Origin of the sequence: Streptomyces sp. NPDC005863 (assembly GCF_042871345.1) — a bacterium.
GTDB lineage: Bacteria > Actinomycetota > Actinomycetes > Streptomycetales > Streptomycetaceae > Streptomyces.
In genome coordinates this window covers 122,780-180,450 of record NZ_JBIAII010000013.1, presented here as the reverse complement: position 1 = coordinate 180,450, position 57,671 = coordinate 122,780, and the positions used below count along the sequence as shown (strand labels likewise).

44 protein-coding genes and 1 tRNA gene (2 of these 45 running past the window's edge) are annotated in these 57,671 nt (G+C 72.1%); 24 read left to right on the top strand and 21 right to left on the bottom strand.

Annotated features, from left to right (window positions below; genetic code table 11):
• Nucleotides 1-2,105, top strand: partial view of a heavy metal translocating P-type ATPase gene (locus ACFYO9_RS33730; RefSeq protein WP_355819915.1) — the 3' portion only. 181 nt of this gene lie to the left of the window's left edge; the window shows 2,105 of its 2,286 coding nt (coding positions 182-2,286); the start codon falls outside the window, past its left edge; its stop codon occupies nucleotides 2,103-2,105.
• A 423-nt stretch (nucleotides 2,106-2,528) separates the two neighbouring features.
• On the opposite strand, the gene ACFYO9_RS33725 is transcribed toward ACFYO9_RS33730, so the two are convergent.
• The gene (locus ACFYO9_RS33725) at nucleotides 2,529-3,827 is read right to left on the bottom strand and encodes a citrate synthase (protein WP_358778940.1); all 1,299 of its coding nucleotides are present in this window, start codon (nucleotides 3,825-3,827) and stop codon (nucleotides 2,529-2,531) included.
• A 133-nt stretch (nucleotides 3,828-3,960) separates the two neighbouring features.
• Nucleotides 3,961-6,267, bottom strand: a complete 2,307-nt coding sequence (locus ACFYO9_RS33720) for an ATP-dependent RecD-like DNA helicase (RefSeq protein ID WP_355819911.1) — start codon at nucleotides 6,265-6,267, stop codon at nucleotides 3,961-3,963.
• Nucleotides 6,268-6,590: 323 nt separating this feature from the next.
• On the opposite strand from ACFYO9_RS33720, the gene ACFYO9_RS33715 reads away from it, so the two are divergent.
• Entirely contained in the window at nucleotides 6,591-7,133 is a 543-nt protein-coding gene (locus ACFYO9_RS33715; RefSeq protein WP_358778939.1) for a DUF937 domain-containing protein, read from the top strand.
• A 51-nt stretch (nucleotides 7,134-7,184) separates the two neighbouring features.
• On the opposite strand, the gene ACFYO9_RS33710 is transcribed toward ACFYO9_RS33715, so the two are convergent.
• The 3 genes from ACFYO9_RS33710 to ACFYO9_RS33700 are packed head-to-tail and all read right to left on the bottom strand — an operon-like array spanning nucleotide 7,185 to nucleotide 10,404.
• Entirely contained in the window at nucleotides 7,185-8,051 is an 867-nt protein-coding gene (locus tag ACFYO9_RS33710; RefSeq protein WP_358778938.1) for a sugar phosphate isomerase/epimerase family protein, read from the bottom strand.
• Complete coding sequence (locus tag ACFYO9_RS33705; protein WP_358778937.1) at nucleotides 8,048-9,229, bottom strand: dihydrodipicolinate synthase family protein; 1,182 nt, start codon at nucleotides 9,227-9,229, stop codon at nucleotides 8,048-8,050. The genes ACFYO9_RS33710 and ACFYO9_RS33705 overlap by 4 nt, the downstream gene beginning before the upstream one ends.
• Before the next feature lie 14 nt (nucleotides 9,230-9,243).
• The gene (locus ACFYO9_RS33700; protein WP_358778936.1) at nucleotides 9,244-10,404 is read right to left on the bottom strand and encodes a Gfo/Idh/MocA family oxidoreductase; all 1,161 of its coding nucleotides are present in this window, start codon (nucleotides 10,402-10,404) and stop codon (nucleotides 9,244-9,246) included.
• A 175-nt stretch (nucleotides 10,405-10,579) separates the two neighbouring features.
• Here ACFYO9_RS33700 and ACFYO9_RS33695 point away from each other — a divergent pair, with 175 nt between their 5' ends.
• Nucleotides 10,580-11,623, top strand: coding sequence for a LacI family DNA-binding transcriptional regulator (locus ACFYO9_RS33695; protein WP_355819901.1), 1,044 nt, complete (start codon nucleotides 10,580-10,582; stop codon nucleotides 11,621-11,623).
• 478 nt (nucleotides 11,624-12,101) lie between these two features.
• Here the strand turns inward: ACFYO9_RS33695 and ACFYO9_RS33690 are convergent, their stop codons facing one another.
• Nucleotides 12,102-13,676 (bottom strand): PLP-dependent aminotransferase family protein, encoded by a 1,575-nt coding sequence (locus tag ACFYO9_RS33690; protein ID WP_358779340.1) that lies wholly within the window; start codon nucleotides 13,674-13,676, stop codon nucleotides 12,102-12,104.
• Nucleotides 13,677-13,704: 28 nt separating this feature from the next.
• Between ACFYO9_RS33690 and ACFYO9_RS33685 the strand changes: the two genes are divergently transcribed.
• From ACFYO9_RS33685 to ACFYO9_RS33665, 5 genes are all read left to right on the top strand, one after another.
• A complete protein-coding gene (locus ACFYO9_RS33685) occupies nucleotides 13,705-14,304 on the top strand; it encodes a LysE family translocator (RefSeq protein ID WP_358779341.1) in 600 nt (199 codons plus the stop codon).
• 77 nt (nucleotides 14,305-14,381) lie between these two features.
• Complete coding sequence (locus tag ACFYO9_RS33680; protein WP_358779342.1) at nucleotides 14,382-15,173, top strand: sugar phosphate isomerase/epimerase family protein; 792 nt, start codon at nucleotides 14,382-14,384, stop codon at nucleotides 15,171-15,173.
• Nucleotides 15,174-15,344: 171 nt separating this feature from the next.
• Nucleotides 15,345-16,073 (top strand): DUF7019 family protein, encoded by a 729-nt coding sequence (locus tag ACFYO9_RS33675; protein WP_358779343.1) that lies wholly within the window; start codon nucleotides 15,345-15,347, stop codon nucleotides 16,071-16,073.
• Nucleotides 16,074-18,092 (top strand): HEAT repeat domain-containing protein, encoded by a 2,019-nt coding sequence (locus ACFYO9_RS33670; protein WP_358779344.1) that lies wholly within the window; start codon nucleotides 16,074-16,076, stop codon nucleotides 18,090-18,092.
• Nucleotides 18,093-18,450: 358 nt separating this feature from the next.
• Entirely contained in the window at nucleotides 18,451-20,328 is a 1,878-nt protein-coding gene (locus ACFYO9_RS33665) for a glycoside hydrolase family 3 protein (protein ID WP_358779345.1), read from the top strand.
• 37 nt (nucleotides 20,329-20,365) lie between these two features.
• On the opposite strand, the gene ACFYO9_RS33660 is transcribed toward ACFYO9_RS33665, so the two are convergent.
• The 7 genes from ACFYO9_RS33660 to ACFYO9_RS33630 form a co-directional block, all read right to left on the bottom strand.
• Nucleotides 20,366-21,832: an aminopeptidase gene (locus tag ACFYO9_RS33660; RefSeq protein WP_358779346.1), complete on the bottom strand. Its 1,467-nt coding sequence runs from the start codon at nucleotides 21,830-21,832 to the stop codon at nucleotides 20,366-20,368.
• Between the two features lie 110 nt (nucleotides 21,833-21,942).
• Nucleotides 21,943-22,350 carry a hypothetical protein gene (locus ACFYO9_RS33655; protein ID WP_358779347.1) on the bottom strand — a complete coding sequence of 136 codons (408 nt, stop codon included), beginning with the start codon at nucleotides 22,348-22,350 and terminating at the stop codon, nucleotides 21,943-21,945.
• Between the two features lie 186 nt (nucleotides 22,351-22,536).
• Nucleotides 22,537-26,280 carry an ABC transporter ATP-binding protein gene (locus ACFYO9_RS33650; protein WP_355819870.1) on the bottom strand — a complete coding sequence of 1,248 codons (3,744 nt, stop codon included), beginning with the start codon at nucleotides 26,278-26,280 and terminating at the stop codon, nucleotides 22,537-22,539.
• 85 nt (nucleotides 26,281-26,365) lie between these two features.
• Nucleotides 26,366-27,307 (bottom strand): serine hydrolase, encoded by a 942-nt coding sequence (locus ACFYO9_RS33645; protein WP_355819868.1) that lies wholly within the window; start codon nucleotides 27,305-27,307, stop codon nucleotides 26,366-26,368.
• Nucleotides 27,308-27,454: 147 nt separating this feature from the next.
• Nucleotides 27,455-29,143: a thiamine pyrophosphate-binding protein gene (locus ACFYO9_RS33640; RefSeq protein ID WP_355819866.1), complete on the bottom strand. Its 1,689-nt coding sequence runs from the start codon at nucleotides 29,141-29,143 to the stop codon at nucleotides 27,455-27,457.
• On the bottom strand, nucleotides 29,140-30,132 hold the full coding sequence (gene speB / locus ACFYO9_RS33635) for an agmatinase (protein ID WP_355819864.1): 993 nt from the start codon (nucleotides 30,130-30,132) through the stop codon (nucleotides 29,140-29,142). Before speB ends, ACFYO9_RS33640 begins: the two co-directional genes overlap by 4 nt.
• 77 nt (nucleotides 30,133-30,209) lie before the next feature.
• Entirely contained in the window at nucleotides 30,210-31,673 is a 1,464-nt protein-coding gene (locus ACFYO9_RS33630) for a sodium:solute symporter (protein ID WP_355819862.1), read from the bottom strand.
• Between the two features lie 189 nt (nucleotides 31,674-31,862).
• Between ACFYO9_RS33630 and ACFYO9_RS33625 the strand changes: the two genes are divergently transcribed.
• Nucleotides 31,863-33,344: a PucR family transcriptional regulator gene (locus tag ACFYO9_RS33625; protein ID WP_358778280.1), complete on the top strand. Its 1,482-nt coding sequence runs from the start codon at nucleotides 31,863-31,865 to the stop codon at nucleotides 33,342-33,344.
• A 184-nt stretch (nucleotides 33,345-33,528) separates the two neighbouring features.
• Nucleotides 33,529-34,317, top strand: coding sequence for a phosphatase (locus tag ACFYO9_RS33620; protein WP_355819858.1), 789 nt, complete (start codon nucleotides 33,529-33,531; stop codon nucleotides 34,315-34,317).
• Here the strand turns inward: ACFYO9_RS33620 and ACFYO9_RS33615 are convergent.
• The 4 genes from ACFYO9_RS33615 to ACFYO9_RS33600 all read right to left on the bottom strand — a co-directional run bounded on the left by ACFYO9_RS33615 (nucleotide 34,278) and on the right by ACFYO9_RS33600 (nucleotide 38,100).
• Nucleotides 34,278-35,249, bottom strand: a complete 972-nt coding sequence (locus tag ACFYO9_RS33615; protein WP_358778281.1) for a cation diffusion facilitator family transporter — start codon at nucleotides 35,247-35,249, stop codon at nucleotides 34,278-34,280. The two genes, ACFYO9_RS33620 and ACFYO9_RS33615, sit on opposite strands and share 40 nt — an antisense overlap.
• Nucleotides 35,250-35,295: 46 nt before the next feature.
• Nucleotides 35,296-36,204 (bottom strand): acyl-CoA thioesterase II, encoded by a 909-nt coding sequence (locus tag ACFYO9_RS33610; RefSeq protein WP_358778282.1) that lies wholly within the window; start codon nucleotides 36,202-36,204, stop codon nucleotides 35,296-35,298.
• 51 nt (nucleotides 36,205-36,255) lie between these two features.
• Nucleotides 36,256-37,413 (bottom strand): acyl-CoA dehydrogenase family protein, encoded by a 1,158-nt coding sequence (locus tag ACFYO9_RS33605; RefSeq protein ID WP_358778283.1) that lies wholly within the window; start codon nucleotides 37,411-37,413, stop codon nucleotides 36,256-36,258.
• Nucleotides 37,414-37,509: 96 nt separating this feature from the next.
• Nucleotides 37,510-38,100: a TetR/AcrR family transcriptional regulator gene (locus tag ACFYO9_RS33600; protein ID WP_355819851.1), complete on the bottom strand. Its 591-nt coding sequence runs from the start codon at nucleotides 38,098-38,100 to the stop codon at nucleotides 37,510-37,512.
• Between the two features lie 86 nt (nucleotides 38,101-38,186).
• On the opposite strand from ACFYO9_RS33600, the gene ACFYO9_RS33595 reads away from it, so the two are divergent.
• The 7 genes from ACFYO9_RS33595 to ACFYO9_RS33565 all read left to right on the top strand — a co-directional run bounded on the left by ACFYO9_RS33595 (nucleotide 38,187) and on the right by ACFYO9_RS33565 (nucleotide 47,339).
• The gene (locus ACFYO9_RS33595; protein ID WP_358778284.1) at nucleotides 38,187-39,803 is read left to right on the top strand and encodes a carboxyl transferase domain-containing protein; all 1,617 of its coding nucleotides are present in this window, start codon (nucleotides 38,187-38,189) and stop codon (nucleotides 39,801-39,803) included.
• Nucleotides 39,804-39,855: 52 nt separating this feature from the next.
• Nucleotides 39,856-41,793: an acetyl-CoA carboxylase biotin carboxylase subunit gene (locus tag ACFYO9_RS33590; protein ID WP_358778319.1), complete on the top strand. Its 1,938-nt coding sequence runs from the start codon at nucleotides 39,856-39,858 to the stop codon at nucleotides 41,791-41,793.
• Nucleotides 41,790-42,818: a hydroxymethylglutaryl-CoA lyase gene (locus tag ACFYO9_RS33585; protein ID WP_388666815.1), complete on the top strand. Its 1,029-nt coding sequence runs from the start codon at nucleotides 41,790-41,792 to the stop codon at nucleotides 42,816-42,818. The genes ACFYO9_RS33590 and ACFYO9_RS33585 overlap by 4 nt, the downstream gene beginning before the upstream one ends.
• A gap of 7 nt (nucleotides 42,819-42,825) precedes the next feature.
• Entirely contained in the window at nucleotides 42,826-43,980 is a 1,155-nt protein-coding gene (locus ACFYO9_RS33580) for an acyl-CoA dehydrogenase family protein (RefSeq protein ID WP_358778285.1), read from the top strand.
• Nucleotides 43,981-44,141: 161 nt separating this feature from the next.
• On the top strand, nucleotides 44,142-45,185 hold the full coding sequence (locus ACFYO9_RS33575) for an ABC transporter substrate-binding protein (RefSeq protein ID WP_358778286.1): 1,044 nt from the start codon (nucleotides 44,142-44,144) through the stop codon (nucleotides 45,183-45,185).
• A 143-nt stretch (nucleotides 45,186-45,328) separates the two neighbouring features.
• A complete protein-coding gene (locus ACFYO9_RS33570) occupies nucleotides 45,329-46,759 on the top strand; it encodes an aspartate aminotransferase family protein (RefSeq protein ID WP_358778287.1) in 1,431 nt (476 codons plus the stop codon).
• Nucleotides 46,743-47,339 (top strand): GNAT family N-acetyltransferase, encoded by a 597-nt coding sequence (locus ACFYO9_RS33565; protein WP_355819842.1) that lies wholly within the window; start codon nucleotides 46,743-46,745, stop codon nucleotides 47,337-47,339. The genes ACFYO9_RS33570 and ACFYO9_RS33565 overlap by 17 nt, the downstream gene beginning before the upstream one ends.
• 18 nt (nucleotides 47,340-47,357) lie before the next feature.
• Here the strand turns inward: ACFYO9_RS33565 and ACFYO9_RS33560 are convergent, their stop codons facing one another.
• Nucleotides 47,358-48,971 (bottom strand): beta-N-acetylhexosaminidase, encoded by a 1,614-nt coding sequence (locus ACFYO9_RS33560; RefSeq protein WP_358778288.1) that lies wholly within the window; start codon nucleotides 48,969-48,971, stop codon nucleotides 47,358-47,360.
• A 178-nt stretch (nucleotides 48,972-49,149) separates the two neighbouring features.
• Here ACFYO9_RS33560 and ACFYO9_RS33555 point away from each other — a divergent pair, with 178 nt between their 5' ends.
• The 3 genes from ACFYO9_RS33555 to glmS all read left to right on the top strand — a co-directional run bounded on the left by ACFYO9_RS33555 (nucleotide 49,150) and on the right by glmS (nucleotide 52,262).
• Entirely contained in the window at nucleotides 49,150-50,052 is a 903-nt protein-coding gene (locus tag ACFYO9_RS33555; protein ID WP_358778289.1) for a DUF4429 domain-containing protein, read from the top strand.
• A gap of 124 nt (nucleotides 50,053-50,176) precedes the next feature.
• On the top strand, nucleotides 50,177-50,434 hold the full coding sequence (locus ACFYO9_RS33550; RefSeq protein ID WP_355819837.1) for a hypothetical protein: 258 nt from the start codon (nucleotides 50,177-50,179) through the stop codon (nucleotides 50,432-50,434).
• A 10-nt stretch (nucleotides 50,435-50,444) separates the two neighbouring features.
• Entirely contained in the window at nucleotides 50,445-52,262 is a 1,818-nt protein-coding gene (gene glmS / locus ACFYO9_RS33545) for a glutamine--fructose-6-phosphate transaminase (isomerizing) (RefSeq protein WP_355819835.1), read from the top strand.
• 210 nt (nucleotides 52,263-52,472) lie between these two features.
• On the opposite strand, the gene ACFYO9_RS33540 is transcribed toward glmS, so the two are convergent.
• Nucleotides 52,473-52,997 (bottom strand): universal stress protein, encoded by a 525-nt coding sequence (locus ACFYO9_RS33540; RefSeq protein ID WP_355819833.1) that lies wholly within the window; start codon nucleotides 52,995-52,997, stop codon nucleotides 52,473-52,475.
• Nucleotides 52,998-53,600: 603 nt separating this feature from the next.
• Between ACFYO9_RS33540 and ACFYO9_RS33535 the strand changes: the two genes are divergently transcribed.
• The 4 genes from ACFYO9_RS33535 (at nucleotide 53,601) to ACFYO9_RS33520 (ending at nucleotide 56,295) form a co-directional block, all read left to right on the top strand.
• Entirely contained in the window at nucleotides 53,601-53,873 is a 273-nt protein-coding gene (locus ACFYO9_RS33535) for a hypothetical protein (RefSeq protein WP_355819894.1), read from the top strand.
• Nucleotides 53,874-54,270: 397 nt separating this feature from the next.
• Entirely contained in the window at nucleotides 54,271-55,500 is a 1,230-nt protein-coding gene (locus ACFYO9_RS33530) for a helix-turn-helix domain-containing protein (protein ID WP_355819831.1), read from the top strand.
• Between the two features lie 10 nt (nucleotides 55,501-55,510).
• Nucleotides 55,511-56,113, top strand: a complete 603-nt coding sequence (gene orn, locus ACFYO9_RS33525; RefSeq protein WP_358778290.1) for an oligoribonuclease — start codon at nucleotides 55,511-55,513, stop codon at nucleotides 56,111-56,113.
• Between the two features lie 109 nt (nucleotides 56,114-56,222).
• Nucleotides 56,223-56,295 (top strand) — tRNA-His (locus ACFYO9_RS33520).
• Nucleotides 56,296-56,396: 101 nt separating this feature from the next.
• On the opposite strand, the gene ACFYO9_RS33515 is transcribed toward ACFYO9_RS33520, so the two are convergent.
• The gene (locus ACFYO9_RS33515) at nucleotides 56,397-57,248 is read right to left on the bottom strand and encodes a helix-turn-helix transcriptional regulator (RefSeq protein WP_358778291.1); all 852 of its coding nucleotides are present in this window, start codon (nucleotides 57,246-57,248) and stop codon (nucleotides 56,397-56,399) included.
• 13 nt (nucleotides 57,249-57,261) lie between these two features.
• On the bottom strand, nucleotides 57,262-57,671 hold the 3' portion of the coding sequence (locus ACFYO9_RS33510; protein ID WP_358778292.1) for a DUF6879 family protein. It continues 340 nt past the right edge of the window; only the last 410 of its 750 coding nucleotides appear in the window; the start codon falls outside the window, past its right edge; the stop codon is at nucleotides 57,262-57,264.

Below are 57,671 nucleotides of genomic sequence, written 5' to 3'. Positions count from 1 at the left end.
TCGAGGTCGGCCGGCTCATCGCCCTGGTCGAGAAGCTGGGCTACACGGCACAGGAGATCGTGCCGCCCCCGCCGGAGCCCGCGGACGCCGCACCGGCGGCCGCGACCACCGCCGACATCGCCGAACCCGACGTGCTGCGGCAGCGCCTGACCGTCTCCGCGCTGCTCGCCCTGCCCGTCGTGCTGCTCGCGATGGTCCCCGCCCTGCAGTTCGACTACTGGCAGTGGCTCTCGCTGACGCTCGCCTCGCCCGTCGTCGTCTGGGGCGGACTCCCCTTCCACCGGGCGGCGTTCACCAATCTGCGGCACGCGGCCGCGACCATGGACACCCTCGTCTCCGTCGGCACGCTCGCCGCCTTCGGCTGGTCCCTGTGGGCGCTGTTCCTCGGCGACGCCGGCATGCCGGGCATGCGGCACGGCTTCGACCTCACGGCGGGACCCGGCGAGGGCGCCTCCACCATCTACCTCGAAGTCGCCGCGGGCGTCGTCACGTTCATCCTGCTCGGCCGCTGGCTGGAGGCCCACTCCAAGCGGAAGGCCGGGTCGGCGCTGCGCGCCCTGCTGGAGCTGGGCGCCAAGGACGTGGCGGTGCTGCGGGACGGCGCCGAGGAGCGGGTGCCGGTCGGGCGCCTCGCCGTCGGGGACCTCTTCGTCGTACGGCCCGGCGAGACCGTCGCCACCGACGGCACCGTCGTCGAGGGCGCGTCCGCCGTGGACGCCTCGATGCTGACCGGCGAGTCCGTACCGGTCGACGTCGGCGAGGGCACCGCCGTGACGGGCGGCACCGTGAACGTCGCCGGGCGGCTCGTGGTCCGGGCGACGCGCGTCGGCTCGGACACCTCGCTGGCCCGGATGGCCCGCCTTGTGGAGGACGCGCAGACCGGCAAGGCCCAGGTGCAGCGGCTCGCCGACCGGATCGCCGGCGTCTTCGTGCCGGTGGTGCTGCTCATCGCGATCGGCACACTCGGCGGCTGGCTCGGCGCCACCGGCGACGCCACCGCAGCGTTCACCGCGGCCGTCGCCGTCCTGATCATCGCCTGCCCCTGCGCGCTCGGCCTCGCGACGCCGACGGCCCTGATGGTCGGCACCGGCCGCGGCGCCCAGCTCGGCATCCTCATCAAGGGCCCGGAGGTCCTGGAGTCCACCCGCCGCGTCGACACGATCGTCCTGGACAAGACGGGCACCGTGACGACGGGGCGCATGGAGCTGACGGACGTGCACGCCGTCGAGGGCACCGACGAGGAGCTGCTGCTGCGGCTCGCGGGCGGCCTGGAGCACGCCTCCGAGCACCCCGTGGCCCGGGCCGTCGCGGCGGGCGCCGCGGACCGTCTAGGGGTCGCGGTGGGCGAGCTGGGGACGCCGCAGGGGTTCGAGAACGTCGCCGGGTCCGGGGTGCGCGGCACGGTGGAGGGGCACGCGGTCATCGCGGGCCGCGAGCGGCTCCTCGCGGAGGCGGGCGTGAGCGGCCTGGAGGCCGTCACCGAGCTGCGGGACGCGGCACAGGCCGCGGGCCGCACCGCCGTCCTGGTCGCCTGGGACGGCGCCGCACGCGGCGTCCTGGGGGTCGCGGACGCCCTGAAGGAGACAAGCCCCGAAGCGGTACGGGAACTGCGCGCGCTCGGTCTGACGCCGGTGCTGCTCACCGGCGACAACCGCGCCGTCGCCGCGACGGTCGCCGAGGCCGTGGGCATCGCGCCGGACGCCGTGTTCGCGGAGGTCCTGCCCGAGGAGAAGGTCGACGTCGTACGGCGGTTGCAGGGCGAGGGCAAGGTCGTGGCGATGGTCGGGGACGGCGTGAACGACGCCGCCGCGCTCGCCACCGCCGACCTCGGCCTGGCGATGGGCACCGGCACGGACGCGGCGATCGAGGCGAGCGACCTGACACTGGTGCGCGGGGACTTGCGGGTCGCGGCCGACGCCATCAGGCTCTCCCGGAAGACCCTCGCCACCATCAAGGGCAACCTCTTCTGGGCCTTCGGCTACAACGTCGCCGCGCTGCCGCTCGCCGCGGCCGGTCTGCTGAACCCGATGATCGCGGGCGCCGCGATGGCGTTCTCCTCGGTCTTCGTGGTGACCAACAGCCTCCGCCTGAGGGCGTTTACATAACCCCTTCACAGGGCCGTTTCAGCATCCTCACCCTGGTCACAGAATCCCCATACGGGGGCTCTTGCGCCTGTTTGCGACATATGCAAGAGACGCAGATCACAGTGATTGGCACGTAACCATTGAGGCGGGTCGCGAGTCTAATGGGGCGATGCAGGAAGATGTCTTGGGGGACGTCTTCCGACATCGAGGGACATCTTGGGGGATGTTCCTTGGAAATTGCGTTGCCGGGGCACGTGCACCGGGGAGCTTTGAGCGGCCCTCCCGTACGTACGCGTCCCGGCAGACCGCAGGGCATCCACAGACGCCCGGCCGGATCCCGTGGGGGGAATCCGCACCGGGAAAAAGGGAAGCGCCCCGACCGTCGACCCGTGGGGGGATCGGCGGCGGGGCGCTTTCCGCTTTGTGCGCGGGAGCCCGGGAGGGTCAGCGGCCCTCGACCGGGACGAAGTCCCGGAGAACCTCGCCCGTGTAGATCTGGCGCGGGCGGCCGATGCGCGAACCCGGCTCCTTGATCATCTCGTGCCACTGGGCGATCCAGCCGGGCAGCCGGCCGAGCGCGAAGAGCACGGTGAACATCTCGGTGGGGAAGCCCATGGCCCGGTAGATGAGACCGGTGTAGAAGTCCACGTTGGGGTAGAGCTTGCGCTCGACGAAGTAGTCGTCGGCCAGCGCGTGCTCCTCCAGCTTCAGCGCGATGTCGAGCAGCTCGTCGGACTTGCCGAGCGCCGAGAGGACGTCGTGCGCCGCCGCCTTGATGATCTTCGCCCGGGGGTCGAAGTTCTTGTAGACGCGGTGCCCGAAGCCCATGAGCTTCACGCCGTCTTCCTTGTTCTTCACCTTGCGGATGAAGGTGTCGACGTCGCCGCCGGAGGCCTGGATGCCTTCCAGCATCTCCAGGACCGACTGGTTGGCGCCGCCGTGCAGCGGGCCCCACAGGGCCGAGATGCCGGCCGAGATCGAGGCGAACATGTTCGCCTGCGAGGAGCCGACCAGACGCACGGTGGAGGTCGAACAGTTCTGCTCGTGGTCCGCGTGCAGGATCAGGAGCTTGTCGAGCGCGGAGACCACGACCGGGTCGAGCTGGTACTCGGCGGCGGGCACCGAGAAGGTCATGCGCAGGAAGTTCTCGACGTAGCCGAGGTCGTTGCGCGGGTAGACGACCGGGTGGCCCTGCGACTTCTTGTACGCGTACGCCGCGATCGTCGGAAGCTTGGCGAGAAGGCGGATCGTCGAGAGGTGACGCTGCTTCTCGTCGAAGGGGTTGTGGCTGTCCTGGTAGAACGTCGACAGCGCGCTGACGACCGACGACAGCATCGCCATCGGGTGGGCGTCCCGCGGGAAGCCGTCGTAGAACCGCTTGACGTCCTCGTGCAGCAGGGTGTGCTGCGTGATCTCGTTCTTGAACGTGGCCAGCTCGTCGACCTTCGGCAGCTCGCCGTTGATCAGGAGGTACGCCACCTCGGTGAAGGTGGAGCGCTCGGCCAGCTGCTCGATCGGGTAGCCGCGGTACCGGAGGATGCCCTCTTCACCGTCGAGATAGGTGATGGCGGATTTATAGGCGGCGGTGTTGCCGTAGCCGCTGTCCAGGGTCACCAGACCGGTCTGGGCGCGGAGCTTCCCGATGTCGAAGCCCTTGTCGCCCACGGTCGACTCGATCACCGGGTAGGTGTACTCGTCGTCGCCGTACCGCAGTACTACACCGTTGTTAGCGTTCTCGCTCACGTCATCCCTCACCGACGTTGTGCCTCTTCTTCGAGGTGCCCTGACTGTCTCTACCATCCCCCATTTGGCCCTGGAGAGTGCACTCGGGGTCGACCATTGGGCCTATTGGCGGCACTCAGTGCCGCCAACCTGCTCATCCTGCCCCCTTCGCCCCGGTTCCGGAAGTGCTGTGTGACGTTTCCGACTCGTTTGATCGATCAAACTTTCCCGGGCCCGCTCCGCGGTGTCCGGAAAGCCGGAAATCCAGGGCCGTACAGCGCCTGCCCGCCGAGACCGTGCGCACCGCCTGACCCAGAGCCTTGCGCGAACCGACCAGAACGACCAGCCTCTTGGCGCGTGTCACCGCCGTATAGAGCAGATTCCGCTGCAGCATCATCCATGCCCCGGTGGTGACCGGAATCACCACGGCGGGATATTCACTGCCCTGGGAGCGGTGGATGGTCACGGCGTAGGCGTGCGCCAGCTCGTCCAGTTCGTCGAAGTCGTAGGGGACTTCCTCGTCCTCGTCGGTGCGCACGGTGAGCCGCTGCTCGTCGGCGTCGAGGGCCGTGACGACGCCCACCGTGCCGTTGAAGACGCCGTTCTGCCCCTTCTCGTAGTTGTTGCGGATCTGGGTGACCTTGTCGCCGACGCGGAACACCCGGCCGCCGAACCGCTTCTCCGGCAGGTCGGGCCGGGCCGGGGTGATGGCCTGCTGGAGGAGGCCGTTGAGGTGGCCCGCGCCGGCCGGGCCGCGGTGCATGGGGGCGAGGACCTGAACGTCACGGCGCGGGTCGAGGCCGAACTTCTGCGGGATGCGGCGCGCGGCCACGTCCACCGTGACGCGTCCCGCGTCCTCGGTCTCGTCCTCGACGAAGAGGAAGAAGTCCTTCATGCCCTGGGTGATGGGCGGGACACCGGAGTTGATGCGGTGGGCGTTGGTGACGACGCCGGACTCCTGGGCCTGCCGGAAGATGCGGGTGAGCCGGACGGCGGGGATCGGGCTTCCGGCGCTGAGCAGATCCCGCAGCACCTCGCCGGCGCCGACGCTGGGCAGCTGGTCCACGTCGCCCACGAAGAGCAGATGGGCGCCGGGCGGCACGGCCTTCACCAGCTTGTTGGCGAGCAGCAGGTCGAGCATCGAGGCCTCGTCGACGACGACCAGGTCGGCGTCGAGCGGCCGCTCCCTGTCGTACGCCGCGTCTCCGCCGGGCCGCAGTTCGAGCAGGCGGTGCACGGTGGAGGCGTCGGCTCCGGTGAGCTCGGCGAGGCGCTTGGCGGCGCGCCCGGTGGGGGCGGCGAGGACGACCTTGGCCTTCTTGGCGCGGGCCAGCTCGACGACGGAGCGGACCGTGAAGGACTTGCCGCAGCCCGGTCCGCCGGTCAGGACGGCGACCTTCTGGGTCAGCGCGAGCCGGACCGCCTCCTCCTGTTCGGGCGCGAGCGCGGCGCCGGTGCGGCCGGAGAGCCAGGTGAGCGCCTTGTCCCAGGCGACGTCCCGGAAGGCGGGCATGCGGTCCTCGTCCGTCCTGAGCAGCCGCGACAGCTGCCCCGCCAGGGACAGTTCGGCGCGGTGGAAGGGGACGAGGTAGACGGCGGTGATGTCGTCGCCGCCGTCCGGGTCGGGGAGCCTCTCGCGGACGACGCCCTCCTCCTCGCCGGCGAGTTCGGCAAGGCAGTCGATGACGAGGCCGGTGTCGACCTGGAGCAGCTTCACCGCGTCGGCGATGAGGCGCTCCTCGGGGAGGTAGCAGTTGCCCTGGTCGGTGGATTGCGAAAGGGCGTACTGCAGACCGGCCTTGACGCGCTCGGGGCTGTCGTGCGGAATGCCGACGGACTGGGCGATGCGGTCGGCGGTGAGGAAGCCGATGCCCCAGACGTCGGCCGCCAGGCGGTACGGCTCGTTCTTCACCACGGAGATCGAGGCGTCGGCGTACTTCTTGTAGATGCGCACGGCGATGGAGGTGGAGACGCCGACGCCCTGGAGGAAGACCATGACCTCCTTGATGGCCTTCTGCTCCTCCCAGGCGGCGGCGATCATCTTGGTCCGCTTGGGGCCGAGTCCGGGCACTTCGACCAGCCGCTTCGGCTCGGTCTCGATGATGTCGAGGGTGTCCACGCCGAAGTGGGTGGTGATCCGGTCGGCCATCACCGGGCCGATGCCCTTGATGAGGCCGGAGCCGAGGTAGCGGCGGATGCCCTGGATGGTGGCGGGCAGCACCGTCGTGTAGTTCTCCACGGTGAACTGCTTGCCGTACTGCGGGTGGGAGCCCCAGCGGCCCTGCATCCGCAGGCTCTCGCCTGCCTGCGCGCCGAGCAGGGCGCCGACCACGGTCAGCAGGTCGCCGCCGCCGCGGCCGGTGTCGACGCGCGCGACGGTGTATCCCGTCTCCTCGTTGGCGTACGTGATGCGCTCGAGGACCCCCTCGAGCACCGCCGTCGCCGCAGCTGGACTCGCCATGATCCGACGCTACCGTCCGGCACCGACAGCGTGGTGAGCCTGTGGAAAACTCCACGCGGTCCGAGATCCCCCGGCCCGAAATCCCCGGCGACAACCTTCGAAGGGGCCCGGTCCTCGGACCGGGCCCCTTCGGGTTCCCCTCCCCTGCCAGAACTCTCGATCCCCCCGGATCCCCCGGATCCCCCCAGATCCTGGTTCCCCCCTCATGGGTTCTGACGCCAAGTACGACACGCGTGGTGCCCGAAGGGTTGCACGGCGTTGCCATGAATTTTTTCGGCGGCTTGGAGATGCTGACAAAGCGGGGCAGACGTAGCGTTTGTCGCATGAGCGATGAACCTCGGTCCTTCGAGCAGGACGTGCTGCACGAGCTCGGCGACGACAAGCTGCAGGAGATCGCCGGTCTGCTCGGAACTGATCAGTCCGGCGCCCAGGACGTCGTGGGCACCACGGTGTCCGCGCTCTCCGGGAATCTGCAGGAGAAGGCGGACACGTCGGACCCCGCGGAGGCGGAGGAGGTGCGCCAGGCCGTCACCGAGGTCGGCGAGGCGCCCCCGCCCGAGGAGGTGCCCCTCCAAGGAGTGGCCGCCTTCGGCGGGTTGGGCGGTCTGGCGGCCGGCGGGATGATGTCCGGCGTCCTCGCGAAGATGAGCAAGCCGGTGGCCAACGCGGTCTCCAAGAAGACCGGCATCCCCGCGCCGACGGTCACCCGCGTCATCGAGATGCTCATCCCCGTCGTCCTCGCGGTGCTCTCCAAGCGCGCCGCGCGCACGAAGGGGCCCGGCGGTGCGGGGACCACGGCGTCCGCGCCCTCCGCGGGAGGCGGCATCGGCGACCTGCTGGGGCAGATCCTGGGCGGCCGCAAGTAGGGATCGGGCGTACGGGCCTGCCGGACCCCTCAGGCGTGCGCACCCGGCCCCTCAGGCGTGCGCCCGGAAGCGTTCCGCCGTCTCCTTGAGCGCCGCGCTCCCCTCGCGCGCCCACAGGGCCTCGTTGAAGATCTCCACCTCGATCCGGCCGCGGTACCCGGCGGCGTCGACCCGGGCACGCCACGCCCTGAAGTCGATGCTGCCGTCGCCCAGTTGCCCCCGCCCGAGCAGGACGCCCGCGGGCAGCGGCGTGATCCAGTCGGCCAGCTGGAAGGCGAGCAGCCGACCGCCCCTGCCCGCCCGCGCGATCTCCTCGGGCGCCCGGTCGTCCCACCAGACGTGGTACGTGTCCACGACCACGCCGACCTGCCGCGCGGGGAAGCGTTCCGCGAGGTCGAGGGCCTGGCCGAGGGTGGAGACCACACAGCGGTCCGCGGCGAACATCGGGTGCAGCGGCTCGATGGCGAGCCGTACGCCCCGCTCCTCGGCGTAGGGACTGAGCACGGCGAGCGCGTCCGCCACGCGCTCGCGCGCGCCCGCCAGGTCCCTGCTGCCGGCCGGCAGGCCACCGGAGACGAGGACCAGGGTGTCGGTGCCGAGGGCGGCCGCCTCGTCGAGCGCCGCGCGGTTGTCGTCGAGGGCACGCGCGCGCGGCGCCCCGTCGGGGTCGGTGAGGAAGCCGCCCCGGCAGAGGCTGGTCACCGTGAGCCCGGCGTCCCGCATCAGCCGGGCGGCGCGCTCCACCCCGTACTCCTGGACCGGTGCGCGCCACAGGCCGACCGCGCCGATGCCCTCCTTGACGCAGCCCTCGGCGAGTTCGGGGAGGGACCACTGTTTGACGGTCTCCTGGTTGATGCTGAGCCGGGACAGCGACAGGGGCGGCTGGGGGCTCGGCGGGGCGCTGGGGGTGACGCTCATTGCGGGACTCCGTGGACGGTCAGCAGGGCTCGCATGCGGGTGGCCGCGAGGGCGGGGTCGGGGAACAGGCCGAGTCCGTCGGCCAGTTCGTAGGCGCGGGCCAGGTGCGGCAGTGTGCGGGCCGACTGCAGGCCGCCGACCATGGTGAAGTGCGTCTGGTGCCCGGCCAGCCAGGCGAGCAGCACGACGCCGGTCTTGTAGTAGCGGGTGGGGGCCGCGAAGAGGTGGCGGGACAGCTCGACGGTGGGGTCGAGGAGGGCGCGGAAGCCCCGGGTGTCCCCGGCGTCCAGGGACCGGACGGCCTCGGCGGCGAGCGGGCCGAGCGGGTCGAAGACGCCGAGCAGGGCGTGGCTGAAGCCGTGGTCGTCCCCGGCGATCAGCTCGGGGTAGTGGAAGTCGTCGCCGGTGTAGCAGCGCACGCCTTCGGGGAGGCGGCGGCGCAGGGCGACCTCGCGGCCTGCGTCCAGGAGCGAGACCTTGATGCCGTCGACCTTGTCCGGGTGGGCGGCGATCACCTGGAGGAAGGTCTCCGTGGCCGCGTCCAGGTCGGACGAGCCCCAGTAGCCCTCCAGGGCGGGGTCGAACATCGGGCCGAGCCAGTGCAGGATCACCGGTTCGCGGGCCTGGCGCAGGAGGTGGCCGTACGTCTCCAGGTAGTCGTCCGGCGACGTCGCGGCGGCGGCCAGCGCCCGTGAGGCCATCAGGATCGCGCGGGCGCCGACCGACTCGACGAGGGCGAGCTGCTCCTCGTACGCGTCGCGGACCTCCGCGAGCCGGGCGGGCGGGGCCAGTTGGTCGGTGCCGACTCCGCAGGCGATCCGGCCGCCGACCGCCTTGGCCTCGGCGGCCGATCGGCGGATCAGCTCGGCGGCGCCCGCCCAGTCGAGGCCCATGCCGCGCTGGGCGGTGTCCATGGCCTCGGCGACGCCCAGGCCGTGCGACCAGAGGTGGCGACGGAAGGCGAGCGTGGCGTCCCAGTCGACGGCGGCGGGGCCGTCCGGGGTGACGTCCGCGCGGGCGTCGGCGACCACGTGGGCGGCGGCGAAGACAGTGCGGGAGGCGAGCGGCGGGCCGCCCGGCGTCGTCCGCAGCGGCTCGCCGCGGGGGGTGTACGCGCGCGTGCCGCCGTCCGCGGCGGGGAGCAGGACGGTGGCCCTCTCAGAACGCGTCGTGCTCACAGGACTCACAGCGCTCACAGGGCGATCTCCGGGACGTCGATGCGGCGGCCCTGCGCGGAGGACTTGAGGCCCAGTTCGGCGAGTTGCACGCCGCGGGCGCCGGCGAGGAGGTCCCAGTGGTAGGGCGCGTCGGCGTACACGTGCTTGAGGAAGAGCTCCCACTGGGCCTTGAAGCCGTTGTCGTACCCCTCGGGGCCCTGGTTGTCGGGGACCTCCTGCCATTGGTCGCGGAAGGACTCGGTGGCGGGCAGGTCGGGGTTCCAGACCGGCTTCGGGGTCGTACCGCGGTGCTGCACGCGGCAGGAGCGCAGGCCCGCGACCGCCGAGCCCTCGACGCCGTCGACCTGGAACTCGACGAGTTCGTCGCGGTGGACGCGGACCGCCCAGGAGGAGTTGATCTGCGCGATCGTGCCGCCGTCGAGTTCGAAGATGCCGTACGCGGCGTCGTCGGCGGTGGCCTCGTAGGGCTTGTCGTGCTCGTCCCAGCGCCGCGGGATGTGGGTGGCGGTGAGCGCCTGGACGCTGCGCACCCGGCCGAACAGCTCGTGCAGGACGTACTCCCAGTGCGGGAACATGTCGACGACGATCCCGCCGCCGTCCTGTGCGCGGTAGTTCCAGGACGGGCGCTGGGCGGGCTGGGTGTCGCCCTCGAAGACCCAGTAGCCGAACTCGCCGCGCACGGAGAGGATCCGGCCGAAGAATCCGCTGTCGATGAGCCGCTTCAGCTTGAGCAGGCCCGGCAGAAAGAGCTTGTCCTGGACGACGCCGTGCTTGACGCCCGCCTCCTCGGCGAGCCGGGCGAGGCCGAGGGCGGCGTCGAGGCCGGTGGCGGTCGGCTTCTCGGTGTAGACGTGCTTGCCCGCGGCGATGGCCCGCTTCAGGGCGTCCTCGCGGGCCGAGGTGACCTGGGCGTCGAAGTAGATGTCGACGGCCGGGTCGGCGAGGACGGTGTCGAGGTCGGTCGAGACGTGCTCCAGGCCGTACCGCGCGGCGAGGGCGCGCAGCGCGGGCTCCCTGCGGCCGACCAGGACGGGCTCGGGCCACAGCACGGTGCCGTCGCCCAGGTCGAGGCCGCCCTGTTCGCGGAGGGCGAGGATCGAGCGGACCAGGTGCTGGCGGTGGCCCATGCGCCCGGTGACGCCGTTCATGGCGATGCGCACCGTCTTGCGTGTCACGAGTGTCCCTCCGTAGGGGCGGGCAAGCGAAGCGCTGCACGTAGCAAGCGCTTTCTATACGGATGCAAGCTAGCCTGCCCGACAAGGTTCGGACAAGGGTCCCGGTCGAGAGCGGTGACCGGGCGCCGACATATGGGTGACCGGGCGGTGCGTCCGGTGACCGGAGGAGTACGAGATGACCGTGACCCTGGCGGATGTGGCGGCCCGAGCGCAGGTCTCCCCCGCCACCGTCTCGCGCGTGCTGAACGGCAACTACCCCGTGGCCGCCGCCACGCGCGAGCGTGTCCTGCGCGCCGTGGACGACCTGGACTACGTCCTGAACGGTCCCGCGAGCTCGCTGGCCGCGGCCACGTCCGACCTGGTCGGCATCCTCGTCAACGACATCGCCGACCCGTTCTTCGGGATCATGGCGGGGGCGGTGCAGTCCGAGATCGGCGGGCCGGGGGGACGGGCCGGCGGGGAGCGGATGGCCGTCGTCTGCAACACGGGCGGCTCCCCGGAGCGCGAACTCACCTACCTCACGCTCCTGCAGCGCCAACGCGCCGCCGCGGTCGTCCTCACCGGAGGCGCCGTCGAGGACCCGGACCACGCGGCCGCCCTCGCCGGCAAGCTGCGGCGCCTCGCGGAGGCGGGCGCCCGGGTGGTGCTCTGCGGCCGGCCGCCCGCGCCGGACACCGAGGCGGTGGCGCTCACCTTCGACAACCGGGGCGGCGGCCAGCAGTTGACGGAACACCTGCTGAGCCTCGGTCACCGGCGGGTCGGCTACATCGCGGGTCCCGAGGAGCGCACGACGACCCGGCACCGTCTGGAGGGCCACCGCGCCGCGCTCGCCGCGCGCGGCATCGCGGACGACCCCGCGCTGACGGTCCACGGCCCCTACGACCGCCGCTCCGGGTACGACGCGACGGCCGAACTCCTGCGCCGCGCGCCCGACCTGACGGCCGTCGTCGCCGCCAACGACACGGTGGCCCTGGGCGCGTGCGCCGCCCTGCGCGACAAGGGCCTGCGCATCCCCGACGACGTGTCGGTGGCGGGCTTCGACGACCTGCCCTTCAGCATCGACGCGGTCCCCGCCCTCACGACGGTCCGCCTCCCCCTCCACGAGGCGGGCGCCCGGGCGGGCCGCATCGCGACGGCCAAGGAGAACCCGCCGCCGGGCGGAGTGGCCACGGTGCACGGGGAGTTGATGGTGCGGGGGTCCACGGCGGGGCCGCGGTAGGAACGCGCCGTCGGGTGGGCGGCCCCTTGGGCGGGGGCGCGGCTCGGGGCGGGCGCCCCGGGGGCGGGTTCGAGTTCGCCCGGCGCGCACAGTGGGCGTGGCCCCGTGGGGCAGACCCTCGGGCCACGCCCTAGGGCCTGTCCGGCGGATCAGGTCGCATCCGGGTGGCTCGCGCGTCTTCGTGCTGGTGAGCGGGGTCTGGCGCGTCGAGATGCAAGGCGGAGGAGGGCGGCAACGCGGAGCGTTGGCAACCGACGACAACGCCGCAGGTCGGCGTGGCAGGCCCCGCGCCCGCGACAAGATCCGCCGGACAGGCCCTAGGTGCGTGCCCCGGGTGGAGCCGAGGTCGACTGGGGACGGTGGTCTCGCGGGGCGTGCGGGGCCCGCGCGTCGGGCACCCGCCCCGCGGTTGCGAGGCCCAGGCCCACGTTCCGGTCCCGCGAGGGTGGGAGCGGTCGCCGGGCGCGCCCCGAGGCCGTCAGCTCCCAAGCCCCCGCCCTCGGCGTCCACCCCGCGCGCGGCCGCCCCCGGCGAGCAGGTCGCCCAGTACCCCCACCCCCTCCGCGATCTCCGCCGTCCCGGACGCCGCGTAACCCAGTACCAGCCCCGGGGCGTGCGGGAGCTGGGTGTGCCAGGACAAGGGGTGGGTCTTGACTCCGTGGTGCAGGGCGGCCGTCGCCAGGGCCGTGTCGCCGCCCTCGTACGCGTACGGGTCCCAGGTGATCGTCAGGTGCAGGCCCGCCGCCGCGCCGTGCACCACCGCCCCGGGCAGCCGCTTCCCGATCGCCTCGATCATCGCGTCCCTGCGCCTGCGGTGATGTCTGCGGACGAGGCGCAGGTGGCGTTCCAGGTCGCCGGAGTCCATGAGGTGGGCGAGGGCGAGTTGGGGCAGGGCCGCGGTGCCGAGGTCGATGAGGCGTTTGGCGTCCACCAGCGCGTCCCGGTACGCCGGGGGCGCCAGCAGCCAGCCCAGGCGCAACGCGGGCGCCAGGAGTTTCGAGACGCTGCCCGCGTAACAGACCTGGTCCGGGAGGAGCGCGCGCAGGGCGGGGACCGCGGGGCGGTCGTAACGGTGTTCGGCGTCGTAGTCGTCCTCGATGACGAGGCCCCCGTCGCGGGCCCACTCCATCAGCTCGCGGCGCCGTTCACCGCCGAGGACGACGCCGGTGGGGAACTGGTGGGCGGGCGTCAGCAGCACGGCCGGCGCCCCGCTCGCCCGCAGGGCGTCCACGCGGATCCCCTGCGCGTCGACCGGGACGGGCGGCGTTTCGAGCGGGCGCAGATGCTGGCGCACGCCGAGTGACCCCGGCTCCTCGACCGCCACCCGCGTGATGCCCTCCGCGCGCAACACGTCGACGAGCAGCCGCAGCGCCTGGGCCGTGCCGTTCACGATCAGCACGTCCTCGGGGTCGCAGCGGACGCCCCGGCTCCGGGAGAGCCAGCGCGCGACGGCGCCGCGCAGGGCCGGCGTGCCGCGCGGATCCCCGTACCCGAAGTCCGCCGGCGTGAGCCCCGCGAGCACGGACCGCTCGGCGCGCAGCCAGGCCGCGCGCGGGAAGGCGGAGAGGTCGGGCAGCCCCGGCGAGAGGTCGATCCGCGCGGGCACGGCCCGAACGGCGTCGAACACGCCGAGGTCTTCGGGCGATGACGTGAAGAGGCCTCGAAGCCCCGAGCTTTCACCATCACCCCTCCCCCGTACGGAAGTTGAGCCGCCCCGAACCCCCCTCGCCGCCGCGGCCCGCGGTACCGCCACCACCACCGTCCCCGCCCGCCCGCGCCCCGCCACGTGTCCGTCCTCGGTGAGGCGGCGGTAGGCCTCGGTGACGACGCCCCGCGAGACGCGGAGGTCACCGGCGAGGGTGCGGGTGGCGGGGAGGCGGCTGCCCGCGGGGAGGCGGCCGTCGGCGATGGCGGCCCTGATCCGCCGGGCCAGCCAGTCGCTGAGCCCGCCGCGCGGGGCGTCCGCGGTGTTGAGCTGCAGCCAGTCGGAGGCGGCGGTGACCGGGGGCGCCGTTATGGACCGGTCGGGAGGAGATCCAATGGACCTGTTCATGGAGCCATTGTGGCGGGAGGGTCGGGGGATGGAATTCTTCCTCACCTCCCTGGTGGTCTGCGTGACGCCCGGCACCGGCGTCCTGTTCACGATCGCGGCCGGCCTCGCGCGCGGCACCCGGGCCGCGATGGTCGCGGCCGTCGGCTGCACCCTGGGCGTCGTCCCGCACATGGTGGCGGCGATCACCGGCCTCGCGGCGCTCCTGAACGCCAGCGCGGTGGCGTTCCAGACGCTCAAGTACCTGGGCGTGGCCTACCTCCTGTACATGGCGTGGAGCACCCTGCGCGACAAGAGCGAGCTCACCGCCGCCCGGGAGAGCGAGCCGCGTTCGGCGGGCCGCACGATCCTGACCGGCGTACTCATCAACATCCTCAACCCGAAGCTGACGCTCTTCTTCCTCGCGTTCCTGCCGCAGTTCGTGCGCACCGACGAGCCGTACGCCTTCCTCCGGATGACGGAGCTCAGCGCGTACTTCATGCTGATCACGTTCGTGGTCTTCGTGGCGTACGGGCGGTTCGCGGCGGCGATGCGCGACCACGTCATCTCGCGGCCCCGGGTGGTCGGTTGGATGCGGCGCACCTTCGCGGTGGCGTTCGCGGCGCTGGGAGCGCGCCTGGCGTTCCTCTGAGACCCGCCCGGCCGGGCACGGCGGTGTTGACCACGTCCGCGTGCCACCTACTGTCGGGTCCATTTACTGTCGGGTCCATGAAATTCGCCTTCTCCACGCTCGGCCTGCCCGGCCTGCCCGTCCCCGACGTACTGGCGCTCGCCACCGCCCACGGCTACCACGGCGTCGAGCTCCGCGCGCACCCCGAGGAGCCGGTGCACCCCGGCCTCGGGCCCGCCGAACGGGCGGACGTGGCCGCCGAGTTCAAGGCGTCCGGCGTCGAGATCCTCGGCGTCGCGGGGTACGCGCGCGTGGCGGCGCCCGGCGACGACGAGCCGGTCCTCGACGAGATCAGCTCCCTCGTCGGCCTCGCCCGCGACCTGGGCGCCCCCTTCGTCCGCGTCTTCCCGGGCGGCGCGGGACAGAGCGCGGCGGAGGCCGACGCGACGGCCGCGCGACGCCTTGGCACCGCCGCCCGGTACGCCGCCGACGCGGGCGTCCGCATCCTCCTGGAGACCCACGACTCGCACCGCACGGGCGCCGACGCGACCCGCGTCCTCGGCACGGTCGGCCACCGCCAGGTCGGCGCGCTGTGGGACGTGATGCACAGCTGGCTCGCCGGCGAACCCGTCGCCGACACGTACGCCGCCCTCTCCCCCTACCTCGGCTACGTCCAGGTCAAGGACATCGCCTCGGCCGACGACACGACCCCGCTGCCGCTCGGCGCCGGGGTCCTGCCGCTCGCGGAGTGCGTGGCGCTGCTCGGCGCGGAGCACCCGGAGGGGTGGCTGTGCTGGGAGTACGAGAAGCGCTGGTACGACGACGCGGCACCGCTGGCCCCGCTGCTCGGCCCCGGCCGAGACCTGCTGTCCCGGCTCGCGGCCCACTAGACGGTGGCGACCCGGGCGAAGGCGATCGCGGCGACGGTCGACGCACTGCGGGAGCGCCGTGGAACGTGGCCGAGTATGGGATGCTTCCGCTCGTAATCCCTCAACACCCCGTGTACCACGCCTGGTTGAACGACTCGTGGGGAGACCGATGAGAGGCGACACCGTGCTTGTGTGGTTCAGGCCGAGCTGCGGCGCCGGTGCGGACGGGGCCTGATCCCGCCGATGCGCTACTACCTCTACGTCTCCACCGCCAAGGTGGACATGCTGTACGGGCAGATCCCGCAGAAGCTCCTGCGGCGGCTCGCCGTGGAGGCCAAGCTCGACCTGAAGGTCGTCAGCCTGGCTCTGCAGGCGCCGCCCTCCGAGACGACCACGTACGACCGGCTCGACCTCGTGGAGGCGTATCTCGACCGGGAACACGACGTCAGTTGGATGACGGAGCCCGCGGCCTGGTTCCGGGGAGAGGCGGCCCTGCGGGTCGCGGGGTACGGCGACCCCGATGGCCCCACGCTGATGACGGGGTACGACGGCGACACGGTCGTCGCCCTCATCGGGTCGGCGGATCACCTGATCGGCCACAAGGCGGCCCCCGAGATGCACCGGGTCGGCTTCTCGGGACTGCCTGCGCTCTTCCGCCTGCTCCAGGACACCCCGCCCGCGTGGGAGGGGCAGTTCGAGGTACGGGCCCGGGGCCGCATGCCGAGCCGGGGAAGCGTCACCGAGAACGTGCTGCGCTGCGCCGATTCGTTGACCGTGCCGCCCATGAACTGCGAGTTCTTGGCACGGCACCTGCTGCGGGACACCGTGACGCGTCCGGACGGGCGGGAGGTGACCGTCATCGTCGGGACTCCGCTGTTCGTCGCGATGTCGGACCAGGTGCCCGAGGGCACGGGGGCCTGAGTGGAGCGGGCCTCCACGATCGCGGAGCTGATGGACCTGCGGATGGCCGGCGACGTGACGGCGCTGTGCGCGGCCACCCGGTCCCAGGACCACCGCGTGGCCGTGTACGCCATAGCGATGCTGGGCAGCGCCACGCCCACACCGGAGGTCACCTCGGCGCTCGACCTCTGCATCCGTCAGGACCGGCCACCGCACGGAGTGCGCTGGAATGCCATCCGCTCGCTGGGGAGGCTGCGCGCACCCCATGCGGTTCCCGTCCTGCTGCGTGTCCTCACCGACCCGGACGACCCTCACGAGCAGTTGGCGAAGCCCGCGGCGAAGGCCCTGGTCGCCATCGGCGGGTCGGACGTGGTGCGTGGGCTCGTCGCGCTGTGCGGGCGGTTGGCGACCAGCCGCGGCCATTGGACCACGCTGGTACTGGACGCGCTGGCCGAACTGCGCGCGGCGCAGGCCGTGCCTCCGCTCCTCGCCGCGCTGTGGGAGTACTTGCCGGACCGCGCGCACCACGTGGTGCGGACGCTCGGGGCGATCGGGGACCCGCGGGCGGCCTCCGCACTCCTGGTGCTGGCGCACTCGTCCGCCTCGCCCACCCACCTGCGCCGTACGGCGCTCACGGCACTGCACGCGCTGCCCGCCGCCGCGTGGCCGCCCCCGCACCCGTGGCCGTCCGCGGAGCAGCTCCTTCACGCGCCACAGCGCGACCCGGACCCCGAGACGGCACGACTCGCCACCGAGCTGCTCGCCAGAACCGAAGAGGGACGGGACCACCTGTGGTCCGTGCTCCGCCCTGCGGTCGAGCCCGCCGACCCCGAACACCCGCCGCACGCCGTGGCCGCGGTCTGCGCCCGCATCGCGGCGGAGCCCGAACTCTTCGCGACAGACGACCGGGACGGACACATCGCCGCGCTCCGCCATCATCTGCGCGCGTCACCGGCGCCACCGGTGCGCCGGGCCGCGGCCGGTGCCCTCGCCGCCTGCGCGGGAACCGAGGCGGCCGGACCGCTCCTCGCGGCACTGGGCGACAGACACATCAGCGACGCGGTCGCGGACCTGATCGCCACGATGCCCGCGCTCCCGCCCGAGACCGTGGGGCTGTTGACGCGACCGGACGGCTCCGCGGTCCAACGCGCCGGCGCCGCACGCGCATTGGGGCTCGCGGAATGCCATGAGGCCGCCCCGGCCCTCCTGTCCGTCCTCGCGCAGGACTCGGCACCGGTCACCGTGTGCGCGGCCGCCGCCGACGCGCTCGGCGCTCTGCGGCACGCGGAGGCCGCCGCAACACTCGCCGCCCTGGCGTCCGACGAAGACACTCCGGGCACCCTGCGCGCTCATGCCGTGCGGGCTCTCGGCGCGATCGGCGCACCGCACACCCTCGCGGTGGTGCTGGCCTGCGCGCGCTCGCCGCACGAGGCGGTGCGGGCGCGGGCGGTGACGGCCCTGGGCGCGTTCCCGGTGACGGAGTCGGCCCACTCGCTCGGCGGGTTCGTCGCTCCCCACGCCGAGCCCTTCCTCGCACGCGCCGCCGTGCGGGCCCTCTCCCGTATCGGCCCCCCGGCACTGCCGACCCTCGTCGCGCTCGCCGACGGCCCCGTCGACGACCTGGGCGACGATCTGGGCGCCCAGCTCGTCGCGGCGCTCGCCGCGCGCCCCGAGGCCGAGGCCACCGCCGCCCTGAGCCGGCTCGCCGCGACACCGCCCCAGCCGCCACGGATCAGGTACGCCGCGCCCCTCGGCGGACCGCCGGCCACCGACCGCCCCGCGCGGGAGGCCGCGGCCCTCGCGCTCGTCGAGCGGGGCACGGCCGAATGCCTCACGCCTCTGGTGGCACTCCTCGCCCCCGACTCCTGGTCCGGCGCGCACGAACCGGCCGTCACCGCCCTCCTGAGGATCGGCACGGCCGAGGCGCACGACCACGTACTGGCGTTCTGCCGCAGGTCGACACACTTCTACCCGTGGCGCGTCCACGCCTTGGACGTCATCGCCGAAGCACGCGGCGTCCGGCTCGGCCCCCAGAAGTGACCACCGTCCCGCACCCGCGTACGAGACGGGAGGGGACGTGGGGGTATGTCCGCACGGAGCACCGAGCACGCTGTAGCAATGTTGTCCGCGAGGCGTGGCGAACAGTGGACGGCGAGTACGGACATACCCCCGCGGCCCCGCACCCACAGACAAACCGAAGGCGCAAACACCAGGCCCCCACGCTCCCGCACCCAAGAACGACCCCAAGGCGCAGACGCCACGCCCCCGCAGCCCGCCGTCACCGGCGCGGCCCCCTCCACCGCCCCGGTGACGGCCCCCGCCCTCCCTTGACCGGCAGAAATCTTCGGGATATCCGTAACTCCTGAAAGTTTCCTCCAGCCCGCAGGAGCCCACCCCGGTGTCCCAGCCACAGCAGCCCGCCCGCCGCGACCACCGCCTCCGAGAACTCCTCCGCACGCTCTCCCTGGAGGACAAGGTCGGCCAGCTCTTCGTCATGCACGTGTACGGCCACACCGCCACCGACCCCGACCAGGCCGACGTGGACACCAACCTCCGCGAACTCGGCGTCCGCGACGCCGCCGAACTCATCGCCCGCTACCGACTCGGCGGCGTCATCTACTTCGGCTGGGCCCACAACACCCGCTCCCCGCACCAGATCGCCACCCTCTCCCACGGCATCCAGCAGGCCGCCGCGGCGCAGAAGCAACTCCCCGTCCTCATCTCCGTCGACCAGGAACACGGCCCCGTAGCCCGCATCGGCGCCCCCGCCACCCTCCTCCCCGGCGCCATGGCCCTCGGCGCGTCCGGCTCGCACGACCACGCCCGCGAGGCCGCCCGCATCGCCGGCACCGAACTCCGCGCCCTCGGCATCCACCAGGACCACGCCCCGGACGCCGACGTCAACGTCGACCCCGCCAACCCCGTCATCGGCATCCGTTCCTTCGGCGCCGACGCCGACACGGTCGCCGGTTTCGTGACCGCCCAGATCGAGGGGTACCACCGGTCCAGCATCGCGACGGCGGCCAAGCACTTTCCCGGCCACGGCGACACCACCGACGACAGCCACACCGAGCTGCCGCACATCCACCACACCCGCGAAGAGTGGGACCGCCACGACGCGCCCCCCTTCCGCGCCGCCATCGCCGCCGGCGTCGACTCCGTCATGACCGCGCACATCGTGGTGCCCGCCCTCGACCCCTCGGGCGACCCCGCGACCCTCTCCCGCCCGATCCTCACCGGCATCCTCCGCGAGGAGCTCGGCTTCGACGGGGTGATCTCCACGGACTCGCTGGCGATGCGCGGCGTCCGTACGAAGTACGGCGACGACCGGGTGGCCGTACTCGCCCTCAAGGCGGGCGTCGACCAGCTCCTCAACCCGCCCCGCCCCGACGTCGCGTGGAACGCGGTCCTCCAGGCGGTCGCGGACGGCGAACTGACCGAGGAGCGCATCGACGAGTCGGTCCTGCGCGTCCTGCGCATGAAGGCGGACGCGGGCCTCCTCGACGCCTACCTGGGCGAAGAGAAGCCGGAAAACCTCGCCCCCGCCACCCCCACCACCCCCGAAGCGATCGACGCCACGGTCGGCAGTCCCGCCCACCTCGTCACCGCCGACGCCATCGCCGACGCCACGACCACCCTGCTGCTCAACAACGGCGGGCTGCTCCCCCTGTCGCCCGGCACGCACCGCGACATCCTGGTGGTCGGAGCCGACCCCCGTTCGCCGTCCGGCACCACGGGCCCGCCGACCACCGTCCTCGCCGGCGCCCTGAACGGCCTCGGGTTCCGGGCCGTGGCGCTGCCCACCGGCACCGCGCCGGACCCCTCGACGATCGAGGAGGCCGTGGCCGCGGCGCGGGAGCGGCACGCCGTCCTGGTGGCCACGTACAACATCACCACCCACACACGTACCGAGGACAACACCCAGGCCGCCAACGCCGATCTGGACGAGCCCGGCGGCAACGCCCGCGCCCACCGGGCCACGGACCCGTCGGGAGACGACGCGGGGCCCGACGGTCAGATCGCCCTCGTGAGCGCCCTCAAGGCCACCGGACTCCCGGTCGTCACCCTCGCGATCCGCAACCCGTACGACGTGGCGCACCTGCCATCCGTCGACGCCGCCCTCGCCTCGTACTGCTGGACGGACGTCGAACTCCGCGCCGCCGCACGGGTGATCGCCGGGAAGACCGCCCCCCAGGGGCGGCTGCCGGTACCCGTGCGGCGGGCGGACGACCCGACGCGGGTGCTGTACCCGATCGGCCACGGCCTGACGTACTGACCGCCGATCCGTACGGCACCCCCACCGGGTCACGGCCTCACGGCCTCAGCGTCGACTCCTTGCGCACGTCCCGCTTGTCGAGCTTCGTGTCGTACGGAGCCAGCGGCTTGCCCGCCTTCGGCGACGACGCCGACGGGGCGACCCCGGCCCACGCCTGGATCCGCTGCGTCGCCTTCGCCTTCTGGTCCGGGACGAGCTGGGCGACGTTCGCGCCGTGGTTGGCGCCGGGCGCGGTGAAGACGTGGCTGTCGTGCTTGGCGCCGCGCGCGGGGCGGAACTGCTCGGCGCCCCACGGGTCGAACTCGCCGTACACGTACATCATCTGGTGCGCGTTGTGCCGCACCCAGCGGTCGACGTCCGGCATCGCCCGCTTGTCGAACTTCATCGGGATGTCGCGCGGCACGAAGTTCCGCGGCGGCTGGTAGCCGTAGCGGCTCAGGTCGCCGAGCCAGGGCTGCTTGATGGTGGGCGCGCCGAGCTGCGTGCCCGCCTGGTAGTAGTACGGCGTGTAGCCCTCAAGTCCCTGGTCGGCGTAGGAGGACCAGCCGCCCACGGCGTCGACGTAGTCGAACAGCGCCTGGTCGGTCACGGTCGCCGGGTCCGGGATCTCACCGCAGGCGGTGGCGGCCGGCTGGTACTGCCAGAAGCCCCACACCAGGTCCATGACGACGGCCTCGTAGGCCTTGTCCAGCGTGCCGACGGTCTTGAAGGTGTAGCCCTCCGCCTCGGCGAGGGCCGCCAGCTTCGCCTTCAGCGGCTCCCTGCGCACCAGCGCCTCGCGCTGCACCGCCTGGATCCTGGCCCGGCACTCCTTGGGGCCGACGCCCGCGAGGAACTTGTCGTACGCCGAGTCCTCCTTGTTGACGACGTCGTTGGGGGCCACGTAGGAGACGATGCCCGCCATGTCGCGCGGGTAGAACCGCTCGTAGTACGTCGCCGTCATGCCGCCCTTGGACGCGCCGGTGGCCAGCCACTTCTTGCCGTAGATCGGCTTGAGCGCCCGGTAGATGCGGTGCTGGTCGCTGGCGGCCTGCCAGATGTCGAGCTTGGTCCAGTCGGCCGGATCGGGCCGCGAGGGCGTGAAGAAGCGGTACTCCATGGAGACCTGGTTGCCGTCGACGATCTGCGTCGGCTCACTGCGGCCGGGGCGCGTGGAGACGCTGTAGCCGCCGGTGGAGAAGACCATCGGGCGGGCGGTGTCCTTGTGCAGGACCGTGAGGCGCTGCTTGAAGGTGCCCTTGGACGGGTGCCGGTGGTCCACCGGCTGGGTGTAGTTGAGGACGAAGAAGCGGTAGCCCGGGTACGGGCTCTCCTCGATCAGGCTCATGCCGGGTATGGCGAGCAGCCTGTCCTTGATGTCGGTGGCGGCCGCGCTCTTGGCGCCCGCCCCTGTGGTCCCGCCCGGTTCCGCGGCGGTGGCCGCCGTCCCGGCCGTCGCTCCGGCCACGCCCACCGCGCCTATCAGCACCACGAGCGACAGCAGCCATCTGAGCGCCTTGCGCATGCACCCTCCCCTGTCGACACAGCAATGCCCCGGAACCTAACGGAGCAACTGAATCCGCACCAGGGGGAGTTGCCGGGCCGCACGGCAGAGGGTGCGGCACAGGTCGGACGTCAGCAGAGAATCCAGCCCGAACTGACCCCGCGCTTGCCGATCTGGCCCTTCACCCACACACAGCGGTGACCGGCGTGCACCGTCACCGGACCCGCGTGGTGGGTGTAACGGCCCTTGTCCCGGTCGGGCCTGCCGCCGCGCGCCTTGACGCTGACGGACATGGTCTTGCGGGCGCCGGTGTGCTTGGCGACGGCCATGGCGCACACGTAACCGCGGCTCTTGAAGACGTCGACGCGGCCGGTGACGAAGGAGAGCGAGCGCACCTTGCGGCCGGCGCAGCCGCCGGTGGCGGCCTCCGCCGACGCGGTGCCGGGGCCCGTGAGGGCGAGCAGGACGGCGGCGGCGAGCACGGCGGTGCCGAGCGCCACCCGCTGCCGTATGCGGCCTTCGCCGCGACCACTGCTCACAGTTGTCCCTCCCACCACGCCTGCATCACCCTTCACGCACGGACGTCCTTACATGGAGAACGTACGGACGCACCGTACTGACACTTCACGTACTGACGTACGGGTGTCCACGTACTGATGTACGGACGCAGGCCGCGGCCCGTGCGGTTGCGGGATCCCCCGCCCTTTTCAGAACCCTCTCGGTCCTCAGGCCGCCTCCACGGACTCCACGGGCTCCCCCACGAACGTCCGCCACAGCCGCGCGTACCGCCCGTCAAGCGCGAGGAGCTCCTCGTGCGTGCCGTCCTCCGCGACCCGGCCGTGGTCCATCACCACGACGCGGTCCGCGCGGGCGGCCGTCGTCAAGCGGTGGGCGACGACCAGCGTGGTGCGGCGGCCCGCGATGCGGTCGGTGGCCTGGTTGACCTGCGCCTCCGTGGCGAGGTCGAGGGCGGCCGTCGCCTCGTCGAGGAGCAGGATGTCGGGGTCGACCAGTTCGGCGCGGGCCAGCGCGATCAGCTGTCGCTGTCCCGCGGAGAGGTTGCGGCCCCGCTCGGTCACCTCGTGGAGGTAGCCGCCGTCCAGGGTGGCGATCATGTCGTGCGCGCCGACCGCGCGGGCGGCGGCCTCCACCTGGGCGTCGGTGGCGTCGGGCCGCCCGTAGGCGATGGCGTCGCGGACCGTGCCCGCGAAGAGGTACGCCTCCTGCGGCACCACGCCGAGGCGGTGGCGGTACGAGGTGAGGTCGAGGGTGCGCAGATCGGCGCCGTCGACGGTCACCCGGCCGCCGGTCGGATCGTAGAACCGGGCGACGAGCTTCACCAGCGTCGACTTGCCCGCGCCGGTCTCACCGACGAAGGCGACGGTCTGGCCCGCGGGTATCCGCAGGCGCACGTCGCTGAGCGCCTCCTCGGGGGCGCCCTCGCCGGTGGCGGCGTAGGCGAAGTCCACGTCCTCGAAGGCGATCTCGCCGCGCAGCGAGAGGACCTCGGCCGGCTCGTCCGCGGCCCGCGTCGACGTCGGCTCCTGGAGCAGCTCCTGGATGCGGCCGAGGGAGACGGTGGCCTGCTGGTAGCCGTCGAAGACCTGGGAGAGCTGCTGGACGGGGGCGAAGAACAGGTCGATGTAGAGGAGGTAGGCGACGAGCGCGCCGGTCGTCAGCGTGCCCGCCTCCGCCCGGCCGGCGCCGACGATCAGCACGGCGACGACGGCGACGGACGACAGGAACTGCACGAACGGGAAGTACACGGAGATCAGCCACTGGCCGCGGATGCGGGCCTGGCGGTAGCTGTCGCTGTTCGCCGCGAACCGCTCGGCGCCCGCGTGCTCGCGCCGGAAGGCCTGCACGATGCGCAGCCCGGCGACGGACTCCTGGAGGTCGGCGTTGACCGCGGAGACGCGCTCACGCGCCAGTTCGTACGCCTTCACGCTGGACTTGCGGAAGAAGTACGTGCCGACGACGAGGAGCGGCAGCGTCGCGAAGACGACGAGGGCGAGCTGCACGTCGATGACGAGCAGGGCGACCATGATGCCGAAGAACGTGACGACGGAGACGAACGCCGTGACGAGGCCGGTCTGCAGGAAGGTGGAGAGCGCGTCGACGTCGGTCGTCATCCGGGTCATGATCCGCCCGGTCAGCTCCCGCTCGTAGTAGTCGAGGCCGAGCCGCTGGAGCTGCGAGAAGATCTTCAGGCGCAGCGAGTAGAGGACCCGCTCGCCGGTGCGTCCGGTCATCCGCGTCTCGCCGGTCTGCGCCGCCCACTGCACGACGACGGCGGCGAGCGCGAGCCCGGATGCGGCCCAGACGGCGCCGAGGGCGAGCTGGTTGACGCCCTCGTCGATGCCGTGCCGGATCAGGACGGGGAGCAGCAGCCCCATGCCGGCGTCGACGGCGACGAGCAGCAGGCTGAACAACAGCGGCCGACCGAAGCCGCCGAGCAGCCTGCGCAGCCCGTACGACGTCTCGGGGGTGACGGCGCGCGCCTCGTCGATGCCGGGGGTGTCGGTGGCCGGGGGCAGCGCCTCGACCTGGGCGAGCAGTTCGGGAGTCGAGGGCATCCCGGAGAGCGCCGGGTCCTTGCCGGCGGCCTCGCGGTCGCCGGTCCACAGGGCGGGCGTGATGCCGCGCTCGGCGTCGAACTCGGCGTCGAGCTCCTCGCGCAGGGAGGTGTCCTCGGGCAGGTCGGCGGGGAGGGCGTGGCCCGGCGAGACGCCGCCGAGCTCGTCGGGGTCGGTGAGCAGCCGCCGGTAGAGGGCGGAGCGCTCCTCAAGCTCCTCGTGGGTGCCGAGGTCGGCGAGGCGTCCGTCGTCCAGGACGGCGATGCGGTCGGCGAGGCCGAGGGTGGAGCGGCGGTGGGCGATGAGGAGCGTGGTGCGGCCCGCCATGACCTGCTTGAGTGCCTCGTGGATCTCGTGCTCCACGCGCGCGTCCACCGCGGAGGTGGCGTCGTCGAGGACGAGGAGGCGCGGGTCGGTGAGGATGGCGCGGGCAAGCGCGATGCGCTGGCGCTGGCCGCCGGAGAGGGTGAGGCCCTGCTCGCCGACGGTGGTGTCGTACCCCTCGGGCAGTTCGGAGATGAAGCCGTGGGCCTGGGCGGCGCGCGCGGCCGTCTCGATCTGCTCGCGGGTGGCCTCCGGGAAGCCGTAGGCGATGTTGGCGCCCACGGTGTCGGAGAAGAGGAAGGAGTCCTCGGGGACGAGGCCGATGGCGGACCGCAGCGAGGACTGGGTCAGCTCGCGCACGTCGTGGCCGCCGATGAGGACGGCGCCGTGGGTGACGTCGTAGAAGCGCGGCAGGAGCAGCGAGACGGTGGACTTGCCGCTGCCGGAGGAGCCGACGACGGCGAGGGTCTCGCCGGGTCCTATCTCGAAGGAGAGGCCGTCGAGGACGGGGCGGTCGTCCTCGTACGCGAAGCCCACGTCGTCGAACTCGACGGTGGCCGGGGCGTCGGCGGGCAGCTCCTTGGTGCCGTCCGTCATGCTCGGCTCGGTGTCGATGAGTTCGAGTACGCGCTCGACGCCGGCCCGCGCCTGCTGGCCGACGGTGAGGACCATGGCGAGCATCCGCACCGGGCCGACGAGCTGGGCGAGGTAGGTCGAGAAGGCGACGAAGGTGCCGAGCGTGATGTCGCCCTTGACCGCGAGCCAGCCGCCGAGGGCGAGCATGGCGACCTGGCCGAGCATGGGGACGGCCTGCAGGGCGGGCGTGTAGCGGGAGTTGAGGCGGACGGTGCGCAGCCGGCCGGCGAAGAGCTTGCGTCCGACCTCGCGGAGCTTGCCGGTCTCCTGCTCCTCCTGCCCGAAGCCCTTGACCACACGGACGCCGCTGACGGCGCCGTCGACGACTCCGGCGACGGCGGCGGCCTGGGCCTGCGCGTACCAGGTGGCGGGGTGCAGGCGGGAGCGGGAGCGGCGGGCGATGACCCACAGGGCGGGGGCGACGGCGAGGGCGACGAGGGTGAGCGGCAGGGAGAGCCACGCCATGATCCCCAGGGAGATCACGAAGAGCAGGATGTTGCCGATGGTCATCGGCAGCATGAAGAGCAGGCCCTGGATCAGCTGGAGGTCGCTGGTGGCGCGGCCGACGACCTGTCCGGTGGAGAGCTCGTCCTGGCGCCGCCCGTCGAGCCGCGTGATGGTGCCGTACATCTCGGTGCGCAGGTCGTGCTGCACGTCGAGGGCGAGGCGGCCGCCGTAGTAGCGGCGTATGTAGGTCAGGACGTAGACGATGAGGGCGGCGCCGATCAGCGCGCCGGCCCAGGGGCCCATGGAGCGGCCGCCGCCCTGGCCGTCGTCGCCGATGACGTCGTCGATGATCACCTTGGTGATCAGCGGCACGAGGGCCATCACGGCCATGCCGCCGAGCGAGGAGCCGAGCGCGAGCACGACGTCCTTCGGATACCGCCACGCATATCCGGTGAGCCGTTTCGCCCAGCCCCGTTGCTCTGTCACGCGGTGCCTCCCAGTCGTCTTCCCTGCCGGAAGGCACCAACGTCGTGACGGACGGATTTCATCCCGCCGCAACAAACCGGGCGACTCAGGCGCCGGGCACCGCCACGAACGCCTCACGCGGCGTGATCGTCGGGGCGTACCCGCCGGCCGCCGCGGCGGCGCGGGGCGCCAGATCCTTGTGGACCACCTTGGCCACGCCCTGAATCGTGGCGACGCCATAGTTCATCGTGCTGTTGCCGTGCGTGAGCACGGACAGCGTGTAATCGTGGCCGCCGCCCTTGAACGCCCCGATGCTGTGCACCCGCCAGCCGTGCGTGGCGCGCTGCAGCCAGCCGTTCTTGACGTGGATGGAGACGCCGGAGGGCGCGCCCGCGGGGGTGCCCCAGCGCTGGGAGGGGATGACCTTGCCCATGAGCGTGAGGAGGTAGCCGCGGGAGGCGTCGGTGAGGACGGCGTTACTGCCGGTGATCAGGGCGAGGAGCTTCTGCTCGTCGGCGGCGTTGATGCGGGTGAGCCCCCAGTAGCCGCCGGAGCCGGGCACGGTCCCGGTCATCTTGGCCGCCCTGAGGAAACCTTTCACCTTGGTCGCGCCGAGCTGGCGCCACAGCGTGCTGGTCGCCGCGTTGTCCGACTTGGTGATCATGGCCGTGGCGAGGGACTTCTCGCGGGACGTGAGGGACCGGCGGCTCTTCTGGGCGTCCCACAGGAGCGTGGCGAGGACGGTCGCCTTGACGACGGACGCCGAGTCGAACGCGGTGGTCGCCCGCAGGGTGCAGGTGGTGTTGGTGGTGCGGTCGTGGAGGCCGACGGCGACCGTGCCCTTGCGGTTCTTCAGGGCGGCGGCGATGTCCTTGCCGAGCTTGGCGGCCAGGCCGGGCTGCGCGGAGGTGCAGGCCGGCTTCGGGGCCGTGGCGGCGAGCGCGGGCGGCGCGGTCGCGACCGCGCCGAGCGGCAGGAGCACGCCGGCGGCGAGGCCGGCCGAGAGCATGCGGGCGCGCCGGGATATCCCGGCTACCGGGTGAGTCATGGTTTCTTTCCGTCCCCTTGGGTCCGTACGCGACCCTCGGGGTCCGTACAAGCGCGCCCCCCGACGCACTCGTCACACATGACTCACCGGTACCGGTGAAGGGTTGTATGAACTTGTACGACAATCTCGCCCGATCTGGCCAGATGTTCAGCCGAGATGTGTCGGAGCGAACATCTTCAGGAGCGCCGGCAGCACCACCACCGAGGGCCCCGGCTCCGCCAGCGCCTTCGCCAGGTCGTCCCGGAGCGTTTCCGGCGACGTCCGCACGCCCGGCACCCCGAAGGACTCCGCGAGGGCCACGAAGTCGGGGCGGGCCAGCTCCGTGGCCGTGGCCTCGCCGAAGGCGTCGGACATGTACTCGCGCAGGATGCCGTAGCCGCCGTCGTCGACGATCAGCCAGGTGACGTTCAGCCCGTACTGCCGGGCGGTCGCCAGCTCCGCGATCGAGTACATCGCGCCGCCGTCGCCGGAGACCGCGAGGACCGGGTGCGAGGGGTCGGCGGCGGCCGCGCCGAGCGCCGCGGGGAAGCCGTAGCCGAGGCCGCCCGCGCCCTGCGCCGAGTGCATGGTGTTGGGGCGCCGCGCGTCGAACGCCGACCACGCCCAGTACGCCAGGATCGTCATGTCCCAGAAGGACGGCGACGTGTCCGGCAGGGCCTCGCGGACCGCGGCGAGCACCTGCCGCTCCAGGGCGAGGTCCTGCGCGTCGATCCGCTCACGGACCGCGGCGAGCACCCGCGCCACCCGCTCGGGGGCCGAGGGGTCCTCGCGGGGGGCGTCGATCGTCTCCAGGAGCGCGGAGAGGGCGATGCGCGCGTCCGCGTGGATGCCGATGCCGGGGTGGTTGGACTCCAGCTTCCCGGCGTCCGCCTCGATCTGGATCACCCGGCCGCGGGGCTGGAACGTGTGGTAGTTCGAGGACAGTTCGCCCAGGCCCGAGCCGACCACGAGGAGGACGTCCGCGTCCTCCAGGAAGTCCGTGGTGTGCCGGTCCTCCAGCCACGACTGGAGCGAGAGCGGGTGCTCCCAGGGGAAGGCGCCCTTGCCGCCGAAGGTGGTGACCACCGGCGCGTTCACCAGCTCGGCGAGCGCGCGCAGCTTGCCGGAGGCGTCCGACCGGACGACTCCGCCGCCCGCGATGATCGCCGGGCGCTCGGCGCGCGCCAGCAGGTCGGCGGCGACCGCCGTCAGCTCGGGGCGCGGAACGACGTCCTCCGGGGTCGCGTCCATCGCGGTGACGGCGGGCAGCGTGGTCTCGGCGAGCAGCACGTCCTGCGGGATCTCCACCCAGACCGGGCCGTGCGGCGCGGTGAGCGCCGACTCCCAGGCCGCGGCGATGGCGGAGGGGATCTGCGAGGCCGTACGGACGGTGTGCACGGACTTGACCACGTCGCGGAAGGACGCCTGCTGGTCGCGGAGCTCGTGCAGATAGCCGTGGCGGCCGCCGCCGAGCCCGGCCACCGGGACCTGGCTGCCGATGGCGAGGACCGGCGAGGAACCGGCCGCCGCCTCCTGGAGCGCGGCGAGCGACATCAGCGCGCCGGGCCCGGTGGAGAGCAGCAGCGGGGCGACCTCGCCGGTGATCCGGCCGTAGGCGTCCGCCGCGAAGCCGGTGTTGTTCTCGACGCGGAAGCCCACGTACGAGAGCGCGGAGCGGCGCAGCGCGTCGAACATGCCGAGGGCGTGCTGGCCGGGCAGGCCGAAGACCGTCGTGGCGCCGAGGCCCTGGAGGGTCTCGACGACGAGGTCGCCGCCGTTGCGCCCCGGGGGCGGGTTCAGGGCGGCCTCGGTCTGCGCGGCGGTGGGCCTGAGGACCACGTCGTGGTCGTGCGTCACCGGGTGGCCCCCGTCCCGCGGGCCTCCGCGATCTGGCGGGACATGATCGTCGTCAGCTCGTACGCGGTGTGCGAGGCGGCGACGGCCGTGATCTCCGCGTGGTCGTAGGCGGGCGCGACCTCGACGACGTCGGCCGACACCAGGTTGCAGGAGGCGAGGCCGCGGAGGATCTCCAGGAGCTCGCGCGAGGTCATGCCGCCGGCCTCGGGGGTGCCGGTGCCCGGCGCGTGTGCCGGGTCGAGGCAGTCGATGTCGATGGAGATGTACAGCGGGCGGTCGCCGATGCGCTGGCGCAGCTGGTCGGCGACCTCGTCGGCGCCGCGGCGGTAGATGTCCGCCGAGGTGACGATGCCGAAGCCCATCTTCTCGTCGTCGGTGAGGTCCTGCTTGCCGTACAGCGGGCCGCGCGTGCCGACGTGGGAGAGCGCCTCGGTGTCGAGGATGCCCTCCTCGACGGCGCGGCGGAACGGCGTGCCGTGGGTGTACTCGGCGCCGAAGTAGGTGTCCCAGGTGTCCAGGTGGGCGTCGAAGTGGAGGAGCGCGACCGGGCCGTGCTTCTTGGCGACCGAGCGGAGCAGCGGGAGCGCGATGGTGTGGTCGCCGCCGAGGGTCATCATGCGGGCGCCGGAGCCGAGCAGGTCGTCGGCGGCGGCCTCGATGGTCTCCACCGCCTCGTTGATGTTGAACGGGTTGGCGGCTATGTCGCCCGCGTCGGCGACCTGCGCGAGCGCGAAGGGCGAGGCGTCCTGCGCCGGGTTGTAGGGGCGCAGCAGGCGGGAGGCCTCACGGATCGCGTTGCCGCCGAAGCGGGCGCCGGGGCGGTAGGAGACACCGGTGTCGAAGGGCACGCCGACCACCGCGACGTCCGTCTTGCCGCCGACCTCGTCGAGGCGGGGCAGGCGGGCGTACGTCGCCGGGCCCGCGTACCTCGGGATGCGGGAGGAGTCGACGGGGCCGCGGGGGGTCGTCGGGGTCTCGGCGCTGCTCATGGTCGGTTTCCTCCTGTTGGTACGGGTGCTGCGGTTCAAGTGTCGCGCGGCCCACCGACAGCGGGCCGCGCGGACGTCTAGACGGTCACCGGGGTCTCCGGTTCCGGTTCCTCGGCGCCGCGTCCGGCCAGGCGTTCGCGCCAGGCGGCGAGCACGGCGGCGTCGGTGGGCTTCGTGGCGAGGGAGACGGCGACGTACACGGCCAGCGAGATCAGCAGGCCGTAGTAGACGGGCTCGTTGGCGAGGATCCCGTACCCCCACATGAGGCCGACGACGGAGAGTCCGCCGGCGACGACGGCGGCGAGCGCGCCGGCCGCGGTGCCGCGCCGCCACAGCAGCCCGCCGAGGATCGGCACCAGCAGGCCGCCGACGAGCAGGTTGTAGGCGACGGTCAGGGCCTCGACGACGTCGTTGAGCACGATGGCGATGGCGATCACGGCGACGCCCATGACGAGGATGAAGGCGCGGTTGCCCTTGACCTCGTCGTGCGCCTCGCCGGCCGGCCTGCCGACCGCGCCGCGCAGCCGCGACCAGATGTCGTTGTTGGCGACGGTCGCGCAGGCGATGAGCGCCCCGGAGGACGTCGACATGACCGCGGCGAGCGCGGCGGCCAGGACCAGCCCCCGTACGCCCACGGGCAGTTCGTCCTTGACGATGGTGGCGAAGGCCGCGTCGGCGCTCGGCAGCTTCGGGTACATGACCTTGGCGGCGGTGCCGATGACGGCGCCCGCGATCGCGTAGACGAGGCAGTAGGTGCCGGCGACGGTGCCTCCGTAGCGGGCGACCTTGTCGCTGCGCGCGGTGAACACGCGCTGCCAGATGTCCTGCCCGATGAGCATGCCGAAGGTGTAGATCAGCACGTACGTGAAGATCGTCTCGCCGCCGACGCCGAGCGGGTCGAAGTAGGAGGTGGGCAGCTTCGCCTTCATCGCCCCGAAACCGCCCGCCTTGACGACGGCGATGGGCAGGAGCAGCAGGAGCACGCCGATGGTCTTCACGACGAACTGCACCATGTCGGTGAGCGTGATGGACCACATGCCGCCGAGCGTCGAGTACGCGACGACGATGGCGCCGCCGAGGACGATCGCCACGGTGCGGTTCAGGTCGAACAGGACGTCGAAGATCGTGGCGTAGGCGATGGTCGAGGTGACCGCGAGCATCAGCGTGTACGCCCACATGACCACTCCGGAGATGACGCCCGCGCGCCCTCCGTAGCGCAGGTCGAGCATCTCGGAGACGGTGTACACCTTCAGGCGCGCGATGCGGGCCGAGAAGAACACGCTGAGCGCGAGGAGTCCGAGGCCGATGGTGAAGACCATCCAGGCGCCGGAGAGCCCGTACTGGTAGCCGAGGCCGACGCCACCGATGGTGGAGGCGCCGCCGAGGACGATGGCGGCCATCGTCCCGGAGTACATCCAGGGTCCGAGGCGGCGGCCCGCGACCAGGAACTCACTCTTCGACTTGGCGCGGCGCATGCCCCACCAGCCCATGGCCAGCATCCCGGCGAGATAGACGACGATCACTGTGTAGTCGACGGCCATAAGGGGGCCTCCTTCGCGCACCTCGGTGGCGTGTCGTGCAGATGGAGTGGGGTTCAGCCAGCGACCGGCCGCGGGGACATCCGCCCGTACCCGCTGCCTGTGGTCGGCACGACCTTAGGTGGCCGGAAAGCAACGCTGAAGTGTACGTTTCCTCCACTTGGCGCACCTCAGACGGATGGAACGTCCACCATGGCCGACCCCACGGCTCCTCCCACCCCGCCCGTCCCGCTCACCGCGCTGCTCGCCCGCGAGGACCTCGGCCTGCGCCAGGTCGCGGGCCCCGACGCGCGGGCCGCCGGCACGGCCGTGCAGTGGGTGCACACCTCGGAGATGCCGGACCCCTACCCGTACCTGCTCGGCGGCGAGCTGCTGCTCACCGCGGGCGTGCACATCACCGACCCGGCGGGCGCGGACGGCCACCTGGACGACTACGTGGCCCGCATCGTCGCGGCGGGCGGCGCGGCCCTCGGCTTCGGCGTCGCGCCGCTGCACGACACGGTGCCGCGCGCCCTGGTCGAGGCCTGCGACCGCGTGGGCCTGCCGCTGGTCGAGGTCCCGCCGCGCACCACGTTCAGCGGCGTCGCCCGCGCCGTGTGGCGGCTGATGGCCGAGGCGCGGCACGCGGAGCTGCGCCGGGTGACGGAGGCGCAGCAGGGCCTCGCCACGGCGGCGGCCCGCCCCGACCCGGTCCCGGCCGTGCTGCGGCAGCTCGCCGCCCGGCTCGGCGGGGTCTCGGTGCTGTACGGGCCGGACGGGGCGGAGTTGCAGCGGGCCGGGCACGAGCCGGACGACGGGGTGCGGGACGGGGTGCGGGACGCGCTGCGGGGGCTGACCGCGGTCGTCCGGCGCGCCGCCCCCGCCGCCCCGGCGTCCGCCGCCGACACGGCCGGGTCCACGCACCTCGCGGCCTACGCCCTGGGCGGCGGCCGGGGCTTCGCGCTGGGCGTCGCCACGGATCGCCGGGAGCCGGGTGACCACACCATCGCCGGGGCGGCGGTCGTGCTGCTCTCGCTCCTCACCGGCGAACACCAGGGCGCCTCCGAGGCGGCCCGCTCGGCGGCGCTGGTCCGGCTGCTGCTCGGGGCGCCGGTTTCGCAGACCGGCCCTCTCCTGGGCGGCGACCGGTGGAGCGTGGTGCACGCGCGCGGGGAGGGCGGTCCGCTGGCCGCGTCGGCGCTCGCCGCGGCGCTGGGCACGGGTCTGGTGGACCCGCGCGAGCCGGGGGAGGCGGTACGGCTCCTCGTCCCTGCCGACCGCGAGGTCGCCCCCGCCGACGGCTGGACGCTCGGGGTCTCGGCCGCCGCGCCGCCCGCCGAGCTGCCGTCCGCCGACGCGCAGGCGGCCCGCGCCCTGCGCCGCGCGGAGGCCACCCGCGTCCCGCTGGTGCGGCACCGCGAGAACGGGCTCGCGGGCCTGGTCGCCCCGGCGGAGGCCGACGCCCACGCGCGCGTGCTGCTCGCCCCGCTGGCCGCGGGCGAGGCCCTGACGCCGACGCTGCGCACCTGGCTCTCCCTGCACGGCAGCTGGGACCGCACGGCGGTGGCCCTCTCCGTCCACCGCAACACGGTCCGCCAACGCATCGCCCGCTGCGAGTCCCTCCTGAACATGGACCTGAGCGACCCGGACGTCCGCATGGAACTCTGGTTCGCGCTGTCCCGCCCAACGTCTTGAGCCGAACGTCCCGGGGGTCGCGCCCCGCAGGGGGGCGGGGAACTGCGCGACCAGCCCCCACGCACCCGCAGCAAAAACTGGACGCCCCCAGCCCTCCCCCCCCCGGCAAGGGGCAACGCACCTCACAAGGCCAAGCTGTGGGACGCCAAGGCCCCGCGGCCCAAGCACCGGCACAATGAGACCCATGCCGATACCCACCCGTCCCGCCCTGGTCGACCATCTCGTCCGCACCCGCATCGCGGGTGACGTCGCCACGCCCCGCGAGAACAACCTCAGCCACTACAGGAAGCTCGCGAACGGCGACCGTCACTACTGGCTCGGTCTGGAGCTCGGCGACCGCTGGACGGACGAGCAGGACGTCCTCGCGGTGATGGCCGAGCGGTGCGGCGTCATCGACGACCCCCAGTACCGGTACGGCCAGGACACCATCGACCCGGAGCTGACGGTCGACGCCCTGGAGCGGATGGCCGCGCGGCTGCGCAAGGCGGCCGCCGGCAAGGAGCGGGTGCTGTTCGCCACCGGCCACCCCGGCGGCCTGCTCGACGTGCACCGCGCGACCGCCGCGGCGCTGCGCGCGGCGGGCTGCGAGATCGTGGTGATCCCCGAGGGCCTCACGGCCGACGAGGGCATGGTCTTCCAGTTCGCCGACGTGGCGATGCTGGAGCGCGGCGCCACCCTGTGGCACACCCACTCCCCCGAGCCGATGAACGCGATCCTGGACGGCCTGGAGCGCGAGGGCAGGCCGCAGCCCGACCTCGTCGTCGCCGACCACGGCTGGGCGGGCCGGGCGGGCCAGCGCGGCCTGGACTCCGTGGGGTACGCGGACTGCAACGACCCGGCGCTGTTCATCGGCGAGTCCGAGGGCACCCTCCAGGTGACGGTCCCGCTCGACGACCACGTCACGAGCCCGCGCCACTACGACCCGATGACGGCCTACCTGCTGGACGCGGCGGGGCTCACGTCCGCCTCCTGAGCGGGCCCCGGCGTCGGGTCCAGGTACACGCGCCGGATCGCCGGGAACCGTTCCTGGAGGCGCCGCGCCATCCGGTCGCAGGCTCGCTCGATGTCCCCGGCCGACGCCATGTCCTGGAAGTCGACGTTCGCGGCGACCAGCGCCTCCTTGGGCCCCTGGAGCAGCGTGGTCAGCTCCAGGACGTCGACGACGTGCGGGTCGGCGAGCAGTTCCGCGCGGACCGCGGCCCGCATCTCCGGGGGCAGCGGGCGCCCGATCAGGAGCTCGGAGTTGGCGTGGCCGAGCACCCACGCCACGTAGACGAGCAGGACGCCGATGCAGAGCGAGGCGACGCCGTCCCACGCGCCGGAGCCGGTGAGCTGCCCGCCGAGCAGTCCGGCCGCGGCGAGCACGAGGCCCACGAGCGCCGCCGAGTCCTCCATGACGACGGCCTTGACCGCGGTGTCGGGGGTGTGGCGGAGATAGCGCTTGATGTGCACCCCGAAGCGGTCGGCCTCGCCGCGCGCCTGCTTGAGACCGGTGCGCAGCGAGTACCCCTCCAGGAGGAAGGCGACGGCGAGCACGATGTACGAGACGAGCGGGTCGCCGGGGTCCTCTCCGTGCGTGAGGGTGTGGATGCCGTCGTAGACGGCGAAGACACCGCCGCCGACGAAGGTGGCGACGGAGGCGAGCAGCGCCCAGATGTAACGGGCGCCCCCGTAGCCGAGCGGGTGTTCCTCGTCGGCGGGCCTGTCACTGGCCTTCAGGGAGACGAGCAGCATCAGCTCGGTGACGGTGTCGGCCACGGAGTGCGCCGCTTCGGAGAGCATCGCGCTGGACCCGCTGATGACGCCCGCGACGGCCTTGGCCAGCGCGATCCCGAGGTTGGCGACGGCGGCGACGACGACCGTGAAGGTGCTCTCGCCGCTCGCCTCTGACGGTTGCTCGCTCATGTATCGGACGGTATGTCCGATCAGCGGGCGACGCGAACCCCGGGGCTCACCGCGGTACCCGGATCAGCCCCTCCTGGATGACGGTGACCGCGAGCCTGCCGTCCTGCGTCCAGATCCGCGCCTGGCCGATGCCCCGCCCGCCGGACGAGGTCGGCGACTCCTGGTCGTACAGCAGCCATTCGTCCGCGCGGAAGGGCCGGTGGAACCACATGGCGTGGTCGAGCGAGGCGCCGACGACGTCGCCGACGGCCCAGCCGCCCCGGCCGTGCGCGAGCAGCACGGAGTCCAGGAGCGTCATGTCGGAGACATAGGTGGCGAGGCAGACGTGCAGCAGCGGGTCGGCCGCGTAGTCCGCCAGCTTGCCGTTGGCGCGGAACCACACCTGGGAGCGCGGTTCGCGCGGCTCTCCGACGGTGCCCCAGGGCGGCGCGTCGGCGTAGCGCAGGTCGACGGCGGCGCGGGTCTCCAGGAGCCGGTCGGCGACCTCGCGCGGCAGGTGGCGCGGGAGCATCTCGGCGGCGGTGGGCAGCGTCTCCGGGTCCTGCGCGGGCGGCATCGGGGCCTGGTGCTCCAACCCCTCCTCGTACGTCTGGAAGGACGCGGAGAGGTGGAAGATCGGCTGCCCGTGCTGGACGGCGACGACGCGGCGCGTGGTGAAGGAGCGGCCGTCGCGGATCCGGTCGACCGTATACACGATGGGCGCGCCCGGGTCTCCGGGGCGCAGGAAGTACGCGTGCAGGGAGTGGGCATTGGGGCCTCCCCTGCTCGAGCGAAGCCGAGAGCTTGGGGAACTGTCGTCCGGGACGGTGCGTCCGGCGGCGACGAGGGCCTGCGCGGCGACCTGGCCGCCGAAGACGCGGGGCACGAGCGCCGAGCGGCTCACGCCCCGGAAGATGTCCTCCTCGATCTGCTCCAGGTCGAGCAGATCGAGGAGGGCGTCAAGTGCCTGGTTCATGAAGCTGGTTCTACAGGGCGTCTCTACCGGCCTGCCTCTCCCGGGTGATCCCTACAGACCCATGTTCTTCGCGATGATCATCTTCATGACCTCGCTGGTGCCGCCGTAGATGCGGTTGACGCGGTTGTCCGCGTACAGGCGGGCGATGGGGTACTCGTTCATGAAGCCGTACCCGCCGTGCAGCTGCAGGCACTTGTCGATGACGCGGTGCGCGACCTCGGTGTTGAACAGCTTCGCGGAGGCGGCCTCGGCGGCCGTCAGCTCGCCGGCGTCCAGCGCCTCCAGGGCGCGGTCGGCGACGGCCTCGGCGGCGTCCACCTCGGCCTGGCAGGCGGCCAGTTCGAACTTGGTGTTCTGGAAGGAGGCGACCGTCTTGCCGAACACCGTGCGGTCCTGCACGTACTCCTTGGCGAACCGGACGGCGGCCTTGGCCTGCGCGTACGCGCCGTAGGCGATGCCCCAGCGCTCGGAGGGGAGGTTGCTGCCGAGGTAGGAGAAGCCCTTGTTCTCCTCGCCGAGGAGGTCCTCGACGGGCACCTTCACGTCGACGAAGGCGAGCTCGGCGGTGTCGGAGGTCTTCAGGCCGAGCTTGTCGAGCTTGCGGCCGATGGAGTAGCCCTCGGACTTGGTGTCGACGGCGAAGAGGGAGATGCCGTGCCGGCGGTCCTCGGCGGTGGGCGCGGAGGTGCGGGCGCAGACGATCACGCGGTCGGCGTGCACGCCGCCGGTGATGAAGGTCTTGGAGCCGTTGAGGACGTAGTGGCTGCCGTCCGCGGAGAGCTTGGCGGTGCTCTTCATGCCCGCGAGGTCGGAGCCGGTGCCCGGCTCGGTCATCGCGAGGGCCCACATCTCCTCGGCGGAGACGAACTTCTCCAGGTAGCGCTTCTTCTGCTCGTCGGTGGCGAGCGCCTTGATGTACGGCAGGGCGAGCAGCACGTGCACCCCGGAGCCGCCGAAGGTGACGCCCGCGCGGGCGGTCTCCTCGTACTGGATGGCCTCGAACTTGTGCGTGTCCAGGCCCGCGCCGCCGAACTCCTCGGGGACGTTGATGCCGAAGAGGCCCAGCTCGGCGAGCTTGTAGTAGAACTCGCGCGGCACCTGACCGGCGGCGAACCACTCGTCGTGGACGGGGACGACCTCGGCCTCGATGAAGGCGCGCAGGGTCTCCCGGAACGCCTCGTGGTCCTCATTGAAAACGGTTCGGCGCACGGGAAGCTCCCTCTACACGACGTCGACTAAGCGCTTGCTCAGACAACGTTACCCGTCGGTCACCGGGCCGTCCAGAGAAACCTCCTGTCGCCCCCGTCACCCGACCGCCGCCGCGAACGCCCCGCGCGCGAGGCGGTGCAGCAGGTCCGCCATGGCCGCCCGGCTCGGCAGGGCGTCCCGCCGGCTCAGGTGCGGGGTGGAGTTCAGCAGCCCGAAGACCGCGTGCACGGCCACCCGCGCCGCGTTCTCGGCGAGGTCCGGGTAGACCTTGCGCACGACGTCGACCCAGATCTCCACGTACTGCCGCTGGAGCTGGCGGACCAGCTTGCGGTCGCTGTCCCGCAGGCGGTCCAGCTCGCGGTCGTGCAGGGTGATCAGGGAGCGGTCGTCGAGCGCGAAGTCGATGTGGCCCTGGATCAGCGCGTCGAGCACCTGCCCCGGCGGGCCGCCCACATCCGCAGCGCACCGCTTGCCGCCGGTCAGGAGCTGCCCGCTGATGCCGACGAGCAGCTCGGCGAGCATCGCGTCCTTGCCCGCGAAGTGGCGGTAGAGGCCGGGGCCGCTGATGCCGACGGCGGCTCCTATCTCGTCCACTCCGACTCCGTGGAAGCCGCGCTCGGCGAAGAGCCGGGCGGCTTCCTTGAGGATCTGCTCGCGACGGGTGGGGGCGTCGGTTCTCGTGGCCATGGAATTGATTCTAGACAGGCCGGTTAGCGATCGTTAACCTAAGGGAAACCGTTAACGGTCATTAACCGAGCAAGGGGGCTCGACTGATGCGGCAGGCACCAGTGCTGGCGAGCGCGGCTGACCCCGCGTCCGAGGCGTGGCGGGCGAACGAGGCGGCGCACACCGCCCTCGCCGAGGAGTTGCGGGCCAAGCTCGCGGCGGCCGGGCTCGGCGGCGGGGAGCGGGCGCGGGCCCGTCATGTGGCGCGCGGCAAGCTGCTGCCCCGCGACCGGGTCGACGCGCTCCTGGACCCCGGCTCCCCCTTCCTGGAGCTGGCCCCCCTCGCGGCCGACGGGCTGTACGGCGGGGACGCCCCGGCGGCCGGCGTCATCGCCGGCATCGGCCGGGTATCGGGCCGCGAGTGCGTGATCGTCGCCAATGACGCCACGGTCAAGGGCGGCACGTACTACCCCATGACCGTGAAGAAGCACCTGCGCGCGCAGGAGGTGGCCCTGGAGAACCACCTCCCGTGCCTCTACCTGGTCGACTCGGGCGGCGCCTTCCTGCCGATGCAGGACGACGTCTTCCCCGACCGCGAGCACTTCGGGCGGATCTTCTACAACCAGGCCCGGATGTCGGGGGCCGGCATCCCGCAGATCGCCGCGGTCCTCGGCTCCTGCACGGCCGGCGGCGCGTATGTGCCCGCGATGAGCGACGAGGCGGTGATCGTCCGCAATCAGGGCACGATCTTCCTCGGCGGCCCGCCCCTGGTGAAGGCCGCGACCGGCGAGGTCGTCACGGCCGAGGAGCTCGGCGGCGGCGAGGTCCACTCGCGGACCTCCGGCGTCACCGACCACCTCGCCGAGGACGACGCCCACGCCCTGCGCATCGTGCGCACGATCGTCGCGACGCTCCCCGAGCGCCGCGAGGCGCCGTGGTCCGTGCAGCCCGTGGACGAGCCGAAGGTCGACCCCCTGGGGTTGTACGGAGCGGTCCCCACGGACTCCCGCACCCCCTACGACGTGCGCGAGGTCATCGCGCGCGTGGTGGACGGCTCCCGCTTCCAGGAGTTCAAGGCGGAGTACGGCACGACCCTGGTGACCGGCTTCGCCCACATCCACGGCCACCCGGTCGGCATCGTCGCCAACAACGGCATCCTGTTCTCCGAGTCCGCCCAGAAGGGCGCGCACTTCATCGAGCTGTGCGACCAGCGCGGCATCCCCCTGGTCTTCCTGCAGAACATCTCCGGCTTCATGGTCGGCCGGGACTACGAGGCGGGCGGCATCGCCAAGCACGGCGCGAAGATGGTGACGGCGGTGGCCTGCACCCGCGTGCCGAAGCTGACGGTCGTCGTCGGCGGTTCGTACGGCGCGGGCAACTACTCGATGTGCGGCCGCGCCTACAGCCCCCGCTTCCTGTGGATGTGGCCCAACGCCAAGATCTCCGTGATGGGCGGCGAGCAGGCCGCCTCGGTCCTCGCCACGGTCAAGCGCGACCAGCTGGAGGCCCGCGGCGAGGAGTGGTCCGCCGAGGACGAGGACACCTTCAAGGCCCCGATCCGCACGCAGTACGAGGAGCAGGGCAGCGCCTACTACGCCACGGCCCGGCTCTGGGACGACGGCGTCATCGACCCCCTGGACACCCGGCAGGTCCTCGGCCTCGCCCTGACCGCCTGCGCGGGCGCCCCGCTGGGCGAGCCCGGCTTCGGCGTCTTCCGGATGTGAGGGGCCGACGATGAGCGACTTCAAGGAACGGACCACCCCGGGGAGAGGGACCATGTTCGACACGGTGCTCGTCGCCAACCGCGGCGAGATCGCGGTGCGCGTCATCCGTACGCTGCGCGAGCTCGGCGTCCGCTCGGTCGCGGTCTTCAGCGACGCGGACGCCGACGCCCGGCACGTGCGCGAGGCCGACACGGCGGTGCGGATCGGTCCTGCGCCGGCCGCCGAGAGCTATCTGCGCGCGGACCGCCTCCTGGCGGCGGCGGCGAAGTCCGGCGCCCAGGCGGTCCACCCGGGCTACGGCTTCCTCGCGGAGAACGCCGAGTTCGCGCAGGCGTGCACGGATGCCGGGCTCACCTTCATCGGCCCGCCCGCCTGTGCCATCTCCCTCATGGGCGACAAGATCCGCGCCAAGGAGACGGTGCGGGCGGCCGGCGTGCCGGTCGTCCCCGGCTCATCCGGCAGCGGCCTCACCGACGCCCAACTGGCCGACGCCGCGCGCGAGATCGGCACCCCCGTGCTGCTCAAGCCGAGCGCGGGCGGCGGCGGCAAGGGCATGCGCCTGGTGCGCGACGAGGCGCTCCTCGCCGACGAGATCGCGGCGGCCCGGCGCGAGGCGCGCGCCTCCTTCGGCGACGACACGCTGCTCGTGGAGCGGTGGGTCGACCGCCCCCGCCACATCGAGATCCAGGTCCTCGCCGACGGCCACGGCAACGTGGTGCACCTCGGTGAGCGCGAGTGCTCGCTGCAGCGCCGCCACCAGAAGATCATCGAGGAGGCGCCCAGCGTCTTCCTCGACGAGGCCACGCGCGCGGCGATGGGCGAGGCGGCGGTCCAGGCGGCCCGCTCCTGCGGGTACGCGGGCGCGGGCACGGTGGAGTTCATCGTGCCGGGCAGCGACCCGTCCTCGTACTACTTCATGGAGATGAACACCCGCCTCCAGGTGGAGCATCCGGTCACCGAGCTGATCACCGGGCTCGACCTGGTGGAGTGGCAGCTGCGGGTCGCCGCCGGGGAGCGGCTCCCCTTCACCCAGGACGACATCACCCTCACCGGGCACGCGGTGGAGGCGCGCGTCTGCGCGGAGGACCCCTCCCGCGGCTTCCTGCCGTCCGGCGGCACCGTCCTCGCGCTGCACGAGCCGCAGGGTGACGGCGTGCGCACCGACTCCGGGCTGAGCGTGGGCACGGAGGTCGGCAGCCTCTACGACCCGATGCTGTCCAAGGTCATCGCGTACGGCCCGGACCGGGCGACGGCGCTGCGCAAGCTGCGCGCGGCCCTCGCCGACACGGTCACGCTCGGCGTGCCGACGAACGCCGGCTTCCTGCGCAGGCTCCTGGCCCACCCGGCGGTGGTGGCGGGCGAGTTGGACACAGGCCTTGTGGAGCGCGAGGCGGACGGCCTGGTCCCGGACGGCGTGCCCGAGGAGGTGTACGAGGCGGCGGCCGCGGTCCGCGCGGACGCGCTGCGGCCCACCGGCGAAGGCTGGACCAACCCCTTCTCGGTGCCCAACGGCTGGCGGCTCGGCGGCACACCGGCGCCGGTGACGCACTGGCTGCGCGTCGCCGGACAGGACCCGGTCGACCACCGCCCGCGCGGCACCGGCCACACCGTCACCCCCGACCACGTGCGCGTCACGGTCGACGGCACCCTGCACACCTTCCGCCGCGCGGGCGACTGGCTCGGTGCCGGGGGCGACGCCTGGCACGTCCAGGACCACGACCCGGTGGCGGCCTCCCTCACCGGCGCCGCGCACGCCGGGGCCGACGCCCTGACCGCCCCCATGCCCGGCACCGTCACCGTCGTGAAGGTCTCCCCCGGCGACCAGGTGGCCGCGGGCCAGAGCCTGCTGGTGGTCGAGGCGATGAAGATGGAGCACGTCATCTCCGCCCCGCACGCCGGCACCGTCACCGAGCTCGACGTCACCCCGGGCACGACCGTCGCCATGGACCAGGTCCTCGCCGTCGTCACCCCCGAGGAGGAGCAGGCATGACCAGCCCCACCCCGACACCGGAGGACGAGCCGCTGGAGCTGGCACAGGCGCCGCTCCCCATGGTCGTGCCCACCCGGGGCCTGCCCGCCCGCGTCCGCATCCACGAGGTCGGCGCCCGCGACGGCCTGCAGAACGAGAAGGCGGTCGTCCCCACCGAGATCAAGGCGGAGTTCGTCCACCGGCTGGCCGACGCGGGCCTGACGACCGTCGAGGCGACGAGTTTCGTGCACCCCAAGTGGGTGCCCCAACTGGCCGACGCCGAGCAGCTGTTCCCGCTCCTCGGTGACCTCGACGGCGTCGACCTGCCGGTCCTCGTGCCGAACGAACGCGGCCTGGACCGCGCCCTGGCGCTCGGCGCGCGCCGCGTCGCCGTCTTCGCCAGCGCCACCGACTCGTTCGCCCGGGCCAACCTCAACCGCACGGTGGACGAAGCGCTCGCCATGTTCGCCCCGGTGGTCGCCCGGGCCCGCGAGGAGGACGCGCACGTGCGCGGTTACCTCTCGATGTGCTTCGGCGACCCCTGGGAGGGCGCGGTGCCCATCTCCAAGGTCGTCCGCGTCTGCCGCGCCCTCATCGACATGGGCTGCGACGAGCTGAGCCTCGGCGACACCATCGGCGTGGCCACCCCGGGCCACGTCTCCGCCATGCTCGCCGCGCTCAACGCGGTGCAGGTGCCGACCGAGCGCATCGGCGTGCACTTCCACGACACGTACGGCCAGGCGCTCACCAACACCCTGGCCGCGCTGCAGCACGGCGTGAGCACGGTGGACGCGTCCGCGGGCGGCCTCGGCGGCTGCCCGTACGCGAAGAGCGCCACCGGCAACCTCGCCACCGAAGACCTCGTCTGGATGCTGCACGGCCTCGGCATCGAGACCGGGGTCGACCTGGTCCGTCTCAGCGCCACCAGCGCCTGGATGGCCGATCAGTTGGGCCGACCCAGCCCGTCCCGCACCGTCCGCGCCCTCACGGCCCGCTCGGACGACGAGCCGACCGCGTCGCGCGACGCCTCCCACCAGGAGCAGTGAAGACACGATGGACCATCGCCTGAGCCCCGAGCACGAGGAACTGCGCCGCACGGTGGAGGCGTTCGCCCACGACGTCGTCGCCCCCAAGATCGGCGACTTCTACGAGCGACACGAGTTCCCCTACGAGATCGTCCGCGAGATGGGCCGCATGGGCCTGTTCGGCCTGCCCTTCCCCGAGGAGCACGGCGGGATGGGCGGTGACTACTTCGCCCTCGGCATCGCCCTGGAGGAGCTCGCCCGCGTCGACTCGTCGGTGGCGATCACCCTGGAGGCGGGCGTCTCGCTGGGCGCCATGCCGCTGCACCTGTTCGGCACCGAGGAGCAGAAGCGCACCTGGCTGCCGAAGCTGTGCGCGGGCGAGATGCTCGGCGCGTTCGGCCTGACCGAGCCGGACGGCGGCTCGGACGCGGGCGGCACCCGTACGACGGCGGTGCGCGACGGCGACGAGTGGGTGATCAACGGCTCCAAGTGCTTCATCACCAACTCCGGTACGGACATCACGGGCCTGGTCACGGTCACCGCCGTCACCGGCCGCAAGGCGGACGGCCGGCCGCTGATCTCCTCGATCATCGTGCCGTCCGGGACGCCCGGCTTCACGGTGGCGGCGCCCTACTCGAAGGTGGGGTGGAACGCCTCGGACACCCGCGAGCTGTCCTTCGCCGACGTCCGGGTCCCCGCGGCGAACCTGCTGGGCGAGGAGGGCCGCGGGTACGCGCAGTTCCTGCGCATCCTCGACGAGGGCCGGGTCGCGATCTCCGCGCTGGCCACCGGTCTCGCCCAGGGCTGTGTGGACGAGTCGGTGAAGTACGCCAAGGAGCGGCACGCCTTCGGCAGGGCGATCGGCGCGAACCAGGCGATCCAGTTCAAGATCGCCGACATGGAGACCCGGGCGCACATGGCCCGGGTCGGCTGGCACGACGCGGCATCCCGCCTGGTCGCTGGCGAGCCCTTCAAGAAGCAGGCGGCCATCGCCAAGCTCTACTCCTCGACGGTCGCGGTGGACAACGCCCGGGATGCCACGCAGATCCACGGCGGATACGGCTTCATGAACGAGTACCCGGTGGCGCGCATGTGGCGGGACTCCAAGATCCTGGAGATCGGCGAGGGCACCAGCGAGGTGCAGCGCATGCTGATCGCCAGGGAGCTCGGCTTCGCGGGCTGAGGCGGGGCCCGCGCGCGGGCCGGGCCGGTGTGACGCGAGGGACGCCGGGGGACGCCGGGGGACGCCGGGGGACGCTGGACCAGAAGTTAGCTTAGGTTAGCCTAAGCTCTAGTTCCGGCCAGCGGCCCCCGCCGCCGTACGTCACGAAAGCAGAGACCCCCATGCCCCAGGCCCGCTTCCCCCAGCCGTCCCGTCGCGGCATCCTCGCCGCCGGCGGCGCCCTCGGCCTCACCGCCGCACTGGCGGCCTGCGGCACCGAGAAGAAGGACGGCTCCGGCACCGGGGGCGGCGGCAAGACCGGCCCCTGGAGCTTCAAGGACGACCGGGGCACGACCGCGAAGCGCGACGCGACGCCGAAGAACATCGTGGCGTTCACCGGTGTCGCCGCCGCCCTGTTCGACTACGGCATCGAGGTCAAGGGCGTGTTCGGCCCGACGAAGACGAAGGACGGCAAGCCCGACGTCCAGGCCGGGGACATGGACGTCAGCAAGCTGACGGTGATCGGCAACACCTGGGGCCAGTTCAACATCGAGAAGTACGCGGGCCTCGCCCCGGACGTGCTGATCTCGACCATGTTCGACGACAAGGGCACCCTCTGGTACGTGCCGGAGGAGAGCAAGGACAAGATCCTCAAGCTCGCCCCGAGCGTCGGCATCAGCGTCTACGACCGCCAGATCACCCACCCGCTGCAGCGCATCCAGGCACTCGCCGAGTCGCTCGGCGCGGACGTGAAGTCGGCGAAGGTCACCCGGGCGAAGAAGCGCTTCGAGGACGCCTCCGAGCGGCTGCGCAAGGTCGCCAAGGCGCACAAGGACATCAGGGTCCTCGTCGGCTCCGCGAGCCAGGACCTGTTCTACGTCTCCGGCTCGAACCTCTCCGTCGACCTGGAGTACTTCAAGGCGCTCGGCGTGAACCTGGTGGAGCCGCCGGAGGCGGCGAAGAAGGAGTCCGGCGGCTGGTTCGAGAACCTCAGCTGGGAGAACGTCGACCGGTACGACGCGGACGTCATCATGATGGACAACCGCACCTCCGCCCTGCAGCCGGCCGACCTCGACAAGACCAAGCCGACCTGGAAGAAGCTGCCCGCGGTCAAGGCCGGGCAGGTCATCCCCCGCGTCACCGAGCCCATCTTCTCGTACGACAAGTGCGCGCCGATCCTGGAGGACCTGGCCGACGCGATCGAGAAGGCCAAGAAGCTGAAGTAGGACCCACCCGCGCCCGGTTCCACCGACTGCCCCCTCCCCCTCGGGAGGGGGCAGTTCCGTTTTCCGGTCCCCGACCTCACGCGAGCGCTCGATTAGGTTAGGCTTACCTTAGTTACTACGTCCCCTCACCAGGAGGGCAGTTCATGCGCTCGCACCTGCTCAACGACACCACCGCGGAGCGGTACCGCGGCTCCGTGACCGAAGGGGTCGAGCGGGTGGCTGCCCGGCTCGCCACCGCCTCCCGGCCGTTCACCGGGATCACCGCCGACGCCCTCGCCCCCCGCGTCGGGGCCGTCGACCTGGACGAGCCGCTGCACGACACCCTCGCCGCGCTCGACGAACTCGAAGAGCTCTACCTGCGCGACGCCGTGCACCTCCACCACCCGCGCCACCTCGCGCACCTGCACTCCCCCGTCGTCATCCCCGCCCTGGTGGGCGAGGCCGTGCTCAGCGCCGTCAACTCCTCCCTCGACACCTGGGACCGGTCCGCGGGCGCCACCCTCATCGAGCGCCGCGTCGTCGACTGGACGGCGGCACGCATCGGCCTCGGCCGGGACGCCGACGGCGTGTTCACCGGCGGCGGCGCCGAATCCGACCTGCACGCCCTGCTGCTGGCCCGCGAGGCGGCCGGGGACCGGGACCCCGCCACCCTGCACGTCTTCACCTCGGAGGCGGCACGGCCCGGCATCCGCGCAGCGGCCCGGGTGCTCGGCCTCGGCGAGGACGCCGTCGTGAGCCTCCCCACCGACCGGAACAAGCGCCTGCAGACCGTGGCCCTCGCCCACGCCCTGGAGCGCTGCCGGCGCGAGGGCCTCTCCCCCATGGCTGTCGTCGCCACCGCGGGCACCGCCGACTTCGGCTCCATCGACCCGCTGCCCGAGATCGCCAAGCTGTGCGCGCGGTACGGCACCTGGCTGCACGTCGACGCCGCGTACGGCTGCGGGCTGCTCGCCTCGCGCAGGTACCGGCACCTCATCGACGGCATCGAGCACGCCGACTCCGTCACCGTGGACTTCCACAAGTCCTTCTTCCAGCCGGTGAGTTCGTCGGCGCTCCTGGTGCGCGACCGGGCGACGCTTTCCTGCGCGACGTACCGCACGACGTACCGCGAACGCGTCCCCGACCAGGCGGACAAGTCCCTGCGCACGACCCGGCGCTTCGACGCCCTGAAGCTGTGGGTGACGCTGCGCGTGATGGGCGCGGACGCCGTCGGCGACCTCTTCGACGAGGTGTGCGCGCTGGCCACCGAAGGCTGGCACCACCTCGTCGCCGACCCGCGGTTCGACGTCGTGGTCGAACCCCAGCTGTCCACGCTCGTCTTCCGCTGCGTCCCCGCCGCGATCTGTGCGCCCGCCACCATCGACCGCGCCAACCTGTACGCCCGCAAGGCGCTGTTCGCCGCCGGGGACGCGGTGGTGGCGGGGGCCAGGGTGGGCGACCGCCAGTACCTGAAGTTCACGCTGCTCAACCCGGAGACGACCCTCGCCGACATCACGGCCGTCCTCGACCTGATCGCCGGCCACGTCGAGCAGTACCTCGCGGAGAGGGGAGAGCACCTTGACCGCGCTTGCTGACCTCCGGAGGATCACCGGCCGCGGGCGAGCCGACTTCACGCTCCGGCGGCTCGATCCCCTGACCGACTCCGAGCTGGTGCACACCTGGGTGACGCACCCCGCATCGGAGCACTGGATGATGCGGGGCGCCACCCTGACGGACGTCGAGCGCACCTACATGGCGATCGCCGCCTCCGGGCACCACGAGGCGTTCCTCGGTCTGTACAAGGGCGTGCCGTCGTTCCTGGTGGAGCGGTACGACCCCGCGTACGCGGAGCTCGTCGGCCTCTACGAGCCGCGCCCCGGCGACATCGGCACGCGCCATCTGACCGCCCCGTCCGCCGTGCGCGTCCCCGGCTTCGCCCGTGGCGTGCTCACCGCGGTGCTGCGGGAGCTGTTCGACGACCCGGCGGCCGAGCGGGTGGTGATCGACCCCGACGTACGCGACACACGGGCCCACGCACTCAACGAGTCCGTCGGCTTCCGCGCCGAGATGGTCGTCCAGAAGCCGGAGAAGGAGGCTCTCCTGAGCTTCTGCACCCGGGAGCGGTTCCAAGCCGAGCGGGGCTACCGGGACGGTCCCCGGGAGCCCCGCTCCTGAACGTGCCCGATCCCCCCGCTACTTGGCGGGCCAGGGCACCTGCGGCGACTTGTAGTAGCCGATGCCGAGCGCGTCCCAGCGCGGGGCCTGCGCGGCGAGCCGCACCTTGTAGGTGTCCCAGTCGTGCGTGGCCGCGGGCGACCAGCCGAGCTCGGCGATGCCGGGCAGCCGCGGGAACGCCATGTAGTCCAGGTGCGCGGAGGTGGAGAGGGTCTCCGTCCACAGCGGCGCCTCGACACCGATGACCGAGTCCGCGGGGGCGCCCTGGAGGTAGGTGGCCGGGTCCCAGTCGTAGGAGCGCCGCACCTCCACGTAGCCCGCCCAGGACAGCCCGAGCGGGGTGTCCTTGGTGTACTTGTGGTCGATGTAGGCGCGGTCGGCCGGCGAGAGGACCAGCTTGGTGCCGTTCTTCGCGGCGTTCACGACCTGCTCGCGTTCGGCCGCGCCGGTCTGGTCGTAGCCCCAGTACTGCGCGACGGCCCCGGCCACCGGCTTGGCGCCGGTCAGCTGGTGCCAGCCGACCACCGTCTTGCCGTACTTGCCGACCACCGGCTGCACCTTGTCCATGAAGGCGACGAAGTCCTCGTGGCTGGTGGAGTGCGCCTCGTCACCGCCGATGTGGAGGTACTTGCCCGGCGTCATCGCGGCGAGCTCACGGATCACGTCGTCCACGAAGTCGTACGTCACGTCCTTCTTGACGCACAGCGAGCTGAAGCCGACCTCGGTGCCGGTGTAGAGCGGCGGGGCGACGCCGTCGCAGTTGAGTTCGGCGTACGAGGCGAGCGCGGCGTTGGTGTGCCCCGGCATGTCTATCTCCGGGACGACCTCCAGGTAGCGCGAGGCCGCGTAGTCGACGATCTCCTTGTACTGCGCCTTCGTGTAGAAGCCGCCCTGTCCGCCGCCGACCTGCGTGGAGCCGCCGTACGTGGTCAGCCGCGGCCAGGAGTCGATGGCGATGCGCCAGCCCTGGTCGTCGCTGAGGTGCAGATGCAGCTTGTTCATCTTGTAGAGCGCCGCCTGGTCGATGTAGCGCTTGACCTGGTCGACGGTGAAGAAGTGCCGGGAGACGTCGAGCATCGTGGAGCGGTAGCCGTAGCGCGGCGCGTCCTTGATGGTGCCGCCCGCGATCCGCCACGGCCCGCGCTGCCTGCTCCGCTGCTCGGCGGCGGCGGGCAGTTGCTGGCGCACCGTCTGCACGCCGTGGAAGAGTCCGGCGCCGGTACGGGAGGTGATGGTGAGGGAGCCGTGCGCGGAGACCACGCGGTACCCCTCGGCGCCGAGCGCCTTGTCCGCCGGCGCGGTGCTGATGCGCAGCCGGATGCCGTCGCCGCCCCGGTCGGCGGTGACCGGGAGGCGGTAGCCGGTGGAGGGCCGCAGCACCCCGGCGAGGTACTCGCCGACGCGCCGCTCCGCCGCGCTGCCCTTGCCGACCCGGATCCGGGTCTTGGCGGTGATCTCGTATCCGGCCCCGCCCGGCTCGGTCTTGAGCGGCGCGGGGACGACCTGGCCGAGCGGGGTGACGGGTGGCGCGGCCGGCGCCGGTGCGGGCGCGGCGGCGAACGAGGAGATTCCGGCTGCCGCGACCAGCAGCAGCGCGCCGAACAGTCGTGTCGATCTTCTCTGCGAGCTCACAAGCGGGTCCCTTCGACGGGCCTGCGCCGCGGTGGGGCACGTGTGCGGCGCGTCTGTGGTGGCGCGTGGCGCAACTGTGGTGCATCGCAATCGAACGGTCCCCATTGGTAACCCGGCCCCTACAAGGGGTCAAGGGGTGTAGACCATTTCTCCAAGGGGTCGGTGCGAGAATCCCCGCATGGCGGAAATCATCCAGCGCGACGGGACCTGGACCTTCGACGGCGAGACGCTGCGCCTGGTGCCGGGCCACGACAAGAACGTCACCCCGCTGCGCAGGGCGCTGGGCGAACTGGCCGTGCCGCTCGGCGCGTTGGCGGGCATTGCCTTCGAACAGGGCAAGAAGTCGGGCCGGTTGCGGCTGCGGCTGCGGGACGGCGCCGACCCGCTGCTCCTGGCGACGGGCGGGATGCTGTCGGGCTCGGCGGACCCGTACCAGCTGGGCGTGGAGCCGGGCCGGTACGGGGTGGCGGAGTATCTGGTCGACGAGGTCCGCACCGCCCATCTGCTCGCACAGGTGCCGGCCACGCCCTGTGACGGCTATCTGCTCGCGGGGCCTGCCGTGCCGCTCTCCGTCTCCGCGGGGGACGGCACCGCGAACTTCGACGGGGAGACCGTCCGCCTGGAGTGGAACTGGAAGACGGAGGAGGCGAAGTCGGCGGCCGGCGCGCGGTCGCTGGCGCTGGACGACATCGCCGCCGTGGAGTGGCAGCCCGCGGCCGGCCTGGAGAACGGCCACCTCCGGTTCACCGTGCGGAACGCGCCGACCAAGGCGCCGCCGAAGTACGACCCGAACGCCGTCGAGCTGTGGGGGTTCAAGAAGGACCCGCTGATGGCGCTGGTGGCCGCCGCGGTCCAGGCCCGCCTCCCGCACCCGGCGGCGCCGCCGGCCGCGCCGCCGACCGGGAAGTCGCTCGCTCCCCCGCGCGCAGCCGCACCGGCCGTCCCGGCCCCGGGGCCCGGCGCCGAGGATCATGACGCGCTGCTGCGGCGCCTGCGCGAGCTGGGCGACCTGCACCAGGCCGGGATCCTCACCGAGGAGGAGTTCACGACGGCCAAGCAGGCGGTACTGCGCCACATGTGAGGCGCCCGGCGCCCCCCTACTCCGTATCCCTCAGATCCGTACCGCCCGACCCGTTGCGACACGATCCTGCCCGATTCCGGGCAGGATTCTTGCGAAGCCGCATGCGATACCTCAGGATCAACGCATGCACGACGACCTGGTGGATCACCTCACGCGCAGCACCCCGCTCCAGCGGGGCGAAGCGCTGCGGGTCATCCAGGACGTGCTCGCCTACTTCGACGAGACGACCGAGCAGTTCGTCCGTCGCCGCCACCGCGAACTGCAGGGTCAGGGCCTGCTGAACGCGGCGATCTTCGAGAAGATCTCGGCGGATCTCGCATACCGCGCGGTCGCGCCGCCGGAGCTCACCCTCCGCCAGCTGCGCCGCATCGTCTACGGCTAGGAATCCCTTCATGTGCGGAATCGTCGGATACATCGGCAAGCGTGACGTCGCCCCGCTCCTCCTCGAAGGCCTGCAGCGCCTGGAGTACCGCGGCTACGACTCCGCGGGCATCGCCGTCACCGGCCCCAAGGCCGCCGGCCTGAAGACGGTGAAGGCCAAGGGCCGCGTCCGCGACCTGGAGGCCAAGGTCCCCGCCCGCTTCAAGGGCACGACCGGCATCGCCCACACCCGCTGGGCCACCCACGGCGCCCCCTCCGACGAGAACGCGCACCCGCACATGTCGGGTGACGACAAGGTCGCCGTCGTCCACAACGGCATCATCGACAACGCCTCCGAGCTGCGCGCCAAGCTCACCGCCGACGGCGTCGAGTTCCTCTCCGAGACCGACACCGAGGTCCTCACCCACCTCGTCGCCCGCTCCCAGGCCGACACCCTGGAGGAGAAGGTCCGCGAGGCGCTGCGCCACATCGAGGGCACGTACGGCATCGCCGTCCTGCACGCCGACTTCAACGACCGCATCGTCGTCGCCCGCAACGGCTCCCCCGTCGTCCTCGGCATCGGCGAGAAGGAGATGTTCGTCGCCTCGGACGTCGCCGCGCTCGTCTCCCACACCCGCCAGGTCGTCACCCTCGACGACGGCGAGATGGCCACCATCAAGGCCGACGACTACCGCACCTACACCACCGAGGGCTCGCGCACGACGGCCTCGCCGACCACCGTGGAGTGGGAGGCCGAGTCGTACGACATGGGCGGCCACGACACGTACATGCACAAGGAGATCTTCGAGCAGCCCGACGCGGTGGACCGCGTGCTGCGCGGCCGCATCGACGACCGCTTCTCCACCGTGCACCTCGGCGGCCTGAACCTCGACGCGCACGACGCCCGCAAGGTGCGCCGCGTCAAGATCCTCGGCTGCGGCACCTCGTACCACGCGGGCATGATCGGCGCCCAGATGATCGAGGAGCTGGCCCGCATCCCCGCCGACGCGGAGCCCGCGTCCGAGTTCCGCTACCGCAACCCGGTCGTGGACCCCGACACCCTCTACATCGCGGTCTCGCAGTCCGGCGAGACGTACGACGTGCTCGCCGCCGTCCAGGAGCTCAAGCGCAAGGGCGCCCGCGTCCTCGGCGTCGTGAACGTGGTCGGCTCGGCGATCGCCCGCGAGGCGGACGCGGGCGTGTACGTGCACGCGGGCCCGGAGGTCTGCGTCGTCTCCACCAAGTGCTTCACCAACACCACGGTCGCCTTCGGCCTGCTCGCGCTGCACCTGGGCCGCATCCGTGACCTGTCGGTCTCCGACGGCAAGCGGATCATCGAGGGCCTGCGCAAGCTGCCCGGCCAGATCTCGGAGATCCTCAAGCAGGAGGACGAGATCAAGAAGATCGCGAAGAGCTACGCGGAGGCCCGCTCCATGCTCTTCATCGGGCGCGTACGCGGCTACCCCGTCGCCCGCGAGGCCTCCCTCAAGCTCAAGGAGGTCTCGTACATCCACGCCGAGGCCTACCCCGCCTCCGAGCTGAAGCACGGCCCGCTCGCGCTCATCGAGCCGGCGCTGCCGACGGTCGCGATCGTCCCGGACGACGACCTCCTGGAGAAGAACCGCGCCGCCCTGGAGGAGATCAAGGCCCGCAGCGGCAAGATCCTCGCGGTCGCGCACCAGGAGCAGGAGAAGGCCGACCAGACGATCCTCGTGCCGAAGAACGAGAACGAGCTGGACCCGATCCTGATGGGCATCCCGCTCCAACTCCTCGCCTACCACACGGCGTTGGCGCTCGGCCGGGACATCGACAAGCCGCGCAACCTCGCCAAGTCCGTGACCGTCGAGTAGTCGAGCGGCGGACACCCGGCGGACACCCGCCTCGTGAAACGACCCCCTGCGCGTGCCACCAGCACACAGGGGGTCGTTTCCTCGAAGGGCCGGGGTCGCCCATTACCCCGACCCGCGCCCAGGTCCCTTTCGTACCCTTCACAAGGGCACAAAGCACCTCTACGCGCCAGTAGATTTATCTGTGTGCAACTCGCCGGAGGGGCAGGGGCGTTACGGGATGACGATGACAGGGCGCTGTGCGCGGCGCGCGAGCCGGCCCGCGACGGAGCCGAAGATGCGGCCGACGATGCCGTGCGTGGAGCCGACGACGATCGCGTCCGCGCTGTACTCGTGGCCCACCTCCTCCAGCTCGTGGCAGATGTCGCCGCCGCGCTCGACGAGGATCCACGGCACCTCGGAGAGATAGTCCGCGCAGGCCAGCTCCAGGCCGAGCACCTCGGTGCGGTGGTCCGGCACGTCGACGAAGACCGGGGGCTCGCACCCCGCCCACACGGTGGTGGGCAGCCGGTTGGCGACGTGGACGATGATCAGGCCCGAGCCGGAACGGTGGGCCATGCCGATGGCGTAGGCGAGGGCCCGCTCACTGGAGGTCGAGCCGTCGAAGCCGACGACGACACCGTGCCGGAAGGCGGGATCGCAGGAGTGACGTGGTTCTTCCGCCGCTTGGGGGGTCGCTGTCGGATCGGCGACCTGCCGCTTGCGGTCCGCAGGTTCGGAGAATTCGTGACCGGCCATCGGTGTCTCGGCGAAGGAGTCCTCTGTGGGAGGGTCGGCTTTGGGTGGTGCCAAGGTTCATGGACTGGTTCAGGTACTGGATCAGGGACCTGGGAGGTCGTCCGGGAATCATCTTCCCAAGCCCATACCCCCAAGGGTACGGCGACACTCCTCTCCTGCCCAGAGCCTGCGAAAAGCCCCGAACGGAGCCCCGCCGGGGCCTGCACAGGGCTCCCGGCGTTCACCGGAGCATGCACGAGCCTCGCCCGTATGGCAATGGTTGCTGCCTCCTACAGGCGGTTTGCCCACCCGTCCGGCGGCCACCCTGCGCCCTCCCCAGTGACCCGCCGCCGGACCGGGCGTTGAACCTCGGTACCTCACCGCCACAGGGAGCACGCCGTGCCTGGATCTTCGACCGCGCCCCCCTCCGCCCCCCGCTTCCCGGCTTCACCCGAGCAAGGCCCGCAGCACCGGCAGACCCCCGCGGCCCGGCAGTCCCGGCAGGGGCAGCACGGCCCGGCCCACGGCCACCGGCGCCCGTCCGAGGGGGCGCAGGAACACCGCCCCGGCGGGGCGCTCGCGCCGCGCACCCGGGACCGGCAGGACGCGTCGGCGCCGGATTCGGTGAGCGACGTGGTCCGCTGGGCCGCGTTCAGCTGTGTGCTGGTCCCCGTCGTCCTCGTGGGATACGGGACGTCACTGGCCGGCGCCGCCGGCTCGGCGCTCGGCCTGGTGGCCGTCACCGGCGTCTGCCGGGTGCTCCTTCGCCAGTCCGAACGGGGCGCCGCGCGACTGCTTGCAGAACAGAACAACGGGTACCGGGGACGGCACGGCAGGACGGCTGCGGGGGCGCACAGGGGCACTCGTCACAGTGCCGACAGCGCGCCGGTGGACTGACTGATTCACACAACACGCTCCCGTAGCTTTTCAGCCAACTTCCGGAGCTGACGGATCCCCTGGCCGAACGCCCCCTCAACCCCCGTCCGACCAGGGCTGAAAGGTGCACTCGGGCCGTCTGCACCCTACGGGGACCGGCCATGGCGGCAAGGCGCACTTCCCAGCGGGCCGCGCGAGTGCAACGCTTCGTGATCGAATGCTTCACGCCAAGTTGCCATGTCGACAATCTGCCGAGTGATGAACTGGTCACCCCGGCAGCACGGGACGCAGTAGATTCGATCTTGACTGTATTACGGCGGGGGACTGGTGGAGGACCGAGGGGAAACGTGCAGCAGCGACAAGCCAGGCAAGCACGTCAAGGACAGGGAGCCGCGACGCCCGAGGGGGGTTTAGCACCATGAGCCACGACTCCACTGCCGCGCCGGAGACCGCGGCTCGGAAACTCTCGGGGCGGCGCCGCCGGGAGATCGTAGCGGTGCTGCTCTTCAGCGGCGGTCCCATCTTCGAGAGTTCCATACCGCTCTCCGTGTTCGGCATCGACCGGCAGGACGCCGGCGTCCCCCGCTACCGGCTGCTCGTGTGCGCCGGTGAGGAGGGCCCGCTGCGGACCACCGGCGGGCTCGAACTGACCGCGCCGCACGGCCTGGAGGCGATCGGCCGGGCGGGCACGGTCGTCGTACCGGCCTGGCGGTCGATCACGTCACCGCCGCCGCCGGAGGCGCTCGACGCGCTGCGCCGCGCGCACGAGGAGGGCGCCCGCATCGTCGGGCTGTGCACCGGCGCGTTCGTACTCGCCGCGGCGGGCCTGCTCGACGGCCGCCCCGCGACCACCCACTGGATGTACGCGCCGACGCTCGCGAAGCGCTATCCGTCCGTCCACGTGGATCCGCGCGAGTTGTTCGTCGACGACGGGGACGTCCTGACGAGCGCGGGCACCGCGGCCGGAATTGATCTCTGTCTGCACATCGTGCGCACGGACCACGGCAACGAAGCGGCGGGCGCGCTCGCCCGCAGGCTCGTGGTGCCGCCGCGCCGGGCCGGCGGCCAGGAGCGCTATCTCGACAGGTCTTTACCCGAGGAGATCGGTGCCGACCCGCTCGCCGAGGTCGTCGCGTGGGCCCTGGAACACCTCCACGAGCAGTTCGACGTGGAGACCCTGGCCGCACGCGCGTACATGAGCAGGCGCACCTTCGACCGCAGGTTCCGTTCGCTGACCGGCAGCGCGCCGCTGCAGTGGCTGATCACCCAGCGGGTGCTCCAGGCGCAGCGGCTCCTGGAGACCTCCGACTACTCCGTCGACGAGGTCGCGGGCCGCTGCGGCTTCCGCTCGCCGGTGGCGCTGCGGGGTCACTTCCGGCGCCAGCTCGGCTCGTCCCCCGCCGCCTACCGGGCCGCCTACCGCGCCCGCAGGCCGCAGGGCGAACGGGTGCTCGAGTCGGTGCCGGCGACGGCGCAGTCCGTGCCGGCCCTGGTGGAGGCGGGCCCGGTGCCGAGCCAGACCCGGCGCACGGCGGCCGCCAGCGCGCTCGGTCCCTCGGCCTCGGTGCCCACCGATCCGGGCAAACCGAGCTCGGACGCGTACGCGCCAGGACGTGCTCCCCTGCCCGGCCAGAGGAGCGCGCCGTAGGGTAAGACGCATGAACGATCGCATGGTGTGGATCGACTGCGAGATGACCGGGCTCTCGTTGACGGACGACGCACTTATCGAGGTGGCCGCACTGGTCACCGACTCGGAACTGAACGTGCTCGGCGACGGAGTGGACATCGTGATCCGCCCGCCGGACGCGGCGCTGGAGACCATGCCCGAGGTGGTGCGCACCATGCACACCGCCTCGGGGCTCCTCGACGAGCTGGCCGGCGGCACGACGCTGGCCGACGCCGAGGAGCAGGTCCTGGCGTACGTACGTGAGCACGTCAAGGAGCCCCGAAAGGCTCCGCTGTGCGGAAACTCGGTCGGCACCGACCGCGGCTTCCTGCTGCGGGACATGAAGACCCTGGAGGAGTACCTCCACTACCGGATCGTCGACGTCTCCTCCGTCAAGGAGCTGGCCCGGCGCTGGTACCCGAGGGCGTACTTCAACAGCCCGGACAAGAACGGCAACCACCGCGCGCTCGCCGACATCCGCGAGTCCATCGCCGAGCTGCGCTACTACCGCGAGGCGATCTTCGTCCCGCAGCCGGGCCCGGACTCGGACACGGCGAAGACGATCGCGGCCAAGCACGTCCTGTCTGCGGAGTAGCCTCCGCGGGTCCCCGTGTACGGGGTCCGGAAAACGTGGGCGCGAGCACCCCTTCGGACCCTGTACACTTTTTCTCGGCCGGTCAGAAGAACGACAAAGACCGGACATGGTGGGTGTAGCTCAGTTGGTAGAGCACCTGGTTGTGGTCCAGGTGGCCGCGGGTTCAAGTCCCGTCACTCACCCTGATTGATCAAGGCTCGACCTGCGAAAGCGGGTCGGGCCTTGGTCGTTTCCCTGACCCTCTGGCCCAGCCGGGGGCTTTGCGGCATGCCCCGGCAGGCGGTCAGCGGGGATGGACCGCCCGCTGTGCACGCGCGATGATCATCTGCGCGTCTGCCCCATACACAGCCGATTCGCCGAGCGTCTTCCAGATGCGGAGATAGGTGGCCACGTTGTCGTCGTCGTCCAACCACAGCTCCGCGTGCCAGTCCTCGGTGATGACGAGCCGCTCGTCCAGAACCCAGAACCCGTTGGCTGCGGGGACCTTGAGCGAGGCGGAGAGGGGAATGACGCCGAGGTGCACGGTGTCCATGCCGATCGTGCCTGCGAGCCGGTCGAGTTGGCTCGTGAGGACGGCCGGTGAGCAGATCAGAGCGTGGAGGGCCGCCTCCCACACCAGGGCGTGCAACTGGTGGCCCGTCTCGTGCAGCCACTCCTGGCGTCGTATGCGCAGGCGCACCGCTTCGTCGGTGTCGCGTTTCGTGCCATGCAGGTCGGCGTAGCGCAGGAACATGGCGCGGGCGTAGTCCGCGGTCTGGAGCATGCCGGGGATCACGGCCTCCTCCCACGCGCGAATGACCTTGGACCGGCTTACCTCGAGATTCCAGCCGTCCTGTACGGGCCGGTGTCCCGATGTGAGTTGTCGACGCCAGGAACGGATGTGGGACTCGAACCCCTTGAGACGCGCGTCGAGCTCGGCGAAGACCTCGGGCCGGCCGACACCCTCTGCCCAGGTGCGCAGGTCCTCGGGCGTCGCCGTCTGCTGACCGTTCTCCAACTTGTAGATCTTGGAGTGTGGCCAGCCGAGTCGTCGGGCGAGTTGCGGGCCGGTGAGCCGACCGGCAGGACCAGAGAGCCGTAGCTCGCGGAGCCTGGCTCCGAGAGACTCGCGGGCCTGCTGAAAGTCCGTGCTCACCGTCTCCCCGCCGTCAGTCTGCGCGCAGTCGCGCCGTGAACGCCTCGGTCGGAAGGGAGTGACACACGGCTGCGTCCCGGACCTGGCAGTATCGCAGGACTTCGGCGGGCTCTGTGATCACCTCGACGTCGTGGAAGGTGTCCTCGTCGTCGAAGCGCAGCACCGCCACCAGACGGCTGTCGAAGATCCAGAAGTCCTCTTCAGGCAGGTGCGCGCGCTGTGCGTCCGCACGCCAGACGCTGCGTACGTCCTCCCCTGTCGCCGCATTGCACCGGGAGTAGTCCATGAGGAACCGCTGTCCCTCGGTGGGGGGATCGTCCACTACACGCACCCGCCCCACGTACTTGCCGCTGGACGTCTGACGAAGGATGTTCCTGCACCAGTCGCTGCCCAGATCCATGGGCGCCCGGCCCGTGCGCCGGA

What these genes read in the sequence shown, in the direction of transcription:
- ACFYO9_RS33720 (WP_355819911.1), bottom strand. Translation starts at nt 6,267, where the DNA reads ATGGCGAGTCCAGCTGCGGCGACGGCGGTGCTCGAGGGGGTCCTCGAG.
- ACFYO9_RS33715 (WP_358778939.1), top strand. Translation starts at nt 6,591, where the DNA reads ATGAGCGATGAACCTCGGTCCTTCGAGCAGGACGTGCTGCACGAGCTC.
- ACFYO9_RS33710 (WP_358778938.1), bottom strand. Translation starts at nt 8,051, where the DNA reads ATGAGCGTCACCCCCAGCGCCCCGCCGAGCCCCCAGCCGCCCCTGTCG.
- ACFYO9_RS33695 (WP_355819901.1), top strand. Translation starts at nt 10,580, where the DNA reads ATGACCGTGACCCTGGCGGATGTGGCGGCCCGAGCGCAGGTCTCCCCC.
- ACFYO9_RS33690 (WP_358779340.1), bottom strand. Translation starts at nt 13,676, where the DNA reads ATGAACAGGTCCATTGGATCTCCTCCCGACCGGTCCATAACGGCGCCC.
- ACFYO9_RS33685 (WP_358779341.1), top strand. Translation starts at nt 13,705, where the DNA reads ATGGAATTCTTCCTCACCTCCCTGGTGGTCTGCGTGACGCCCGGCACC.
- ACFYO9_RS33680 (WP_358779342.1), top strand. Translation starts at nt 14,382, where the DNA reads ATGAAATTCGCCTTCTCCACGCTCGGCCTGCCCGGCCTGCCCGTCCCC.
- ACFYO9_RS33660 (WP_358779346.1), bottom strand. Translation starts at nt 21,832, where the DNA reads ATGCGCAAGGCGCTCAGATGGCTGCTGTCGCTCGTGGTGCTGATAGGC.
- ACFYO9_RS33645 (WP_355819868.1), bottom strand. Translation starts at nt 27,307, where the DNA reads ATGACTCACCCGGTAGCCGGGATATCCCGGCGCGCCCGCATGCTCTCG.
- speB (WP_355819864.1), bottom strand. Translation starts at nt 30,132, where the DNA reads ATGAGCAGCGCCGAGACCCCGACGACCCCCCGCGGCCCCGTCGACTCC.
- ACFYO9_RS33630 (WP_355819862.1), bottom strand. Translation starts at nt 31,673, where the DNA reads ATGGCCGTCGACTACACAGTGATCGTCGTCTATCTCGCCGGGATGCTG.
- ACFYO9_RS33625 (WP_358778280.1), top strand. Translation starts at nt 31,863, where the DNA reads ATGGCCGACCCCACGGCTCCTCCCACCCCGCCCGTCCCGCTCACCGCG.
- ACFYO9_RS33620 (WP_355819858.1), top strand. Translation starts at nt 33,529, where the DNA reads ATGCCGATACCCACCCGTCCCGCCCTGGTCGACCATCTCGTCCGCACC.
- ACFYO9_RS33615 (WP_358778281.1), bottom strand. Translation starts at nt 35,249, where the DNA reads ATGAGCGAGCAACCGTCAGAGGCGAGCGGCGAGAGCACCTTCACGGTC.
- ACFYO9_RS33610 (WP_358778282.1), bottom strand. Translation starts at nt 36,204, where the DNA reads ATGAACCAGGCACTTGACGCCCTCCTCGATCTGCTCGACCTGGAGCAG.
- ACFYO9_RS33600 (WP_355819851.1), bottom strand. Translation starts at nt 38,100, where the DNA reads ATGGCCACGAGAACCGACGCCCCCACCCGTCGCGAGCAGATCCTCAAG.
- ACFYO9_RS33595 (WP_358778284.1), top strand. Translation starts at nt 38,187, where the DNA reads ATGCGGCAGGCACCAGTGCTGGCGAGCGCGGCTGACCCCGCGTCCGAG.
- ACFYO9_RS33590 (WP_358778319.1), top strand. Translation starts at nt 39,856, where the DNA reads ATGTTCGACACGGTGCTCGTCGCCAACCGCGGCGAGATCGCGGTGCGC.
- ACFYO9_RS33585 (WP_388666815.1), top strand. Translation starts at nt 41,790, where the DNA reads ATGACCAGCCCCACCCCGACACCGGAGGACGAGCCGCTGGAGCTGGCA.
- ACFYO9_RS33580 (WP_358778285.1), top strand. Translation starts at nt 42,826, where the DNA reads ATGGACCATCGCCTGAGCCCCGAGCACGAGGAACTGCGCCGCACGGTG.
- ACFYO9_RS33575 (WP_358778286.1), top strand. Translation starts at nt 44,142, where the DNA reads ATGCCCCAGGCCCGCTTCCCCCAGCCGTCCCGTCGCGGCATCCTCGCC.
- ACFYO9_RS33570 (WP_358778287.1), top strand. Translation starts at nt 45,329, where the DNA reads ATGCGCTCGCACCTGCTCAACGACACCACCGCGGAGCGGTACCGCGGC.
- ACFYO9_RS33555 (WP_358778289.1), top strand. Translation starts at nt 49,150, where the DNA reads ATGGCGGAAATCATCCAGCGCGACGGGACCTGGACCTTCGACGGCGAG.
- ACFYO9_RS33550 (WP_355819837.1), top strand. Translation starts at nt 50,177, where the DNA reads ATGCACGACGACCTGGTGGATCACCTCACGCGCAGCACCCCGCTCCAG.
- glmS (WP_355819835.1), top strand. Translation starts at nt 50,445, where the DNA reads ATGTGCGGAATCGTCGGATACATCGGCAAGCGTGACGTCGCCCCGCTC.
- ACFYO9_RS33540 (WP_355819833.1), bottom strand. Translation starts at nt 52,997, where the DNA reads ATGGCCGGTCACGAATTCTCCGAACCTGCGGACCGCAAGCGGCAGGTC.
- ACFYO9_RS33530 (WP_355819831.1), top strand. Translation starts at nt 54,271, where the DNA reads ATGAGCCACGACTCCACTGCCGCGCCGGAGACCGCGGCTCGGAAACTC.
- orn (WP_358778290.1), top strand. Translation starts at nt 55,511, where the DNA reads ATGAACGATCGCATGGTGTGGATCGACTGCGAGATGACCGGGCTCTCG.